Raw genomic sequence first — 41,224 nt, 5'->3', positions numbered from 1 at the left:
GCTCCTACAGTACCCGTGGGATTAGATAGCCAGCACGTCGGAGCGGGATGATGGCAGCGCTCGGTCAAACGGACTGACCCCGCGCAGATGGATCGACCTGCGTAGGAGCGCACCCGGGCGCGAGGGGCGTTCCCGGGAAAGCTTCATCGCGCCCGGGTGCGCTCCTACAGTACCCGTGGGATTAGATAGCCAGCACGTCGGAGCGGGATGATGGCAGCGCTCGGTCAAACGGACTGACCCCGCGCAGATGGATCGACTTGCGTAGGAGCGCACCCGGGCGCGAGGGGCTTTCCCAGGGAAGCTTCGTCGCGCCCGGGTGCGCTCCTACGGTTTGGCGGGATCAAGCCGCAAACACATCCGGGCGCGAGGGCGGGGTGGGCTGGGCGGTGGCGCCTTCGTGGGTAAACATCTGTTTCCACGCGGCGTAGACCGAGCCGGCGAACACCGGCATCAGCACCGCCATCAGCAGCAGCTGCGCCAGCCACATCGCCACCGTTTGCCCTGCCACCAGGCCGACGATCAGCGCCACGATCATCACCGCGAAATAGATCGCGAAGATGGCGATGAAGGCCAGCACGAAGAACACCAGCATGGCCGGCAGGTTGTGCAGGCTGGCGCGCAGGCTTTCGCGCAGTGCGTGGCTGCCGGTGCTGCGGTCGAACATCACCTGCGGCGGCATCACGAACAGCGCCAATGTCATTGCCGCAAACGTGGCGATGGTCAGCAGCAGCCACAACAGGATGCGGCCAGCCGGCAGGCTGGCCGCAAGCTGCTCGATCTGCACCGGGTCCGGCTGCGCGCCGGACTGGCTGATCTGGTTGATCTTGAGCATCACCTCGGACAACTGCTGCAGCCCGCTGGCGCCAATCATCGCCAGCAGCAGCACGCCCAGCAGCAGGCCGGCAATCAGTTGCGGCAGCAGCGACACCAGCAAATGCGGCGCACGGCCGTCCTGCAGGCCGTGCAGCAGGTGCGATGGCTTGGCGATGCGGCCCTGGTCGACTTCGCGGATTGCCCACAGCATGCCGCCCATGAACAACGGGCCGGCCAGCACCAGCAGGAACTGCAGCGCCGGGCCCAGCAGCGGCACCAGCACCGACAGCGACACCACCAGCGAGGCGGCCACGCTCCAGATCACCCCCAGCGAGCCAAGCGCCAGCGGCGCCCGCTTCAGCAGCGAGAAACCGGTCAACAGCCATTCTGCGCCAGCGGATGCCGGCACCTTGCGAATTTCGCTCATTCCCATTCCGGATCGATACGCGCGCCGGACCATCCGGCGTGACGCGATTATCGCTGCTTTTACGTGTGCGCGGCGGGATGAGCGTTCACTGTTTGCAGGCCGCGTGCGTGATGCACGAACCGGCGCAGCAGCTTGCGGGCGACCGGGGCGGCGGTGACCTCGCGGGCAACCGTGCGCGCGCAGTGACCGTGGCGGGCAATGCACTCGGCGCGCGCGCGGACATAGCCGCGCATATGGTGGGTGGCGAACTCCGGGTGGAACTGTACGCCCCAGGTGGCCCGGCCCCATCGGAAGGCGTGGCAACGGTCCTGACGCGAATGCGCCAGCACGATGGCGCCGTCCGGCGCGCGCACCACCGTCTGCAGGTGGGTGGCATGGGCCGGGAACTGCGCCGGAAGGCCTGCAAACAACGGGTCCTGCCCGGCCGGCGGGTGCAGCTCCAGCGCGATGGTGCCGGACTCGCGCCCCGCCGGGTTGTAGTCGACCTCGCCGCCCAGCGCGTGGGCCAGCAACTGATGGCCGTAGCAGATGCCCAGCAACGGCTTGCCGTCATGGGCGGCGTCGCGCAACCACTGCGCACTGCGCTCGCTCCAGTCGGCGCGGTCGGTGACGAATGCGGCCGAGCCGCTGATGATGATGCCGGCAAAGCGGCCGCGGTCTGGCAGGTCGTCGCCATTGGCGACATCGATCACCACGGTCTCGCGCTCGGCCAGCCCGGCCGCCACACGGATCCAGTGCGGAAAGCGGCCGTATCGCTTCATCTCCGGCACGGGGTGGCCGGTTTCGATGATCAGGAACGGCAAAACGGACATGCGCGAGAACCCGGACACGACAGATGCCCCCGATTGTAGGCGGCAGTGGCGCGTTTTTTTCAAGTCCGGACCCAATGCAAAGGCTGTGCGTGATTGCCGATTGCCATGTGCTGATGCCCTCGCGGCCGGGTAGATGGAATGGCGACGACGGTGGCCGGCGGCTGTCGCACATCACCGATATCGGCAGGCGGGCGCTTGACTGGACGGCAGTAGCGCCCTCAACCCTGCAGCTGGAGCATGCCTGGGGATGATTGAACGGGAGAGCGACGGGGTGCTGCAACGCGCAGTCCTGGGGTTTGCAGGGCTGCGTGGTCCGGCCGTACCGATGCCGGCAGGCGGCGCGCGACCGGTCTGCCGCAGCACGCTCGCGCTTGCAGTTGTCGGAGCATGCCTTGGGGCGCTCGAACGTGAGACGGACAGAGTGCTGCTATACGCGGCCCCAAGGGAACTGCGCGTTCTTCAACGGCTTGGTTGGGGCTGTACGGCTGGCGGCCGCCGGGCGCACGGGACCGCCGCCGGGTTCTCGCCGATACCGTCAGGGCATGCCCCAAGGCGCTTGAGCGGGAGGGCGACGGAGCGCTGTTACGTCTGGTCGCAGGGCATGGCACCTTCCAGGCCAGCGACATGCGCCGAGCCTGTGCCGGGTGCCGTGTGGTGGTTGCATCGGGTCGTTCTGGTCGGTTACGCGCAGCGGCCTGGACGCCGCCGTGCCAGACAGCGGTCGTGCAGGCGTGCCCGGACGCAGCGTGCGTCGCGGCATGCCGCGTCTGGCGCTCGCAAAGGCAATCCGCGCCGGGGGTGGTCTGCCCAGAATCGCGGCGATCGCCTGCGAACTGCACAAACCAGCTCGGTCGGGCGATGACCCGCCTATTCGCGCGGCGGAAGCACCGACAGCACTTCTTCGATGGTGGTCAGCCCGGCGGCGACCTTTTCCAGGCCGGTGCGGCGCAGCGTGCGTAGGCCGTCGCCGCGTGCGGCCTGGCTGAAGCTGGCCAGGTCGGTGTCGGCGCGGATCAGGCTGCGCAACCGCGGACTCACCGGCAGCAATTCGTACAGGCCCACGCGGCCGAGATAGCCGGTGCGGCGGCATTCAAGACAGCCGACCGGCGCGTGCACGTTGAGCACTTCCGGCAGCGCTTCGCCCGGCTCGCGGATCGCCGACCAGTCGTCGTCGCTGAGCGTGTGCGGGCGCTTGCAATGCACGCACAGGGTGCGCACCAGCCGCTGCGCGAGCACGCCGTTGAGCGTGGAGGCGACCAGGTAATGCGGCACGCCCAGGTCCAGCAAACGGGTGATCGCCGAGGCGGCGTCGTTGGTGTGCAGCGTCGACAGCACCAGATGCCCGGTCAGCGAGGCCTGCACCGCCATCTGCGCGGTTTCCAGGTCGCGGATTTCGCCGATCATGATGATGTCCGGGTCCTGGCGCAGCAGCGTACGCACGCCGCTGGCGAAATCCAGGTCGATGTTCTGCTGCACCTGCATCTGGTTGAATTCCGGCGCGATCATTTCGATCGGGTCTTCCACGCTGCACACGTTCACATCCGGCGTGGCCAGGCGCTTGAGCGTGGAGTACAGCGTGGTGGTCTTGCCCGAGCCGGTGGGGCCGGTGACCAGCACGATGCCGTGCGGGCGCTCGACCAGCGCGCTCCAGCCGGCGGCCTCTTCCGGGCTGAAGCCGAGTTGTTCGATGCTCTTGAATGCCGAATCCGGGTCGAAGATGCGCATCACGCACTTCTCGCCGAAGGCGGTGGGCATGGTGGACAGGCGCATTTCCACCTCGCGCCCGCCCGGCGAACGGGTCTTGATGCGGCCGTCCTGCGGGCGGCGGCGCTCGGCCAGGTCCATGCGGCCGAGCACCTTGATGCGGCTGACTACCGCAGTCATCACCGATGGCGGCACTTCCAGCACCTTGTGCAGCACCCCGTCGATACGGAAACGCATGCGCCCGGCCTCGCGACGCGGCTCCAGATGGATGTCGCTGGCCCGCTGTTCGTAGGCGTACTGCAGCAGCCAGTCGACGATATGCACGATGTGGTGGTCGTCGGCGTTGACATCGCCGGCGCGGCCCAGTTCCACCAGCTGTTCGAAACTAGGCAGGCCCGAGCTCGACTCCGCGCCGCGTGCATCGCCACGCGCGCCGCGCACCGACTGGGTCACGCCGAAGAACTCCATCGTGTAGCGATGCAGGTCCAGCGGGTTGATCAGCGCCAGTTCGACGCGGCGACGGCTCAGGTGCTGCACGTCGGCCAGCCAGTCCAGCGCCAGCGGCTCGCTGGTGGCGATCAGCACGCGTTCGGCATCCAGCGCCAGCGGCAGGATGCGGTGGCGGCGCGCGTAGGCATGCGAGACCACGCCGGTGACCGCGGCCACATCGATGCGGGTTGGGTCGATGCGCAGGTAGCGCAGGCCGGTGCGCGTGGCCAGCCATTCGGTCAGCCGTTCCAGGCCCAGCTCGCCGGCCGGCGCCTGCGCGGCATGCAGCTTGAGATTGGCCAGCAGCACCAGCGGATGCACCTCGCTGGCGTTGCGCACCCCGGCGGCGGAGAACTGCACGCGCTCGTGTTCGTGCGGCACCACCATCCCGTCGGCCAGCAAGGCGGCGGCCACCGGGTCGAACATCAGTCGTCCGCGCGGCAGGATCGCCACCGCACCCTCTGGATCGGCCGTACGCCGCTGTTCCATCGCTTGTTTCCCCTGCAGCGGTGTTCCGCGGCAAAGCGCTGCGGGTCGGCCGGTATACTAGCGCACCCCTTTCGCACGGCCCTTGCTGCATGTCCGATTCCCGCCGCGTTCCAATCACGTTCCAGGGCCTGATCCAGACCCTCAACCAGTACTGGGCCGATCAGGGCTGCGTGCTGATCCAGCCATTGGACCTGGAAGTGGGTGCGGGCACGTTCCATCCGGCCACCTTCCTGCGCGCGCTGGGACCGGAGCCGTGGAATGCGGCCTACGTGCAGCCCTCGCGCCGCCCCACCGACGGCCGCTACGGCGAAAACCCCAACCGCCTGCAGCGCTACTACCAGTACCAGGTGGCGATGAAGCCCAACCCGGACAATATCCAGGACCTGTACCTGGGCTCGCTCAAGGCCTTGGGCATCGACCCGCTGGTGCACGACCTGCGCTTTGTCGAGGACAACTGGGAATCGCCGACGCTCGGCGCCTGGGGCCTGGGCTGGGAAGTCTGGCTCAACGGCATGGAAGTGACCCAGTTCACCTACTTCCAGCAGGCCGGCGGCCTGGAGTGCAAGCCGGTACTGGGCGAGATCACCTACGGGCTGGAACGGCTGTGCATGTACCTGCAGAGCTGCGACAACGTCTACGACCTGGTGTGGACCTACGGCCCGGATGGCGCGCCGGTGAGCTACGGCGATGTCTATCACCAGAACGAGGTGGAGCAGAGCGCCTACAACTTCGAACATGCCAATGTGGCCGAGCTGTTCCACCGCTTCGACGCCTGCGAGGCCGAGGCCAGGCACCTGGTCGAGGTCGGCCTGCCGCTGCCGGCGTACGAGCAGGTCACCAAGGCCAGCCACGCGTTCAACCTGCTGGATGCGCGCCGCGCGATCAGCGTGACCGAACGCCAGCGCTACATCCTGCGCGTGCGCGCGCTGGCGCAGGGCGTGGCGCAGGCGTATTACGCACAACGCGAGAAGCTGGGCTTTCCCGGCGTCAAACGCTGATGCTGTGTCCTTCCCCCGCTGGCGGGGGAAGGTGCCCGCAGGGCGGATGGGGGCAGTACGTCTCCGCCGTCTTGGCACGACCCTCATCCGGCGCGGCGCGCCACCTTCTCCCGCCAGCGGGAGAAGGACATTCTCCAGTCACCTTCGTCCGTTGATGGCAGAAGGGACATAAGCCAAGGTTCACCTGATATGAGCGAACACCTTCCCCTGCTGATCGAACTGGGCACCGAAGAGCTGCCGGTCAAGGCGCTGCCGGGCCTGGCGCAGGCCTTCTTCGATGGCGTGCTGGCCGGTCTGGAAAAGCGCGGCGTCGCCGTCGCCCGTGGCGACGCCAAGCCGCTGTCCACGCCGCGCCGCCTGGCGGTGCTGCTGCCGGGCGTGGCCACCGAGCAGCCGGAGCAGCGCTCCGAAGTGCTGGGCCCGTATCTCAACATCGCCCTCGACGCCGAGGGCAAGCCGACCAAGGCGCTGGCCGGTTTCGCCGCCAAGGCCGGAATCGACTGGACCGCACTGGAGCGCACCAGCGATGCCAAGGGCGAGCGCTTCGTGCATCGCGCGGTGACGCCGGGTGCGCGCACTGCCGACCTGCTGCCCGACATTCTGCGCGAGGCGATCGCCGCAATGCCGATCCCCAAGCCGATGCGCTGGGGCGCACACGAATACGCCTTCGCGCGGCCGGTGCAGTGGCTGGTGCTGCTGTTCGGCAACGAGGTGATTCCGGCCGAATTGCTGGGCGTGCGTGGCGACCGCGTCAGCCGTGGCCACCGCTTCATGCATGAGGGCGAGGTATCGTTGGCAGTGCCGGGCGATTACATCGACGCATTGCGCAGCGCGCATGTGCTGGTGGATGCCGATGCACGCCGCACGCGCATCATCGAAGAGGTCGAAGCGGCCGCCAGGCAGGCCGGCGGCAGCGCGCGTATCAGCGACGACAACCTGGAGCAGGTAGTCAACCTGGTGGAATGGCCGTCGGCGGTGCTGTGCAGTTTCGAGCGCGAGTTCCTGGCGGTACCGCAGGAAGCGCTGATCGAAACCATGGAGATCAACCAGAAGTTCTTCCCGGTTCTGGATGACGGCGGCAAGTTGACCGAGCAGTTCATCGGCATCGCCAATATCGTCTCCAGGGACGTGGCCGAAGTGGCCAAGGGCTACGAGCGGGTGATCCGTCCGCGTTTTGCCGATGCCAAGTTCTTCTTCGACGAAGACCTCAAGCAGGGGCTGGAGGCGATGGGCGCGGGTCTGGCCAGCGTCACCTACCAGGCCAAGCTGGGCAGCGTGGCCGACAAGGTGGCGCGCGTGGCGGCACTGGCCGAGGCGATCGCACCGCAGGTCGGTGCCGATCCAGTGCAGGCGCGTCGCGCCGCGGAACTGGCCAAGAACGATCTGCAATCGCGCATGGTCAATGAATTCCCGGAATTGCAGGGCATTGCCGGCCGCCATTACGCCAAGGCCGCCGGTGAGCCCAGTGAGATTTCGCTGGCCATCGACGAGGCTTACCAGCCGCGTTTTGCCGGCGACGACATCGCGCTGTCGCCGTTGGGCAAGGTGCTGGCGATTGCCGAGCGTCTGGATACGTTGGCCGGTGGGTTCGCGGCTGGATTGAAACCGACCGGCAACAAGGATCCGTTTGCGTTGCGGCGTAATGCGTTGGGGTTGGCGCGGACCGTGATTGAGAGTGGGTTTGATCTGGATTTGAAGAACCTAATTCATGATGCGTACTCTCGCGTCAATGAAGGCATCGCCGACGTAGCGGCTACCCGAAAGACCGACGCTGCTATGACCGCCGCATCAAAAGGTGTGAAGGTCGAGGTTTCGCACTTGGGTGAATCTAGTTTTACGAATAAGGATCTCGCTGAGGTCTACGACTTCATCCTCGACCGCCTACGCGGCTACTACGCCGACAAGGGCGTCCCCGCCACCCACTTCAACGCCGTCGCAGAACTGAGGCCGGCATCGCTCTACGACTTCGACCGCCGCATCGATGCGATCGGCATCTTCGCCATGCTGCCCGAAGCCGAAGCCCTGGCCGCGGCCAACAAGCGCATCCGCAACATCCTGCGCAAGGTCGAGGGCGAGATCCCCGGCGACATCGACACCACGCTGCTGCGCGAACCGGCCGAGGAAGCCCTGGCCGAAGCGGTGGAAGCGGCCATCGGCGACACTGGCGATGCGTTGCACCGCCACGACTACGTTGCCGTGCTCGCGCGCCTGGCCCGCCTGCGCCCGCAGGTGGATGCGTTCTTCGATGGCGTGATGGTCAACGCCGAAGACCCCCAGCTGCGTGCCAACCGTCTGGCGCTGCTGAAGAAGCTCGGCGACCGCCTCGGCAGCGTTGCCGCCATCGAGCATCTGTCCAGCTGATGTCCACCGCTGCCGGCGCGACGCAGTGGCACAGTGCCCAGGCTGCGCTGGCACGCCGCGACATGCCCGCAGCGGCGGCGGCGTTGCAGGCGGTGTTGGCGCTGGAGCCGACGCATGTGTCGGCCCGTGTGCTGTTGGCCGGCACCGTGCTGGCGAGCGGCAGGATGCGCGAGGCGGTCACCCAGCTACGCCTGGCCGCGCGCGATCTGGGCAAGGATGTGACGCTGCGTTGCCGTGTGGCACAGGCGCTGCTGCGCGTCGGCGAACATCGACCGTTGCATGCGCTGCTGCGGCATCCATCGGTGCTGCAGTGTGGCGATGGCGCAACGCTGGCCTTGCTGGCGCACGTACACCAATCCCTGGGCGAACATCCCGAGGCACTGGCGATGATGCAGCGCGCGCAGGCCTGCGGATTCGATGGCGCGGATTTCCGCTTTTTCCTTGCCGTGCAATTGCAGTTCAACGGGCATCTGGACGCGGCCGCGCAGGCGCTGGAACAGACCCTGGCGCAGAAGCCCGGCTACGGCCGCGCGGCGCTGACGCGTGCACGCTTGCGTCGCCAGAGTACGAGCGATAACCATGTCGCGGCGCTGCGCCAGCAGTTGCAGCGCTCCGCTCCCGGGAGCGAAGACCGTGCCGGGCTGGCGTTCGCGCTGTACAAGGAGCTGGAGGACCTCGGCGATACCGATGCCGCCTGGGATGCGCTGCAACAGGGCAATGCGGTCATGCACGCACGCTTGCGCCACGATGCCCAGGCCGAGGCATCGCTGTACGCGCAATTGGGCGCCTTGGCCGATCAGAGGGTGTTCGCAGCCCAGCCGGCCGACGTTGCACACGGCCCGCAACCCATCTTCGTGCTTGGCCTGCCACGCTCGGGCACCACGGTGCTCGAGCGCATGCTGGGCAACCATTCGCAGATTGTCGCTGCGGGCGAGCTGAGCGACTTCGGCCATCAGTTGCGCTGGGGCGCGGACCAGGCCGGGCGAAGCCTGCTGGATGCAGGCCTGTTGCAGGCGCTGCCCACGCTGGACTACGCACAGGTCGGGCAGCGCTATCTGGAGCAGACGCAGTGGCGCGCCGGGTCGGCCCGCTGGTACATCGACAAGTTGCCTGCCAACGCGGTGGCGATCGGGCCGATTGCACGTGCCTTGCCGGGCGCGCTGATCGTGCATCTGGTGCGCGAGCCGATGGCGGTGTGTTTTTCCAACTATCGCGCGCTGTTCGGCGATTCCTATGCCTACAGCTACGACCTGCAAACCCTGGCGCGGCATTACCAGGCGTATCACGGCCTGATGGCGCACTGGCGTGCCGCGCTCCCGGGCCGGGTGATCGATGTGGACTATGCGCAGATGGTGCGCGATCCGTCTGCGGTGCTGGAGCAGTTGATGAGGCGCTGCGGGTTGGCGATAGAGCCGGGGCAGATCGACATCACCCGCAATGCCGCAGCGTCGGCCACGCTAAGCAGCGTGCAGGTGCGCGAAGGTGTGCATGGGCGCAATGTGGAAGCGTGGCGCCGCTACGCAACGCAACTGGAGCCGCTGAGGCAGGCCTTGCTGCGTGCAGGCATGATCGAAACAAACGCTACGCTCTAGGAGCGGCTGACCAACGAGCGCGTTCACCGTCGTGTGGATACGGCCTGCGGTTTGATCCCCGTCAGCACGTCACCACGTCGGCAGATGCGATGTTTTCGCGACTTGCCGGACCCTGTGGCGGAATGGATGCCGCGCAAGAACTTACGCGGATAGGCGCACGGCATGTCCTGCAAGCGGTGAGGGCATCGCGCCCTCGCCCACGTGCCTGGACATCTCTGCCAAGACCAACGCGACCAGCACCTGGAGTCCATCGACACGGCGTTCAGTCGATGTTGGTCGCTGCGCTTGGGTCCGGTCCAGACGCATCTACGTCGATGGTCCTGCAGCAAAGAAGACCGGCAGTCATGCTGACTGCCGGTCGTTGGTCACAACCAATGACTCACTGCGCGCCGAAGCGCCAGTTCAATTCCAGCATGTAGGAACGGCCGTAGCCGGTGTAGTTGAAGATGTTGTAGTAGGGGTAACTGGTGTAGGTGCGATCTCGCGGCGGACGGGTATCGGCCAGGTTGTTGACGGTGGCCGTCAGCGAGATGTCGTCGTTGATCGCATAGTCCAGCGTCGCATTGAACGTGGTCCAGGCGCCAACCTTGCGCGCCCCTTCCACTGCATAGCCATCGGTGCTCTGGCCCGCGGTGAAGTTGGGCGTACGGCCGTAACACTGGCCGAACAAGGTGGTGGTCCACGCATCCTTCTGCCAGGTGATCGAGGCATTGGTGATGCTGCGGAACTCGGAAGAGAAGAACGGCTCGCTCAGCAGGTCGCGCACCGGGTCTTGCGGGAACTGCTGACTTTCGTGCTTGAGCGTCAGGTTGTATTGCGCGTCGAACACAAACAGGCCCCACGACTCGGTGGCCAGGTTGTAGGTCGCCTTGGTCAGCACGCCGGAGATTTCCTCGTTGGAAATATTGACCGGGTTGATGCGGACATTGCTCAGGCGATTGGGTACCGGCGCATCGGCGGCGGTGCGATCGATGCGCGACAGCGCGTCGACGCAGGTTGGCGAGTTGATGTCCAGGGCGCCGAGCCGGCAGGCCGATTCGTTCTGCAGCAACGCATCGGTGCTCAGGTCGCTGACCTTGTCATCGATCTTGATGTTGTAGTAATCGGCATTGACGCTGAAGCGTGCGCTCGGCGACCACACCACGCCGGCGCCCCAGGATTTGGCGGTGATCGACTGCAGATCCGCATTGCCGGACCGACGGCCCTGGATGCTGGTGCCGGAATAGGTGCAGTCGGCGATCGGCACGCCGGGTTCTTCGACCGCGCAGCGGTAGTAGTCGTTGACGCCCTGGAAGAAGCCGCTGTCGCCAGCGAACGAGAACGCCATGTCCGGTGCCTTGAACGCGGTGGCGTAGTTGCCGCGGAACAGCAGCGAATCGATCGGACGGAATTCCAGCGCGGCCTTATAGGTGAACTTGGAATCGCCACCGCCGCCCTGGTTCTTGTAGTCGTCGTAACGGCCCGACAGATTGGCCGTGAGGGTGCTCAGGATCGGCACGCGCATTTCGAACGCCGCCGCCCAGTTCTCACGCTTGCCGCTGCCCTGGGTGCCGGTCAGCTGATAGAAGTCGCCGGCGATCACGCGCTGGTCGGTCGGGTTGGTCCAGTACTGATTACCTGCCTGCAACACGCCGGCGATGCCGACCGCACCGGCCGGCATGTTGAACAACTCGGTGTTGGTCAGTTGCAGGTTCACGTTCTGGGTCCAGGTCCTGGACTTGGTGCGGATTTCGTCGTTGAAGCTGCGGTACTGCGCCGGCGTCAATGCGCGGTAGAAGTTGGCATCGTTGGGCGAATAAATCGGGTAGCCGTAGTACTCGCCCTGCGGAGCGCCAAGGAACTGTTCGCGGAAAAAATCTTCGATACGGTCGGCGAGCGGCCACTGCTGGCGGCTTTCGATGCGATATTCCGAGCGTGCGTAATACGTATCGTAGGTCCAGTTGCTGGCACCCAGGCCGCCTTTCAGGCCGAGCGCGATGTTGTAGGAGTCGGCAGTCTGGCGGTCGTTGTTGAAGTTCTGATTGCCGGTTTCTTCCGGCGCAAAGATGCGTTGATAGCTTTCGAGCTGCTGGCTATCCCCGTTGTAGAAAAAACCACCGGTATCGGACGAGGTCTGCCAGAAGCGGGGTCCACTATTGACCTCGACCTTGGTGCGATTGAGCAGCAGGGTCGAGTACAGCTCGACGTTGTCGTTGAAGGCATAGCTCAGGTTGGCATAGCCGCTGGCGCTGCGCTCCTTGTTGAGGATGCTGGCGTAACCCGGCTCGGTGCGGCTGCTGCAGAAATTGCCGCGGTTGGCGCGGTTGTCGTACTGCACCGAGCCATTGAACAGCGGTCCCAATGCAGCACAATTTTCGGCGCCCGGGTCGATGTAGGTGGTTGGGAGGTTATGCAAGGCGATACGTGAGCCATAACGCAGGGTCGGGTCCGGATTGTCGCTGGTGGAATCGAAATCGCGGCGCTGATAGCCGTAGATCGGATCCTGGTTGTTGAGCTGCAGGCCCCACACGATGTTGGCGCCGCCGATCTCGTTGCCGCCGGTCAGCTGAAAGCGCTGGTTGTTGCCGCCACCGCCGTCATAGGTGCCCATGCGGTAATTCATCTGCACGCCGTCCATGCGCTTTTTCAGGATGATGTTGACCACACCGGCGATTGCGCTGGAGCCGTAGATCGAGGACTGGTTACCGGGCGCCACGTCGATGCGCTCGACCATGCCCACCGGCACGCTGGCCAGATCGACGAAGTTGCTCTGCCCGTTGTACAGCAGCGGGTAGTCGGCCATCGGCCGGCCGTCGATCAGCACCAGGGTGAAGCCGGGATCCAGGCCGAGCAGGCTCAGCGACTTGGCGCCGGCGGTGAATCCTCCGCTGAACTGGCCATCCTGCACCGAGCCGGTCGCCATCGGTTGCGAGCGCAGCACGTCGTAGACGTCCTTGAAGCCGCGGCGCTGGATGTCCTGGGCGGTGATCGAGAACACCGGGGTTGCGGTTTCGACCTGGGAACGGGGGATCAACGACCCTGTCACCGTCACCTTGTCCAGTTGAGTGACTTCACCTCGATCCTGTGCCATGGCAAGCGATGGCATGGTCAGTGCGGTGCAGACCGCCGTAACCAGTAAATGACGCTTCATGAAACGCACCTCTCTCTCCAAAGGTATGAACGGGCGCGCGGCAATCGGGGGTCCGCACGCAATGGGTGTCAACGAAACGTTAACAACGTACCGACTGTACCTAGTTCCGTCCGCTGCCGTATAGGCGTGTTTCTTCAGATTTTTTGTCCCTTCACGCCCAGGCTGGGTATCCTTTGCCGATGCTTAAAGCCGCGTTTGCTCTCTCCCTGCTGTGCACCCTGTTCGTTCCGCTGCAAGCGATTGCCCGGGCGACCATCGACAAGATCGAGATCAAGGGCCTGGACGACGGCGACGATGCCGAGATGATCGAGAACATCGAGGTCTCCCTGTCTCTGTACGAGGCCGTCGGTAAGGAGCAGGGCGAGTCGCGACTGGAGTACCTGCTGGCGCAGGCCGAGCGGCAGACGCGCGAGGCGCTGGAGCCGTTCGGCTACTATTCGCCCACCATCGAACTGGCCGCGCCGCGCAACGGCGACCGGGTGACGGTGGTGATCACTGTGAACCGTGGCGAGCCGGTGCGGGTGCGCACCTCGCATATCTCCATCACCGGCTGGGCCGAGCAGGACCGCTATCTGGGGCAGGACCTCAAGCAGTTCGAGCCGCGCGAAGGCCAGGTCTTCAGTCATCCGCAATACGAAGCCAGCAAGGTGCGCATCACCCGGCGGCTGGCCGAGCGCGGATACTTCGATGCCGATTTCACCCAGCGCCGGGTGGCGGTGACGCGCGCCGAACACGCGGCCGACATCGACCTGAACTGGGACAGCGGCCGCCGCTACGACATGGGCAAGGTGCGCTTCGACTACGACTACTTTCGCGATGGCCTGTTCGACCCGCTGGTGTACTGGGACGAGGGCAGCTACTACCACGAAGGCAAGCTGGATCGGCTGCGCGAGTCGCTGACCAAGCTGGATTACTTCAGCACCATCGACATCCAGCCCAAGCCCGAAGAAGCCGACGCCGATGGCCGCGTGCCGGTGGACGTCAAGCTCACCCGCGCCAAGCGCACCGTGTATACCTCGGGCCTGAGCTACGGCAGCGAGAGCGGGGCCGGTGTGCGCGGCGGGGTGGAGCGGCGCTATGTGAATTCGCGCGGCCACAAGATGGACACGCAGCTGGACTACGCGCAGAACCGCAAGAGCCTGACCACCAGCTACCGGGTACCGGCGTTCCGCTGGCTCGATGGCTGGTATACCGCCTCGGCGCGCCTGTACGACGAGCAGACCGACTACATCGACCTGCGCAACGTCAAACTCACCGGCAGCCGCAGCGGCCAGATCAACGAGCGCTGGAGCGCCATCGCTTCGATCAATGCCTTGCGCGAGCGCTGGCGGTTCAGCAGCGGCAACGACTTCGAAGGCGCGGTGTACGAAACCTCCACGCTGATCTATCCGCAGCTGCAGGCCAACTACGTCAATGTCGACGACCGGCTGTTTCCGCGCAGCGGTGTGTCGGGCCAGGCGCTGATCCGTGGTGGCGCCGAAGGTGCCGGCTCGGACACCAACTTCGGCCAGCTCTATGGCCAGCTGCGCTGGTTCCTCGGTGCCGGAGACAACGGGCGGGTGATCCTGCGCGGCGAAGGCGGCACCACCTGGACCAGCGATCTGGTGGCGATGCCGCCCAGCCTGCGCTTCTTTGCCGGCGGCGCCAACAGCATTCGCGGCTATGCCTTCCGCGAAGTCGGCCCACGCACGCCCAAGCCGGACGAATTTGCGCTGGGTGCCAAGAACGTGGTCACCGCCAGTGCCGAGTACGAGCATTACTTGAAGGGCGGCCCATGGGGCGGGGCAGTATTTGTCGATAGCGGCAGCGCCTTCGACGACCGGCCCGACTGGCATACCGGTATCGGCTTCGGTCTGCGTTGGCGCTCGCCGGTGGGACCGGTGCGCGTGGACATTGCACACGGCTTGAACGATCCCGACTCGCAGTTCCAGCTCTACATCGATATCGGGGCCAACCTGTGAGCACACCCACGCCGCCCTCCGCACCGCGCCGCGCGCGTTTCTATCGTCGTCGCCGGTTCTGGGTGGGCTCGGGGCTGACCGTGCTCGGGCTGGTGCTACTGGCCTTGATCGCGATCTATTGGTTGCTGCAGACCGTGGCCGGGCGCGACGTGTTGCTGGCGCAGGTGGTTGCGCGCCTGCCGGTGGGTGCCAGCTTCACTTACGGCAGCGTCGAAGGCCCGGTCGCCGGCCCGCTGACCTTGCGCAATGTCGATTTCAAATATCAGGACATCCACTTCACTGCCGAGCGCGTGTATCTGGAGCCGGACCTGCGCCCGCTACTGGGGCGCAAGCTGCAGCTGGATGCGGTGCAGGTCAGCAACGCCACCTTGAACCTGGGCAAGAGCGACGAACCGTTCAAGCTCCCCAGCTGGCCCGAATCGCTGCCGCAGATCGAGGTGCCGCTGGCGATCCAGGCCGACAAGATTGCAGTGGACAACCTGCGTATCACCCAGCTGCAGCAGCCGATGATCGTGCTGCACAAGATGCAGGGCGGGCTGGAAGTGGCGACCGGCGAACTGCGCACACGCGGGCTGGTGATCGATACCGACATGGGCGATTTTCGCCTGCATGGCGATTACATCCCCAACGACGATTACCACGCCGATCTCACCGCCACCGCAGTGCTGCCGGCCGCGCGTGGTCGCACGCCGGCCAGCCTGGGCCTGGTCGCGCGCGGTGACCTGGACAAGATGGAAGTGGCCATCGCCGGCCGTGCCCCAGCCCCGCTGCAGGCCAGCCTGGTGTTCACCGGCCGCGACGACCCGACCTGGGCGTTCAAGGCCGTCACCGAGGCACTGGATACCTCGCTGCTGATGCCGGCCAGCAACGGGCAGTACGCCGCTCCGGCCACACCGATCGCACTGAACCTGCAGGCCTCCGGCAAGGGCGGCAATGCCGACCTGCAGGGCAGCGTCAAACAGGGCGAGCTGAGCGCCACCTTGCAGCCGTCGCACATCAGCCTGCAGGAGCAGGTGTTGACGGTCGAACCGTTGGTGATCGACACCTTCGAAGGCCGCACCCAGCTGCGCGGCACCGCCGATTTCCGCGATGCCCAAAATCCGAGCTTCCGCTTTGCGGTCAATGCCAGGGGCCTGCGCTTCACGCCCACGCCCGACCCGGCCACCCCCGATGCGCCGGTGGTGCCGGTGGAATTGATCGACGCGCGCCTGGGCGTGGCCGGCACGCTGAAAGCCTGGGCCGCGATCGGCCGCGCCAGCGTGGAGCGCGACGGCCAGCAGGCCGCGCTGGTGTTCGACAGCCGCGGCAACGATCAGCGTGCGCAGCTCAAGCAGGTGCAGGCCACCACGCCGGGCGGCTCGCTGGATGTCACCGGCGAAGTGGGCTGGGCCCCGGAGCTGCAGTGGGATGTCACCGCGCAGCTGGCCAAGTTCGACCCGGGCTATTTCGCGCCGGGCTGGAACGGCAACCTCTCCGGCAAGATCGCCTCCAAGGGCCGTCAGCTGCCGGCACCGGCCGGTGGCGTATCGCCGGGTTTCGAAGCCACGGCGGATATCCCGACCCTGACCGGCCAGCTGCGTCAGCGCGCGCTGTCGGCCAACGGCAAGTTCGCCTTGCGTGGCGAACAGGGCGAAGGCCAATTGCAGCTGTCGCTGGGCAATAGCCGCATCACCGCCAAGGGCAAGGTCGGCGACCAGCTGGAGATCGCCGCGCAGTTGCAGCCGCTGCAACTGGACGACGTGTTGCCCGGCGCCACCGGCACCGTGCGCGGGCAGCTGCAGGTCAGCGGCCGCCGCGATGCCCCGGACATCACCGCCGACATCGCCGGCAACGGCCTGCGCTGGGACACCTACAGCGCGCAAAACATCAGCCTGCGTGGGCGCCTGCCATGGCGCGGCAGCGATGGGCAACTGGCGTTGCAGGGCACTGCGATCGAAGCCGGCGTGGTGCTGGACAGCGTGCGGGTGCAGGCACGCGGCGCGGTGGAAGCGCTGCGTCTGGATGCCGATATCGCCAACAGCATGGCCAGCGTCGCGCTGCAGGGCGATGTCCGCCGCGCTGGCGAGCGCTGGCAGGGGCAGGTCGCCACGTTGCGGATCGCGCCGGCCAAGGGCGATGCCTGGGCGCTGCGCCAGCCGGCGCAGTTCAGTACCGATGGCGCGGCCTTCACCTTGTCCGACACCTGCCTGGGCGCAGCCACCGGCGGCGCGCTGTGCGCCAGCGCCAACTGGCCACGCGAGGGCATGGTGGTGCATGGCGATGCCTTGCCGCTGTCGCTGGTGCAGCCGTGGTTGCCCAAGCAGGAAGGCCGCCAGATCTATCTGCGTGGCGAGCTGTCGCTGGACGGCAGCTTCAAACCGCGCGGCAATGCATGGGAAGGCAGCCTGCGCATCGCCTCGCCCGAAGGCGGCATCCGCCTGGGCGAAACCCGCTACGCCGCCGTGGCCGGCAACCCCAATCGCGGCGAGTTGTTGCGCTACGACCAGTTCAGCGTGCAGGCCGATTTCACCCAGCAGCAGATCCAGGCCAAGCTCGGTATCGGCTTCCAGGGCGCAGGCTTTGTCGATGCCAAGTTCAACACCGGCTGGGACGCGTACGCGCCGCTCAACGGCGAGCTGTATCTCAACATGTCGCGCCTGTACTGGCTGGAGCTGGTGGTGGCCGATGTGGTGCGGCCCAAGGGCCTGGTCGAAGGCCATGTGAGCCTGCGCGGCACCCGCGACAAGCCGCTGCTCGGCGGCGATGCCACCTTGAGCGATTTCACTGCCGAATACCCGTCGATGGGTTTGACCTTGAGCGAGGGCAAGGGCCGTTTCGACGCGCTGCCCGATGGTTCGGCCAAGATCACCGCCTCGGCCAAATCGGGCGAAGGCACGCTCACCGTCGATGGCGGGTTGTCGTGGTTCGGTACCAGCACGCCGCTGCTGCTGAATATCCGCGGCAATAACGTGCTGGCGTACAACACCAGCGAGTTGCGCATCATCGCCAACCCGGACATGCAGTTCGGCATCACCGACAACACCATGCAACTGCGCGGCAAGGTCACCGTGCCCGAAGCCGATATCGATCTGGAGCGCCTGGATCGCGGCACCTCGGTGTCCGAAGACGTGGTGGTGCTGGACCCGGTCGACCCGGAAGCCGCACCGTCCTCGCTGCTGGATATGGACCTGGCCATCGTGCTTGGCGACAAGGTCAACATGAGCGGCTTCGGCCTGAAGGGCGGCCTGAGCGGGCAGATGCAGATCCGCGCGCGCCCGGGCCGCGAAATGACCGCCAACGGCGGGCTGGATGTGCGTGGCCGCTACAAGGCCTATGGCCAGGATCTGACCATCAGCCGCGGCCAGCTGACCTGGAACAACAACATCGTCTCCGACCCGCGCGTGAGCCTGCGCGCCGAACGCAAGATCGGCGATGTCACCGCCGGTATCGACGTCAGCGGCCGCGCCGAATCGCCACGCGCCGATGTCTGGTCCGAGCCGGCGATGTCGCAGTCCGAAGCGCTGTCGTACCTGGTGCTCGGCCGCGGCCTGTCCACCGCCAGCAGCGACGAAACCCAGCAGGTCAGCGCCGCCTCGGCCGCGCTGTCGGCCGGCAGCAGCCTGATCGCCTCGCAGATCGGCGCCAAGCTTGGCCTAGACGAAGCCGGCGTCAGCCAATCCAGCACGCTGGGTTCGGTGGTGGGCTTCGGCAAATACCTCTCGCCCAAATTGTATGTCGGTTACGGCGTCTCAATGATCGGCGGCGGCTCGGTGCTGACGCTGAAATACCTGCTCAGCCGCGGCTTCGATGTGGAAGCCGAATCCAGCACGGTGGAGACCAAGGGGTCGGTGAACTGGCGGCGGGAGAAGTAGGCGCGTTGCTTCCGTTTCCAGATGCGGGAGCACCAGCTCCCGCATCGGTCACACCACGGAGCAAATCCGGCGACGTGCGGGGCGACCCCGCGCGGCGCCCCGTCGCCATCGCATCCCGTCAGGGCATGGGGTGGGTTCGCCGTCAGTGATCAGCGGGTTGCGATCTTGCGGAACTTCCACTGCGAGATCATGTCCGCGCCCCAGGCGATTGCGGTCGCCAGCAGCGCGACGGCTGGATACGCGATCAGTGCGCCAAGCGCGACGAAGGCGGCCTTGGCGAGGAAGATCGCGGCCCAGATCCATCCCCAGCTCCAGCGAAACGTGAAGGTCTTGCCCTCGCGGCTTGCCCAGCGCAGAAGCGCCATCACTAGCAACGGCAAGGCGATGATGGTTGCTGCGCTCTGCTGCCCGGCAACGATCAATGCGCCGGCCAGCATGCCGATGGCCGGAATGAACAGGCGTTGCAACCAAGGATGCTTCACGCGCGGATCGGCCTCGGGCCGACATTGCCAACGCCCTAGCGACGTCAGGCAATACCAGGCGGACCAGCCGACGATACTGATGGCCGCGCCGTATAGGCCAACCTTCAGGACCGGCGACATGCCCGGCGCGGGATTATGGTCGAGCATGGCCAGCAACAGGCACAGCAGGAAAAAGACGCTGCCCACGATCGCGCTGCGCGCCAGTCCCAGCACTGCGACCACCGGATTGAACAGGTGCCGCTCGCTGGCCATGTACCAGCGCAGTGCACTTTCCCGGTCCAGCGGCGCTGGCGGCTTGCTGCCGTCCGGGAGATAGCCGATCAGATCCAGCAGGCGGCGAATACGGTCGGCGCGACCTGGCCACAGCATTGCGGCAAGCGCGGCGCCCTCCGATTCTGCCGGCGCCAACCATCCCAGCAGCTTGCGCACCTGCGGCAGCGAGGCCGATGCATCACCACGGTGCTGCAGCTCCCGGGCCAACCGGCCGTGCCCGGCCGGTAGCAGCAGCCACCGGCGATGCATCCGTGTACGCGCCTGTTCGACCAGATAGGGGTCGGGCGCATCCAGCGCATGCTCCCAGTCAAAGAAGTCCGCCAGCACGTCATAGTTGTCTGCAATCAGAACGTGGTCATCGGCCAGCAGGGAGCGCTGCAAGGTACGACCGATCTGCGGCTTGAACTCCAGCGACCATAGTTCCGGTTGTGCGGTCAGCCATTGCCGCAGTTCCTGCGGGTCCACTGTGGCAGCCTGCCGCAGGATGCGTCGCTGCACCTTTTCCACATCGACGTCGGGCAACGGCGGTTGCGGCGGCACGACCCAGTCGACAGAAATCGCAGGGGCCGGGCGTGGTGCTGCATCCGGCTGCGCCGACTCGGGCCATTGTGCGGTAGCGTATTGGGCGTCCGGTATTGGAGACAGGGCGATCTGTCGCGGCGCGGCAGACCGGTCGTTGTGCACCACGGTCTCAGACGTGTCCTCTTCATGCTGGTCATTGGACTGGTCGACCATCGCCCTCCCTGCGCGGTAACGCGACCAGGCGAGCGCGGCTTGGTAGGTTTCATGCAGTTGCTGGAAACCGACAGGATCGTCGTCCGGGCGGGTGACTTTCAGGCGTGTTGCGTACGCGCGCTTGATCGCACGCGCATCTGCATCCACCTCCAGGCCAAGCGCTTCCAGCGCCCACTTCATGCACGCGCCTCCAGCTCGTCCAGCGCCTGCGCAAGTTCGTCGCGGTGGCGTTCGATGCGTGGCAGATCCTGGCTCTCGAGCACCTCACGGAACTGCGCCATCCACTGCTGCACCATGTGCCGTGCGTCGATGTATTCCTCGTAGACGCGCTCGGTACGCGCCATCAGGGCAATATTCTGCTGCTGGTCGCGCGGATGCACCTTGATGGCTGCCAACGCCTGCAGCCGCCGCGCGATCTCCTCACGATCGAGCAGCCCTGGATTCTGTTCCAGTACCAGCTCGTGACGCTTGCCGGTGGCATCCTCGATCACCTCGACTTGCAGCAGCCCATCGACATCGTAGGTGAAGCGGGTCAGCACCCCTTGCTCGTTGCGTGACCGCTTGAGATCCAGCGCAACGCGCAGTTCTCCCAGCTTGATGTTCTTTTCCACCATGGGATTTTCGCCCTGGTAGACATCGATGATGACGTGGCTCTGCTGCTCGTTCATTGGATAGAAGCGATCCTCGCGGCTCACCGGTACCACGCTGTTGCGCGGGATGATGGGATGGAAATAGCCGGAACGCACCTTGCCGTCGTTGCCTTGACGCGCCACCTGCGTACCCAGGGTGTACGGGCATACATCGGTGAGCACCACTTCGCGCAGGCTCTCGTCGCGGCTTTTCAGGCCGGCAGCGACGACCGCGCCCAGCGCGATGGCGTGATCCGGGTTGACATGACGCAGCGGTAGCCGGCCAAGCATGCGGGTGGCCAGGCGGCTGATCATCGGCATGCGCACTGCACCGCCAACCAGCACGATGTCGTCCAGCTCCGAAGGTTTGAGCTTTGCATCGCGCAAGGCGCGCTCGATCGGCGCACGCATACGCTGCAGCAACGGCTCGGCCAGCTGCGCAAAGCGTGCTTCGTCAACTTCCCAGGTATAGCTGTGTCCCGCCATGCTCACGTTGAGCGTGCCTTGTGCCTGCGTACTCAGCTCGCGCTTGAGCTGTTCCAGCCGGCGGCGCAGCTGCGCACTGTCGCCGGGTGCGAGCTTGGCCGCATCGAGACGATGCTCGGCACAAAAGCCTTCCACGAGCACCTCGAGAAAATCCTCGCCGCCGAGAAAGTTGTCGCCGGCACTGGCGTGCACTTCGACCACGCCATCGAACATTTCCAGCAGCGACACATCGAACGTGCCGCCGCCCAGGTCCAGTACCAGCACGCGACCTTCGCCGCCACGTTCCTGCAGCCCGTAGGCGAGCGCGGCGGCGGTGGGCTCGTTGATCAGTCGTTCCACGCGAATACCCGCCAGCTCCCCGGCCACGCGCGTGGCTTTGCGCTGCGCATCGGAAAAGTAAGCCGGTACGCTGATCACCGCTTCTTCGATCCTGCTGCCTAGCGCCGCTTCGGCATCGGCAATCAACGAGCGCAGGATCAGTGCAGATAACTCTTCGGGGCGGAAGCTGCGCTGGCCCAGCTTGGTCTCGCGCGGACTGCCCATCCAGCGTTTGAACGCAGCCACGCTCAGATGTGGATGTGTCACCAGGCGCTCGCGCGCCGGCTGGCCGACGAGCAGGCTGCCGTCGTCGCCGATGCTGATCACCGACGGTGTCAGCAGGCTGCCATGCGGATTGGAAAACAACCTCCCACCCTCGGCATCGTGCACGCCGATCAGCGAGTGCGTAGTGCCCAGGTCGATACCTACGATCATGACGGAATCCTTTAGCGTCTATGAAATTTCAATTGAGGATGGACAGGTCGTCGTGCTGCACGTCTTGCACAAGCGACACCAGCCAAAGCAGTAGAGCGACGGCCAACCCGGGCCACAGGCTCGCACCCATCGCCGCCGAAGCGAGCCCGATACCCCCCGAAATGACGAGCGATTGTGGCGCCTTGACTGCCGGTGGCGGAACCATGCGACCCATGACGCGGTACATCGCCATACAGACCAAGGCAGCGCCCATGGCCGCACCCACCACGCCATCACCCCATCCACCTGCTGTGCCGGCAATGCCTGCGGTCATGGCCGCAGGCAACAACCAGCGGTGCGCGATGCGCTTGTGCGCGTCGGACATGAGTCTACGCGCCTGCCACTGCGCACCCAGGTGGACGAGTACCAGCGCACTCCAGCCCACCAAACCCCATCCAATGCTACGGAACGCCCAGGTTGCATTCTCAGTCTCGGGATGAACGGTCGAAAGGATCGCCAATAAGCCGGAGCCGATGGCAAGCAGGGCGGCAACGCAAAGTCCTCGCGCCAGGCCCAAGCCCAACTGACGGCCGTGGGGGCGCTGCGGGTTACCGATCTGTATCCAGAAACGCAGATTCTGCGCATGCACCGATTCGGGCAACTGGTGTGGAAACCACCGCTGCACGATGCTGCAGAAGCGGTACATCCATGCAGGCCGTGCCGGTAGTAGCGCGGTCGTCAGGGAGCGCCATGGCGAGGGTGGCCGTGCCAGACGGGAGCGCAGTGCAGCTGCCCACTGTGGCGTCATCCCGTCCCATCCAGCCACTGTCAACTCGTAGGCCAGCACTTCGGCATCGCCATCGAGTGCCAGCGCCGACTCACGTCGCAAAGCCAGTTCCTGCTTGCGCGCTGTGCTGCGTGCCGCCTGCAGCCAGGCGAGGTCGTCATCGTCTACCAGCGCATGATGCCAGCCAAAGGCCTTCATCAGCGTATCGATGGTTGCCAGACCCAGGGTTGGACGTTGTATTCCGAGCGCCCGCGAGACGTGCTGGCTGATCATGAAGTTCTGATAGGGGGACCACGCATCAAGACGGTGCCGCATCCAGTGTTCGAAAGACTCCGGCGGCTGCCCCAGGGCCACGTCCATCACCCGCGCAGCCCATAGCAGATGAGAGCCATCGGCCTCGGCATCGTCGCCAAAGCTTGCGATCAGCAGATCAAAAGTCGCATCGGTGACCGGTAAGCGTTGGTCTTCCACAAGGCCAGCGAGGGCCTGACCAATTTGCGGACGCAGCTCCAGCGACCACCATTCCGGCAGGGCGTTCAACCATGCGGAAAAGCTCTCGTCGGGCATGTCTTGCGCTGCCGCCAGGATATGTGCAGCGCATTCCTGCACGTGCGCGCCATCTTGCCAGCGCTCGATTTCTGCCTCAAGCGCAGGGTCTTCAATATATGCAGCCAGCGAGCGCCGCGGTTGCGTCCTGGAACGCTGGTTTTCCGACAATGCTTCGGCTGTCGATGTGACGATCTGCGCCGGCGTGTTGTCAGCGTCGTCGTCGCTAGATTGTTCGGTACGTGCTGCGTAAGCCAATGCGGCCTGATAGGTTTCGTGCAGTTGCTGGAATGCCACCGGATCATCATCCGGGCGAGCGGTTTTAAGGCGTACGGCGTACGCGCGCTTGATCGCGCGCGCATCGGCATCAGCTGGGAGACCCAGCGCTTCCATTGCCCAGCTCATCGTTGCAACCCTGCAATCCCGATGGGGTGATCGCGTTCCATCCTGACCTGCTCCCGGCTCCAATCACGCGTTATCGACCGGTGGCGGAGGAACTTTACGCCGCTGTCCTACAGGGCGGATGGGGCTGTGAATGAATCGGTGCATGCAGCCATTACGTACTCTTTATGTCAGCACATCGGAACGTGCCTAGCCTCTTTACGCCGCGCAGATCTACCTTGGCACTCCCGCACAGTGGTGCGTTGAGCCAAACACGATGTGTATCCTGATTTTGCAAGGCCCGCAGGCCGATCCGGCGCACTGGGCGCCGATGCATGCCGAATACGCCGGCCGTGTGTTGCGCACGCTGGCCTGTGCCGACGTGGACAGCTTGATTGCCGGGCTGCAGGCAGCCGGTGGCGATGCCGATGTGGAACTGGTGCTGCTGGACTCGGGCGATCTGCCCTTGTCCGAGCGCAGCTGTGCCAGGGCCTTGCGTGCGGCGGTGGATGCATTGCCCACCCCATACATCGAGCTGCACACCGATGCTGGGCAGGAGTTGGAGCCGTGGCTGCATCCGCAGCATGCGCCGTTGGCGGTGGTGATTGCCCCGCACGATGCGTCGCGCGCGTATGCGATGTCGCTGGGCATTGCCGCGCGTTGTCTGCCGTCGTTGCACGCGCCGTTGCGCGTTGCTGCCTGAGGACGCCGGCATGTCGATCATGATCGTACGTGGGCCGGAAGCATCCTCGCCACTGGTGCGTGGGCCGCAGCCTTTGCCGCGGGCCGTGATCCGGCAGCTGGTGCAGTGCGCCGGGGATGCGGGCAAGACGGTTGCGTTGCGGGCCTGCGGGTCGGAGCAGGAACTGCTGGATGCCTTGCGCGTGGCCGGGCAGGCGCGGATGGAAATTGCGTTGATCGATCCGGGCAGCTGCGTGGACAGCGTACGCCTGCACCGGGTACTGGCGTCGTTACGCTATCCCTACGTGGAAACGCATGACGACAGCACCGACCGGCCGGAGCGCTGCCTGCCGGCAGGTCTTGGCGAATGCATTGCGACGGTGCGCGGCTACTGCGCGCAGAGCTATCTGCTGGGGCTGGAAATCGCGTTGGAACATCTGGGCTGCACGGAGATCCAGGGCGATGTCCACGTCGGTACCTGAGCGGCGCCAGCTGCATTACTTCGCCGACTACGAAGGCTATTGCGATGGTCGGCCGGTGCTGTGGGGACAACTTGCCCACAGCGTGGAGGTGCCTGCCGATGGCAAGCTGGATGCCGCCGGACTGGTGTGCGCCTTGCGCCGTCGCGCGGCCGAGGCGCATGGGCTGGAAGCGGGGCAGATCCGGTTGTGTCAGGTCACGCGCCTGTAGCGATCATGCCGCTGCCGCAACGTTCCGGCATGTGCGTCGGTGTCGCGGCCAGCACCGACACACGTTGCGACCGTATACAACGACGCCACCCGAAGGTGGCGCCGTCGTTTTGCCATCACTGTGCGTCACTCGACGCAGAGCAGGTGCTAGCCGCTTATTTGGCCGCGCTGCTGTCCGGTACGAACTTGATCAGCTGATTGCTGGTCGCGGCGGTACCGAAGTTGAAGCGGCCGTAGCCGGCGCCCCAGTACAACGCACCATTGACCACGGCCGGCGAGCTGATGACCGAGCCGGTGGCGTCGTAGTTCCACAGCGTGGCGCCGGTATCGGTATCGAGGGCAACCATGTTGCCTGCCATCGAACCGGCATACAGCAGGTTCGGCGACACAGTCAGCGAGCCCTGGCCGCCGGCCGGCACGGTCGGATTCACGCGGTTGATGCCGGGCACCTTGACCTGCCATTTGATCTTGCCGGTCGCGGCATCCAGCGCTGCCCACGAGCCGCTGTTGTGGCTGACGGTGTTGTCCGGCCCCAGGGTGTAGGTGGCGTTGGAGCTGTTGTTGATGGCCACATAGACCTGCGACTTGTACGGGTCGAACGCGGTGCCCCATTCGACGCCGCCGGTGGTGCCGCCGGGGCCGACCTGGGTCGACCACACCTTGGCACCGGTCCTGGCGTCGAAGGCCCAATAGATGCCGCTCTTTTGCCCTGCGCCGACCAACTGCTGGGGCTTGCCGTCACGCCACACGGTGAACAGCTGGACGCCGGCACCACCGAAGTCGTAATCGGGGCCGGTCAGGTTGGTTGCCTGCGTGTTGGGGCACAGGCCGTTGGTGGGTGCGACGATGCACGACAGGTTCCATGCGTCGTAACCCTGTGCGCGATTGGCCCAGGCCAGCTTGCCGGTATCCAGATTCAACGCCACCACCGAGTCGACGTAGTTATCCGGCGCCATGCAGTTCAGTTCGTCCTGCACGGTCAGCTCGCTACCGCGGTAGGAGCGCGCATTGGAGACGCAGTTGCCCACGCTCTGCGGAATGTTGTAGTTGTTGCCGGTGCCGAAATACAGGCGGCGGCTGATCGGATCGATCGCCACCTGGCCCCACACCGAGGCGCCGGTGTAGCCTTCGGGCACGTTGTAGAACTGCCACAGCTTCTTGCCGGTGTTCAGATCCAGCGCCACGACGCTGCCGCGGAAACTGAAGGTATGGGTCGAGTCGAGGTTGCCCCAGTCGCCGGAGGATACGGGCACGTAGATGCGGTTGCCGTAGATCACCGGCGAGGAGGTGATGCGCGCCTGCGGGTTGGCTTCGGCGGTGGTCTTCCACAACAGCTTGCCGGTCTTCTTGTCGATCGCCAGCACGGTGCCTGCAGCCTGGTCGCCGACGATGATGCTCTTGGCGCTGATGGCCGGGGTGTTGCGCGTCACCGAGGCGGCGTTGCCGGTGTAGTCGGACAACTTGGCCTGCCAGTTCGGCTTGCCGGTCTGGGTGTCGACGCTGTACAGGGTGCCGCCCCAGTCGGGCACATACAGGGTGCCGCCTTCCACGCTAGGCGTGGCCGAGATGTCGCCGGTGGTGGTCAGGGTCCAGGCCGGCTTGAGGCCTTTGACGGTGGTGCGATTGATCTTCCACTCGCCCGGTGCGAAGCGCGCGTTGAAGTAACCGCCACCGGCGGAGGGCCAGTTGGTGGGGCTGGCGAACGGGAGGTTGCTGCCGAAGGCGCTCCACACCTGGCCGGAGCGCGCGAACGCCTGGGCATCCAGGGACGACACCGACTGCTGCGCGGTGGCGGGGCCGGGCTGGGCGAAAGCCACTGCGCTGGCAAGCAGGCAGGGAATGAGCGTCAAACTGCGTAACCGCAAGCGGCGATTGAAGTTGGTCATCACGGCATGTCCATTGATGGAAGGAAGCGCTGGATCCCCCCGGATCTGCGTGGTGAAGATCGCCGATTGCCGTGTCCGCGCAATACGCGCACGCCGCTGTATTCATGCGACGGTCGGGTCCGTTTGTATCTGGTAATACCAGCTCGAAAAATTTGCGTTCAGCAGGTGCGTTAATCGCACAAATAGTGATGATCCATCACTATTTCGCTTAGGTACGATAGAAAAAATGATTCGACGCGATCGCGTGGATTCGTCTGCAATTCATGGGTTTGCAAAAAGTAACCAGGAAATTTTGCGCCACCTTGTGCAGTGGGTCGCAGTCGATGCTGCATCACCAGCGCCACCCTGCGCGGCGCATCACGAACTGGCGATGGGCGAGCCAACCAATCGGCTAGGACAGCAAGCTCCTCTCCCGATGGGAGAAGATGTGTGCGGGCGCGAACTCACTCACGCACTTCCCGGCGCGAGATAAGCCCTCTCCCGGCGGGAGAAGGGTTGGGGAGGGTACCGGGACGAAGCCCTGACGTATCCCAGCTGCACGCTGCTTCGCACGTACCCTCATCCGGCGCTTTTTTTGCGCCACCTTCTCCCGATGGGAGAAGGAGTGATCAGCGATGAGCTCGGCATGTCACGCGCGTTGCGGCGAATGCGTGGCTGCCTGCACTGGAGCCGGAGCGGTCAGCGCCAACTGCGCGATAGCATCCTGCACCACCTCGGGGACCGTGGCATCCACATCGACCGACACCACGTCCGCCTCGTCCAGCGGAAGCTCCAGCGTCTGCAGCTGGCTGTCGAGCAGGCTGGGTGGCATGAAGTGGCCGGCGCGTGCGCTCAGGCGTGCGGCAATCACATGCGGCGCCGCATGCAGGAACACAAAGCGCATCGGCACGTTGCTGCCGCGCAGCAATTGGCGGTGCGTGTTGCGCAGCCCTGAGAACGCCAGCACCACCGATTCACCGGCCTGCACGCGCTCGCGCAAGGTGGCGGCCAGCAGTTCCACCCACGGCAGACGCATGGCGTCGGTCAGTGGCTGGCCGGCCGCCATCTGCGCGCGTGCGGCCACGCTGTGGTAGTCGTCGGCATCCAGAAAACGGAAGTGGTAATGCGCGGCGAGCGCCTGCGCGATGGTGGTCTTGCCGCTGCCCGAGACGCCCATCACAACGATGGCCATGGGCGAAGCGGACGCGAGCTTGGCGGGTACGGCGGTGTCCATCACGTCAGGTTATATCTCCGGATCGATTCGGCATTCGAGCCGATTTCACGTTGGCGGCAGCCGATGCCTGGTGTAGCGTCGGCGCTCCTTGCCAGGTGAGCGGGCACCCAGCGTAACGGCGTGCCCGGCCGGGTACAACGCATCCGAAGGTCCGTCGATGACGTCAACACCCGCACCGTCTCCTGCATCGTCGCGCCTGCGCTGGCGCGAAAAGTTGGGCTATGGCGCCGGCGATCTGGGCCTGAATCTGTATTGGGCCAACATCTCGGCGTTTCTGCTGATCTTCTACACCGACACCATGCATCTGCCGGCCGCAGCGGTGGGCACGATGATCCTGTTGACCAAGATCGCCGATGCGATCGCCGACCCGGCGATGGGGGCGATCGCCGATCGCACGCGTAGCCGCTGGGGCAAGTTCCGCCCGTATCTGCTGTGGGGTGCGGTGCCGATGGCGGTGACCGGGGTGGTGGCGTATACCACCCCGGACCTGGATCAGAACGGGCGCATGTGGTGGGCCACGATCAGCTTCCTGGTGATGATGCTGGCCTACACCGTGGTGAGCATTCCGTATTCGGCGCTCTCGGGCGTGATCACCGCCGACAGCAAGCAGCGCACCGGTCTGATCAGCCTGCGTTTCATCGGCGCGTTTGCAGGCACCACGCTGGTCAATTACTTCACGATGGATCTGGTGCGCTGGTTCGGCGGCGGCAACGATGCGCTGGGATGGCAGCGCACGATGATGCTGTACGGCGCCATTGCGGTGGCGCTGTTTGTCGGCGTGGCATTGACCACGCGCGAGCGCGTGCAGCCACCGCCGCAACAGCGCACGCCGGTCGGCCGGGACATCGCCGATCTGCTGCAGAACAAGCCGTGGTGCGTGCTGTTCGTGCTGTCGCTGATCATCATGATCACCATCACCATGCGCGGCGGTGCGGGGGTGTACTACCTCAAGTACTACGTGCAACGTCCGGATCTGGTCGGCTTGTTCTTGGGCTGCTATTCGGTGGCGTTGGGCGTTGGCGCGGCAATCACGCCGCTGCTGACCCGGCACTGGGACAAGCGTCAGCTGATGTGCTGGCTGATGGTGCTCGTCGGCCTGTTGAGCTGTGCGATGTTCTTCGTGCCTGCCGATGCGGTCTGGGCGATCTTTGCGTTGAACATGCTGATCGGGCTGGCGCTGGGGCCGAAGTCGCCGCTGGCGTTTTCGATGTATGCCGACAGCGCCGACTACACCGAATGGCGCACCGGCCGGCGTGCGACCGCGATGACCTTTGCGGCGGCGACGTTTTCGCAAAAGCTGGGCGGCGCGCTCGCCTCGGCCGGCATCGCCTGGGTGCTGGCCGGCATGGGCTATGTGGCCAACAGTGCGCAGTCCAGCGGGTCGTTGACCGGCATCGTGCTGCTGCTGACGGTGATCCCGGGCGCGGTGGCGCTGCTGGCTGCCTGGACCATGCGTTTCTATCCGCTGGATGACGGCTTGCTGAGCCGTATCCAACACGAACTGGCCGCGCGCAAGCGCGACGAACCGGAGCACCCCTGACCGTGTCTGCAACACCTCTTGCTGCTTCCGACAATCTGTCCACCTTGCTGGCGCCCAGCGCCGACGGCGCGCGCTACGCGCTCTACAGCCCGACCGCCATGCCCAATGCCGGCGGCTTTCTGTGGAACCGTCGCATGATGTTGCAGCTGACCTGTCGCGGCTATGCCACCGGCCAGTTCATGCAGCCGGAGCCATCCAAGTACGCACATGCGCCGGTGCTGGAAGCACGCAACTTCATGATGCCCGAGCAGCCGTATTACGCGCATCACCCCGGGCGTTTTTTCTATCTCAAGGACGAAGACAGCGGGGCGTTGTATTCGGTGCCGCACGAACCGGTGCGCGCGCCGCCGCAGGCATTCGAATTCTCCGCCGGCAAGCACGATGTGCGTTGGCGCGTGCAGCATGACGACATCGTGGTGGAGCTGTGCGTGGCCTTGCCCACCGACGATGCGGTGGAGTTGTGGGAATGCCGCGTGCATAACGCCTCCGGGCGCGCGCGGCGGTTGAGCCTGTATGTGTATTTCCCGGTCGGCTACATGTCGTGGATGCATCAGTCCGGCGGCTACGAGCCGGCGTTGGGCGGTATCGTCTGCCGCAGCGTGGCGCCGTACCAGAAGATCGACGACTACTTTCGCCAGCGCGATTTCAAGGACTGCACCTTCCTGTTGCACGAGCAACCGCCTGTGGCCTGGGATGCGCAGCAGATGGCCTTCGAAGGCGAGGGCGGCCTGCATGCGCCTTCTGCCATCCAGGCCGAGCAGCTGGGCAACAGCGAGGCACATTACGAAACGCCCGCCGCCGCGCTGCAGTATCGGCTGACGCTGGACGCCGATGCGGCCAGCGTGTACCGCTTCGCGTTCGGGCCGGCCAAGGACGATGCGGAGATTGCTGCAATCCGCGCGCGCTATCTGTCCGCGGCCGGCTTTGCCGCCGCCGCGCGCGACTACGCGCACTATCTGCAGGGCGGGCGTGGTTGCGTGCAGATCGCAACGCCGGATGCGGCGCTGGACAACCTGGTCAACCATTGGTTGCCGCGGCAGGTGTTCTATCACGGCGATGTCAATCGCCTGACTACCGATCCGCAGACCCGCAATTATCTGCAGGACCACATGGGCATGGCCTATCTGCAGCCGGCCACCGCGCGAGCGGCGCTGCTGCATGCCTTGTCGCAGCAGGAGCCCAGCGGCGCGATGCCGGATGGCATCCTGCTGGTGGAAGGCGCCGAGCTGAAATACATCAACCAGGTGCCGCATACCGACCACTGCGTGTGGTTGCCGATTTTCCTGAGTGCGTACATGGCCGAAACCGGTGATGCCAGCGTGCTGGAGGCGATGGTGCGCACCCAGGACGGGCAGGTGCTCAGCGTGGCCGAGCGGCTGGATGCGGCGATGCAGTGGTTGCTGGATGCGCGCGATGCGCGCGGCCTGAGCTTCATTGCGCAAGGCGACTGGAACGACCCGATGAACATGGTCGGCTGGCGCGGCAAGGGCGTCTCCGGCTGGCTCACCGTGGCCACCGCCTATGCGTTGCGGCTGTGGTCCGACATCTGCGCCGCGCATGGACGCGCCGCGCAGGCGGAGACATTCGGCCAGGCGGTGGGCACGGTCAATGCCGATGCCAACCGCGAACTGTGGGACGGCAACTGGTATGCGCGCGGCATCACCGACGACGGTGTGCGCTTCGGGATCGCCGACGATGTGGAGGGCCGCATCTATCTCAATCCGCAGAGTTTTGCGTTGCTGGCCGGCACCGCCGATGCCGCACAGCGCGACGCATTGCTGGACGCGGTGCGCGAGCAGCTGCATACGCCGTACGGGCCGGTGATGCTGGCCCCGGCGTATACGCACATGCGCGATGACGTGGGCCGCTTGACGCAGAAATGGCCGGGCGCCGCTGAAAACGGTGCGGTCTACAACCATGCGGTGGCGTTCTACCTGTACAGCCTGTACCAGATCGGTGAAGCCGACCGTGCCTGGGAGATCCTGCGCGCGATGCTGCCGGGCCCGACCCGCGAGGACGTGTTGCAGCGCGGTCACCTGCCGGTGTCGTTGCCCAACTACTACCGCGGCGCCTGGCACCAGTATCCGCGCACGGCCGGGCGGTCCAGCCAGCTGTTCAACACCGGCACGGTGGCCTGGGTGTATCGCTGCGTGCTGGAAGGTCTGTTCGGCCTGGTCGGCGAGGGCGATGCGTTGGCGATCCGTCCGCAGCTGCCTTCGCATTGGGCCGATGCGCAGGTGACGCGGCAATTTCGCGGTGCGCAGTTCGAGGTTGCGTTGACGCGTGAGTCGGGGCGCACGCAGGTCGAGGTCGAGGTGGATGGCGCTCCCTGCCCGGACCAGCGCGTGCACGGCATCGTCGCCGGGCGCACGTATCAGGTGCGCGTGCGTCTGCCGGGCTGAGTTGGCGTCTGCGGCTGTTGTCGCCAGCGGTCCTCACCCGCGGCCCTCACCCGCCCTTCGGGCACCCTCTCCCCCAAGGGGGAGAGGGGAGGTTGCCGGCAGTTTTGAGATTGTCGTTGCGAGAGCCAAAGGCAAAGCCACAGCCACAGCCACAGCCACAGCCACAGCCACAGCCAAAGCCACAGCCACAGCCACAGCCACAGCCAAAGCCAAAGCCAAAGCCACAGCCAAAGCCAAAGCCAAAGCCAAAGCCAAAGCCAAAGCCAAAGCCACCGCCACAGACAGCGGTGCAGACAGGGCTACAGCTACAGCTCAAAGCTAACGCTCCAGGCCAGATCCGGGATCGAGAAGCCTGAAGCCAACAGCCGGCAAAACGGGCGGCCGGCCTTCCGCTTTCATCTGCGACGCTTCCTTCCCCCGCCTGCGGGGGAAGGTGCCCGAAGGGCGGATGGGGGCAGCCAGCCCTCCAGCCGTCCACACGCTGCGCCCCGCTGCCCAATCCACCGCCAGAAGCGTCCCGTCGCCCACGCGCTGTTCCCCACTGCGTAAACTCCCAGGCTCGCATCGCGCCGCCTAGGAACGCCCGTTGGTCTCAAGCTGGATCCTGCTGCTGGTCTCCGTCGGCTACGCCGCGCTGCTGTTCGGGGTGGCGTGGTGGGGCGACCGTCGGCCGATGTATCCGGAGCGGCCGTGGCTGCGCCCGGCGGTCTACAGCCTGGCGCTGGCGGTGTACTGCTCGTCGTGGACGTTCTATGGGGCGGTGGGCTCGGCGGTGCGCAACGGCATCGGTTATCTGCCGATCTATCTCGGCCCGTTGCTGTTGCTGCTGTTCGGCTGGCGCATCATCGAGCGGCTGGCGCTGATCGCACGTGCCGAAAACACCGTCTCCATCGCCGATTTCATTTCCTCGCGTTACGGCCGCTCGCGGCGGCTGGCCGCGTTGGTGGCGGTGATCGCGCTGGTCGGCATCGTCCCGTATCTGGCGCTGCAGTACAAAGCCGTGGCGATGAGCCTGGAGGTGCTGACCGGGCATAGCAGCGCCGGGCGCGGGATCTTTGCCGATCCGGCATTGTATGTGGCGCTGCTGATGGCGTTGTTCGCCACCTTGTTCGGCACCCGCCAGGTGGATGCCACCGAGCACCACCACGGCATGATGCTGGCCATCGCGCTGGAGTCGGTGATCAAGCTGATCGCCATCGTGGCGGTGGGGCTGTTTGCGTGGCTGTGGCTGAGCGATCACCAGCTGCACATCGCCGATTCGGCGCGCACCTTGTTCGAGCACACACCGTCGGTGGGATTCATTTCGCAGACGCTGCTGAGTTTTCTGGCGGTGATCTGCCTGCCGCGGCAATTCCATGTGGCCGTGGTCGAATGCAGCGATGTGGGCGACATCCGTCGCGCGCGCTGGTTGTTCGGCGCGTACCTGGTGATCATTTCGGCGATGGTGGTGCCGATCGCCTCGGCCGGCATCGCCTTGTTCGGCAAGGGCAGCGCGGTGGTGGACGATGCGGTGGTGCTGGCCCTGCCGCTGAGCCAGGGCAACACGGTGCTGGCGTTGGTGGCCTACGTGGGCGGGTTTTCCGCCGCCACCGGCATGGTGATCGTCGCCAGCATCGCGCTGGCCACGATGGTCAGCAACGATCTGGTCATGCCGGTCTTGCTGCGTCGGCGCGGCAGTGCCGATGCGCGCGCGTCGGTGGCTTCGCGGGTGCTGTGGATCCGCCGCGTCGCCATCCTGCTGCTGGCCCTGATCGCCTATGGCTACCACCGCAGCGTGGCCAACGACACCACGCTGGCGGCGTATGGCTTGATGGCGTTTGCGGCGGTGGCGCAGTTCGCACCCGGCCTGATCGGCGGGTTGTACTGGCGCGGCGCCAGCCGCAAGGGCGTGGAAACCGGCATGGTGCTGGGCTTTGCGACCTGGATCTATACGCTGCTGCTGCCGGCGGCCACGCGTGCGGGCTGGTTGCAGCCGGAGTGGCTGGCGGACGGGCCGTTCGGCATCGCCTGGTTGCAGCCGCAGCAACTGTTCGGCATGCGCGGGTGGGACCCGCTGGCGCATGGCACGTTCTGGTCGCTGCTGATCAACGTCGGCGCGATGATGCTGGTGTCGGCGCGCTGGCGTCCCGGCGTCAACGAGCGCCTGCGCGCCGCGCCATTTCTGGATCCGTACGCGCAGCGTCCGGCAGTGGCCGGCGACTGGCCCGGTCATGTGCGGGTGGCCGACCTGCAGGCGCTGGCCGAGCGCGTGGTGGGCGAGCGGCATGCGCATCGCGCCTTTGTCGACCAGGCGGTGCTGCTGGAGCGCGAGCTGCAACCGACCGTGGTCGCCGACCGCGCCTGGGTGCAGTTCACCGAGCGCCTGCTGGCCGCCTCGATCGGCGCGGCCTCCGCACGCCTGGTGCTGACCAGCCTGCTGCGCGGCTCGGGCATGGACCTGGGCGAGGTGGTGGCGGTGCTGGACGAAGCCGGCCAGGAGCTGCGCTTCAATCGCGAGATCCTGTCCACCACGCTGGAAAACATCAGCGCCGCAGTCAGCGTGGTCGACCCGGAGATGCGCCTGACCGCGTGGAATCGGCGCTATCAGCAGCTGTTCGGCTATCCGGACGGCATGTTGTACGTCGGCCGCCCGGTCGCCGACCTGATCCGCTACAACGCCGAGCGCGGCGAGTTGGGCGAGGGCGATATCGAAGACCAGATCGATCGCCGCATCCGCTACATGCGCGCCGGCTCGCCGCATGTGTTCGAGCGCACCCGCAGCGACGGCAAGGTGATCGAAATGCGCGGGCAGGCGCTGCCCGGCGGCGGCTACGTCACCAGCTACAACGACATCACCGACTACAAGCGGGCCGAGCGCGCGCTGCTGGATGCAAACGAGAACCTGGAGCAGCGCGTGGCCGATCGCTCGCGCGAGGCCGAGCTGGCGCAGCAATCCAAGACGCGCTTTCTGGCCGCCATCAGCCACGACGTGCTGCAGCCGCTCAACGCCGCGCGCCTGTTCGCCTCGGCCCTGCGCGAGAGCCATCAAAACAACGAAGAACAGCGGCATCTGGCCGAGCGCGTGGATGCCTCGCTGCGTGCGGCCGAGGAATTGCTCGACGGTCTGCTCGACGTCTCGCGGCTGGATGCCGGCGGGCTGCGGCCGACGGTGGAGGACTTCGACGCCAGCGCGCTGATGCACGAGCTTGCCGCGCAGTACGCGCCGGTGGCGGCCAGCCGCGGCCTGCAGCTGCAGGTGCACAGCCGCCCGATCTGGGTGCGCAGCGACCGCCGCCTGCTGCGCCGGGTGATGCAGAACTTTCTCGCCAATGCGCTGCGTTACACACGCCAGGGACGGATCGTGCTGGGCATGCGCGGGCGCGGCACCCAGGTGGAATTGCAGGTGTGGGACACCGGCCCGGGCATTCCCGAGCACCACATGCGGCAGATCTTCGAAGAGTTCCGCCGTTATCAGCAGCCGTTCGACTGGGGCGAGCAGGGCCTGGGGCTGGGCCTGTCGATCTGCCAGCGCATCTCGCGTCTGCTCGACCACGACCTGAGCGCACGCAGCCAGGTGGGCCGCGGCAGCATGTTCTCGATCCTGCTGCCGCGCGTGGCCGCCGTGCCAGTGGCGCCGCTATTGCCGGCGCCTGCGGCGCGCGCGTTGCCCAGCGGCGATTCGCTGGCTGGCCTGCGCGTGCTGTGCGTGGACAACGACCGCGAGATTCTCGACGGCATGTGCGCACTGCTCGGCCGCTGGCAAGTGGAGGTGATCACCGCCAGCACCGTGGATCAGGCGCTGGAGCGCGCGCGCGAACAACCGGACCTGATGCTGGTGGACTATCACCTGCACGACCGGCTCGACGGCCTGGACACGCTGGATGCGCTGCAGGCCGCCGCATCGACACCGATTGCCGGTGCCTTGCTCACCGCCGATGGTCGCGACGAGCTCAAGCAACTCGCGCGCGAACGCGGCTACCGCCTGCTGACCAAGCCGGTAAAACCGGCTTCGCTACGCGCGTTTCTCAGCGCGTATCACGACGCGAAAAAACGCTGAAGGCTAGTTACCCGAATGCAGCGCAGGAGCGTGCCTGCGCGGCGAGCCATGGTCGATCACGCTCGTCGCGCTCAAGTGCGCTCCTACGAAAAGCCGGTGACATGATGCGATCAGAACGCATCGCACCACGCCGGGTTGATCCAGCAATTGAGCGTGCGCACACGATGGTCGCAATGAGTTCGAGCAACCTGCGCACGAACGCGGTGATCGCTTGCTGACCAAACCGGTGGAGCCTGCCGCGCTATGGGCGTTCCCGAGTGCGCATTACAATGCGAAAAGCGTTGAGCCAGCGCATTGCGTGCAGTACCGCGATATGCAGAGATGCACGCATTGGTTAAAGTGCGGTACTGCCTCGCGCGCGAACAGCAAGGCATGCGAGGTAGGAGCGCGCTGGCGCGCGATGAGGCTTTATCGATAAAGCCGCATCGCGCGCCAGCGCGCTCCTACGATGCATGGCTGCTTACGCAGCGCCGCTCAAGTGTTCGTAGAGAATGACGCTGCCAACGATCACCAGGATCACGCCGCCGAGAATCTCGGCGCGTTTGCCGATCAGGTTGCCGAGCACGCGGCCCAGCATGATGCCGGCGGTGACCATGCTGAAGGTGCACAGGCCGACCACCACGGCCACCACGCCGATGTGCACATCCAGAAACGCCAGGCTCACGCCCACCGCCATCGCATCGATGCTGGTGGCAAAGCCGGTGGCGGCCAGGGCCAGCAGGCCATTTTTCTTCGGAGCATCGGCCGACGCATCGGCGTCGTCGGGATCTGCACGCAGGCCGGCCACAATCATGTGCAGGCCCAGGCCGCCGAGCAGCACGAAGGCAATCCAGTGATCGAACGCACGCAGGTGGCTGGACGCGGCGCGCCCCAACAGCCAGCCGATCACCGGGGTGATCGCCTCAATACTGCCGAAGATCAGACCGGCCCGCAGCGCATCGCGCCATTGCGGTTTGCGCATCGCCGCGCCCTTGCCGATCGCTGCGGCAAACGCATCGGTGGACATCGCAAAACCGATCAACACAATGGAAAAAGGAGACATCGACACTCTCGGGTTGGGCACGATCACAACGGCATGCGCCCGCGCCAACCGTCGTCGTACGCGCATGCCGCTGGTCTCGCCAAACCACGATTGGTTGCCTGCACCACGGCGCAAGGGCCGAGTATGTTGATGCAGGCGCTTTCGATAAACGAAAGCAGGCTACTCCCCAAGGGGCGCGCAGTGTAACAACGCAAAGCCCGCTTTCGGGCGTTTTGCCCGCACGCGAAGGTCGGTCTGATCTTTATAGCCGTGGCTATGCAGCGGCCGTTTGCGGGGTGCAACCGCAGTAGGACGGTTGGTAAAAACATGAGTGAGCCCATGGCTCGATGGTTGTGCTGTCATCGTGTCGGCTGCACCTGCTGGCGACCCAGCAGGGCGCGAACAGTCTTCAGTTCCACATCCCGGCCGTCCTGCAGATCCTGCACGGTGATCTGTACCGGCACGTCCGGCACCACGCCGCGATCGGGTTGCGCGCTGGTTGGAACCTGCCCGACCAGCGGCAGATCCACTTCGATCTTCGAGTTGGGCATGTGTAAAAAGAAGAACGCCCTGCCGTTGATGCCGCGCAGGTTGCCACCGGTGGGCTGGCCGACCAACGTGGCCAAGCCGTTGCGCTGCAGTTGCCGTGCAAACTCGAAGGTGGCCGAACTGTTATCGGCGCTGGTCAATACGAACACCCGGCCGCTGTCCATCGCCAGCGTCCAGGCCGGTGCTGCTGTCGCGTACACGCTGGGGCGCCATCGCGTTGCGCTGTGTCGTATCGATGCCGGTTACCCGTAGCGCGCGTTGCACGGTTGTACCGGGCGTGCGCACCTGCGGCACCGGGTTGGCGGAAATCTGCGGAAACAGCCGCGGCAGATACACATCGAAGGCATCGATGCGCGCAAGCCACAGCACCTCCATCCGTGCAATGCGCTTGGCGTCGTTGCTGCCGTGTTCGAGTTCGGCGCGCAGGTCGGCGAAGCGTTGTGCGATCTGCTGTTCGGTCGCTTAGCGGTACAGGCCCGGATGCAGCGCGCCATAGGCCTGTTGCAGCACATCGATATCGGCCAGCAGCGCCGGGCTGCGTGCTGCTAGTGCAGCCCGCTGGAAATCTCGGCGGTTGCCGCACGCAGTGCCTGCAAGGCCGCGTGTGGGCCCACCAGTTCCGGGCGGCGCGCGATGAACGGCACGGTGAGCGTGTAGGTCGCACTGCCGCCTTGCAGGATCGGCGCGGTCAGGTCGACCACGCCCACCACCGCTTCGCTGGGTTGCATGGCGTAGCCATCGGTGCGCGCCTGCGCGGCGGCGGCCAGGAATTGCGCGCGCTCGAACGGCACCTCGCTGGCGTCGAGCATCTCCAGCCAGCGCGCCTGCACGTCCGGCTGCTGGAAGGCGAACAACACCAGCCCGGAACTGGAATGGGTCAGCGGGCGGCGATGCCCCGGGCGCACCACCAGGCCAAGGTCGCTGGGCACATCCATCTGCGCGATCACCACGATCTGGTCGCCGGACGGCGCCACCAGGTGGCAGGGTTGATAGATCGCATCGGCCAGCCGCCGCATCACCGGCAACGCGGCCTCGCTGATGCTCTGCACGGGCGGCTGCTGCATGCCGAGCATGAACAGCCGGTTGGTCAGCACGTAGTCGCCTTCGCCGTCGCGGGTGAGATAGCCGCGCTCCTCCAGCACCTGCAGCATGCGGAAGATCTCCCCGCGCGAGCGGCCGATGCCCTGCGAGATCGCGCCCATGCTCATCGGCTGCGCCTGGCGGGCGAGCAGTTCGAGGATATCCAGCCCCTTGTCCAGGGCCGGCGCGCGGTACTTGGCGGGTTCGGGGCTCATCCGTTTGCGGTTCCAGGCAAGGTGCGGCGCGCCAGGGTACAGGCATCGCCGGCGCGGGTCAGGTTGGGTGCTTGCGTGCAAATATAAACAAAGATTTTATATTTGCATGGCGTTGGCGCGCGCAGTACGCTCGCGGGATTGCAACGCAAGCGCCACAGCCTTGGGAGGGGATCGGTCGCATGCATCACAGTGACATTGCCGCGTCACCGCGCGGCAACCTGGCGCGTACCGCCATGGTTCCCTTGTTGTTGATCGTCAGCCTGTTCTTCTTGTGGGGCATGGCCAACAACCTCAACGACATCCTGATCAAGCAGTTCAAGAAGGCGTTCGAGCTGAGCGACCTGCAGGCCGGGCTGGTGCAGAGCGCCTTCTACATGGGCTATTTCGTGTTCGCGATGCCGGCGGCGATGTTCATGCGCCGCTACAGCTACAAGGCCGCGGTGGTGCTTGGGTTGCTGCTATATGCGTGCGGGGCGTTCCTGTTCTACCCGGCTGCGCAGGTGCATACGTACTGGTTGTTCCTGCTGGCCCTGTTCGTGATCGCCAGCGGCCTGGCGTTTCTGGAAACCACCGCCAATCCACTGGTCACGGTACTCGGCCCGGCCGACGGCGCGGCGCGCCGGCTGAATCTTGCGCAGGCGTTCAATCCCCTGGGTTCGATCACCGGCGTGCTGGTCGGCCAGCATTTCATCTTCTCCGGGGTGGAGCACACGCCGGCCGAACTGGCGGCGATGGCGCCGGCCGCGCGCGAGGCATTCTTTGCCGCCGAATCCTCCGCCGTGCAGATGCCGTATCTGATCATCGGCGCGGTGGTGGTGCTGTGGGCGATCCTGATCGCGCTGGTGCGCTTTCCCACCGGCGCGCCGGAGAGCGACAGCGGCGTGGCGCCCAAACGCGCACGCTTCGGCGAACTGCTGCGCAATCGGCGCTTCATGTTTTCGGTGGTGGCGCAGTTTTTCTACGTGGGCGCGCAGGTCGGCATCTGGAGCTATCTGATCCGCTACCTGCAGGATGCGGTACCGGGCACGCCGGAAAAAACCGCTGCCACCTATCTGACCATCTCGCTGGTGCTGTTCATGGCTGGCCGCTTTATCGGCACTGCGTTGCTGCGCTATCTGGCGCCGGCCAAGCTGCTGGCGAGTTTTGCCGCGATCAACCTGGTGCTGTGCGCGGTTGCCATCGCGTTGCCGGGCTGGGCCGGGCTGTACGCGCTGGTGGCTGCCAGCGTGTTCATGTCGGTGATGTTCCCGACCATCTTTGCGCTGGGCCTGGATGGCATGCACGACGATGCGCGCAAACTGGGCTCCTCCCTGCTGGTGATGTCCATCATCGGCGGTGCGCTGCTCACCGCAGTCATGGGCGCGGTGTCGGACATGGCTGGCATCCACTGGGCGATGGTGGTGCCGGGCGGGTGCTTTGCGGTGATCCTGCTGTTCGCGTTGCGCGCACGTCGCGTCATGCCTGCACTTGCCGGAGCCTGAGCATGCCGCGTCTTTGCTATGTACTGGATCTGCACGACGATGCGACGTTGATCGCCGAGTACGAGCGCTGGCATCAACCCACCGAGGTCTGGCCGGAAGTGGTGGCCTCGCTACAGCAGGCCGGCATCCAGGAACTGGAGATCTTTCGCAGCGGCGATCGGCTGGTGATGCTGATGGAGGTGGGCGATGACTACGATCCGGCGGCCAAGGCCACGCGCGATGCGGCCGATCCTCGGATCCAGGCCTGGGAAGACTTGATGTGGCGGTTCCAGAAACCGCTGCCGGGCAGCGCGGCTGGGGAGAAGTGGCGCGAGGCCGGGCGGATCTTTGCGTTGAGTGCGGCGATCGACGCGCAGCGCTAGCGCTGCCCTCATCCGCCCTTCGGGCACCTTCTCCCGCTTGCGGGAGAAGGGAGCATTCGTTCGGCGGGGCTGCGGTCCGGCCGGCCTGGCGATATCGGGTGGGAGCGTCTGGGTCTGCGTCTTCGGCCTGGCAAACGGCAGCACGCTGCAGACGCCCGACGGTGGGTACATGGTGCGCAAGCGCATAACCCCCCTGAGCCAACGCCAATCACACCCTTCTCCCGCGCGCGGGAGAAGGCGCCGGCATGGCGGATGAGAGGCTGAGTGCTCAGTCCTTGCCGTTGCCGGCCAGGCCGTCGACCCAGCAACGTTCACCTGGATGGCTGAGCCGTTCCGTCCGGATCGTAGTCCCGGCCAGACAACCGCTTCCTTCTCCCGCAGGCGGGAGAAG

The 41,224-nt window shown here is 65.7% G+C and carries 24 protein-coding genes, 1 pseudogene and 1 riboswitch; of the genes and pseudogenes, 13 read left to right on the top strand and 12 right to left on the bottom strand.

Annotation, left to right across the window (positions count from 1 at the left end):
* Positions 1 to 340: 340 nt before the first annotated feature.
* From FHY18_RS18225 to FHY18_RS18215, 3 genes are all read right to left on the bottom strand, one after another.
* On the bottom strand, positions 341 to 1,240 hold the full coding sequence (locus FHY18_RS18225) for a BPSS1780 family membrane protein (protein WP_259157951.1): 900 nt from the start codon (positions 1,238 to 1,240) through the stop codon (positions 341 to 343).
* A gap of 59 nt (positions 1,241 to 1,299) precedes the next feature.
* The gene (locus FHY18_RS18220; RefSeq protein WP_259157944.1) at positions 1,300 to 2,052 is read right to left on the bottom strand and encodes a glutamine amidotransferase; all 753 of its coding nucleotides are present in this window, start codon (positions 2,050 to 2,052) and stop codon (positions 1,300 to 1,302) included.
* 867 nt (positions 2,053 to 2,919) lie between these two features.
* Positions 2,920 to 4,734, bottom strand: a complete 1,815-nt coding sequence (locus tag FHY18_RS18215) for a GspE/PulE family protein (protein ID WP_259157933.1) — start codon at positions 4,732 to 4,734, stop codon at positions 2,920 to 2,922.
* 89 nt (positions 4,735 to 4,823) lie between these two features.
* Here FHY18_RS18215 and glyQ point away from each other — a divergent pair, with 89 nt between their 5' ends.
* The 3 genes from glyQ to FHY18_RS18200 all read left to right on the top strand — a co-directional run bounded on the left by glyQ (position 4,824) and on the right by FHY18_RS18200 (position 9,685).
* Positions 4,824 to 5,732 carry a glycine--tRNA ligase subunit alpha gene (glyQ, locus tag FHY18_RS18210; RefSeq protein WP_259157921.1) on the top strand — a complete coding sequence of 303 codons (909 nt, stop codon included), beginning with the start codon at positions 4,824 to 4,826 and terminating at the stop codon, positions 5,730 to 5,732.
* A gap of 189 nt (positions 5,733 to 5,921) precedes the next feature.
* Positions 5,922 to 8,093 (top strand): glycine--tRNA ligase subunit beta, encoded by a 2,172-nt coding sequence (glyS, locus tag FHY18_RS18205; protein ID WP_259157909.1) that lies wholly within the window; start codon positions 5,922 to 5,924, stop codon positions 8,091 to 8,093.
* Positions 8,093 to 9,685, top strand: coding sequence for a tetratricopeptide repeat-containing sulfotransferase family protein (locus FHY18_RS18200; RefSeq protein WP_259157895.1), 1,593 nt, complete (start codon positions 8,093 to 8,095; stop codon positions 9,683 to 9,685). Before glyS ends, FHY18_RS18200 begins: the two co-directional genes overlap by 1 nt.
* A 379-nt stretch (positions 9,686 to 10,064) precedes the next feature.
* Here the strand turns inward: FHY18_RS18200 and FHY18_RS18195 are convergent, their stop codons facing one another.
* Positions 10,065 to 12,755 (bottom strand): TonB-dependent receptor, encoded by a 2,691-nt coding sequence (locus FHY18_RS18195; RefSeq protein WP_259158456.1) that lies wholly within the window; start codon positions 12,753 to 12,755, stop codon positions 10,065 to 10,067.
* 239 nt (positions 12,756 to 12,994) lie between these two features.
* Between FHY18_RS18195 and FHY18_RS18190 the strand changes: the two genes are divergently transcribed.
* Positions 12,995 to 14,776 (top strand): autotransporter assembly complex family protein, encoded by a 1,782-nt coding sequence (locus FHY18_RS18190; RefSeq protein WP_259158448.1) that lies wholly within the window; start codon positions 12,995 to 12,997, stop codon positions 14,774 to 14,776.
* Positions 14,773 to 18,627: a translocation/assembly module TamB domain-containing protein gene (locus tag FHY18_RS18185; RefSeq protein WP_259157890.1), complete on the top strand. Its 3,855-nt coding sequence runs from the start codon at positions 14,773 to 14,775 to the stop codon at positions 18,625 to 18,627. The genes FHY18_RS18190 and FHY18_RS18185 overlap by 4 nt, the downstream gene beginning before the upstream one ends.
* Positions 18,628 to 18,776: 149 nt before the next feature.
* Here the strand turns inward: FHY18_RS18185 and FHY18_RS18180 are convergent, their stop codons facing one another.
* The 3 genes from FHY18_RS18180 to FHY18_RS18170 are packed head-to-tail and all read right to left on the bottom strand — an operon-like array spanning position 18,777 to position 23,690.
* The gene (locus FHY18_RS18180; RefSeq protein WP_259157888.1) at positions 18,777 to 20,297 is read right to left on the bottom strand and encodes a hypothetical protein; all 1,521 of its coding nucleotides are present in this window, start codon (positions 20,295 to 20,297) and stop codon (positions 18,777 to 18,779) included.
* Positions 20,294 to 21,985, bottom strand: coding sequence for a molecular chaperone HscC (locus FHY18_RS18175; RefSeq protein WP_259157886.1), 1,692 nt, complete (start codon positions 21,983 to 21,985; stop codon positions 20,294 to 20,296). Before FHY18_RS18175 ends, FHY18_RS18180 begins: the two co-directional genes overlap by 4 nt.
* Positions 21,986 to 22,013: 28 nt before the next feature.
* Positions 22,014 to 23,690, bottom strand: coding sequence for a J domain-containing protein (locus FHY18_RS18170; RefSeq protein ID WP_259157884.1), 1,677 nt, complete (start codon positions 23,688 to 23,690; stop codon positions 22,014 to 22,016).
* A 265-nt stretch (positions 23,691 to 23,955) separates the two neighbouring features.
* On the opposite strand from FHY18_RS18170, the gene FHY18_RS18165 reads away from it, so the two are divergent.
* From FHY18_RS18165 to FHY18_RS18155, 3 genes are read left to right on the top strand one after another with little or no spacing between them, the layout of a single operon-like run.
* The gene (locus FHY18_RS18165) at positions 23,956 to 24,381 is read left to right on the top strand and encodes a hypothetical protein (protein WP_259157881.1); all 426 of its coding nucleotides are present in this window, start codon (positions 23,956 to 23,958) and stop codon (positions 24,379 to 24,381) included.
* Positions 24,382 to 24,391: 10 nt separating this feature from the next.
* Complete coding sequence (locus FHY18_RS18160; protein WP_259157880.1) at positions 24,392 to 24,841, top strand: 3-dehydroquinate dehydratase; 450 nt, start codon at positions 24,392 to 24,394, stop codon at positions 24,839 to 24,841.
* Positions 24,822 to 25,049, top strand: coding sequence for a hypothetical protein (locus tag FHY18_RS18155; protein ID WP_259157877.1), 228 nt, complete (start codon positions 24,822 to 24,824; stop codon positions 25,047 to 25,049). The genes FHY18_RS18160 and FHY18_RS18155 overlap by 20 nt, the downstream gene beginning before the upstream one ends.
* 154 nt (positions 25,050 to 25,203) lie before the next feature.
* Here FHY18_RS18155 and FHY18_RS18150 read toward each other — a convergent pair whose 3' ends face one another.
* Together FHY18_RS18150 and FHY18_RS18145 are read right to left on the bottom strand one after the other, a co-directional pair.
* Positions 25,204 to 26,934: a PQQ-binding-like beta-propeller repeat protein gene (locus FHY18_RS18150; RefSeq protein WP_259157875.1), complete on the bottom strand. Its 1,731-nt coding sequence runs from the start codon at positions 26,932 to 26,934 to the stop codon at positions 25,204 to 25,206.
* Between the two features lie 628 nt (positions 26,935 to 27,562).
* Complete coding sequence (locus FHY18_RS18145) at positions 27,563 to 28,147, bottom strand: gluconokinase (protein WP_259157874.1); 585 nt, start codon at positions 28,145 to 28,147, stop codon at positions 27,563 to 27,565.
* A gap of 157 nt (positions 28,148 to 28,304) precedes the next feature.
* On the opposite strand from FHY18_RS18145, the gene FHY18_RS18140 reads away from it, so the two are divergent.
* The 3 genes from FHY18_RS18140 to FHY18_RS18130 all read left to right on the top strand — a co-directional run bounded on the left by FHY18_RS18140 (position 28,305) and on the right by FHY18_RS18130 (position 36,125).
* Positions 28,305 to 29,687: an MFS transporter gene (locus FHY18_RS18140; RefSeq protein WP_259157873.1), complete on the top strand. Its 1,383-nt coding sequence runs from the start codon at positions 28,305 to 28,307 to the stop codon at positions 29,685 to 29,687.
* A gap of 2 nt (positions 29,688 to 29,689) precedes the next feature.
* Positions 29,690 to 32,089, top strand: a complete 2,400-nt coding sequence (locus FHY18_RS18135; RefSeq protein ID WP_259157871.1) for an NdvB protein — start codon at positions 29,690 to 29,692, stop codon at positions 32,087 to 32,089.
* A 586-nt stretch (positions 32,090 to 32,675) separates the two neighbouring features.
* Positions 32,676 to 36,125: a PAS domain-containing hybrid sensor histidine kinase/response regulator gene (locus FHY18_RS18130; RefSeq protein ID WP_259157869.1), complete on the top strand. Its 3,450-nt coding sequence runs from the start codon at positions 32,676 to 32,678 to the stop codon at positions 36,123 to 36,125.
* A 460-nt stretch (positions 36,126 to 36,585) separates the two neighbouring features.
* On the opposite strand, the gene FHY18_RS18125 is transcribed toward FHY18_RS18130, so the two are convergent.
* The 3 genes and pseudogenes from FHY18_RS18125 to FHY18_RS18115 form a co-directional block, all read right to left on the bottom strand.
* The gene (locus tag FHY18_RS18125; protein ID WP_259157858.1) at positions 36,586 to 37,167 is read right to left on the bottom strand and encodes a manganese efflux pump MntP family protein; all 582 of its coding nucleotides are present in this window, start codon (positions 37,165 to 37,167) and stop codon (positions 36,586 to 36,588) included.
* Between the two features lie 46 nt (positions 37,168 to 37,213).
* A riboswitch (yybP-ykoY riboswitch) is annotated at positions 37,214 to 37,341 on the bottom strand.
* Positions 37,327 to 38,223, bottom strand: a pseudogene (locus tag FHY18_RS18120) (S41 family peptidase). Its footprint overlaps the riboswitch before it by 15 nt.
* Positions 38,224 to 38,240: 17 nt before the next feature.
* Complete coding sequence (locus tag FHY18_RS18115; RefSeq protein WP_259157857.1) at positions 38,241 to 38,990, bottom strand: IclR family transcriptional regulator; 750 nt, start codon at positions 38,988 to 38,990, stop codon at positions 38,241 to 38,243.
* 179 nt (positions 38,991 to 39,169) lie between these two features.
* On the opposite strand from FHY18_RS18115, the gene fucP reads away from it, so the two are divergent.
* Both fucP and FHY18_RS18105 read left to right on the top strand, forming a co-directional pair.
* Positions 39,170 to 40,471: an L-fucose:H+ symporter permease gene (gene fucP, locus FHY18_RS18110; protein WP_259157856.1), complete on the top strand. Its 1,302-nt coding sequence runs from the start codon at positions 39,170 to 39,172 to the stop codon at positions 40,469 to 40,471.
* Between the two features lie 2 nt (positions 40,472 to 40,473).
* On the top strand, positions 40,474 to 40,833 hold the full coding sequence (locus tag FHY18_RS18105; protein WP_259157844.1) for an L-fucose mutarotase: 360 nt from the start codon (positions 40,474 to 40,476) through the stop codon (positions 40,831 to 40,833).
* Positions 40,834 to 41,224: the final 391 nt, after the last annotated feature.

The sequence above is a fragment of the Xanthomonas sp. 3793 genome (assembly GCF_024806835.1).
Classification (GTDB): Bacteria; Pseudomonadota; Gammaproteobacteria; order Xanthomonadales; family Xanthomonadaceae; genus Xanthomonas; species Xanthomonas arboricola_F.
The sequence above is the reverse complement of the archived record's forward strand: the minus strand, read 5'-3'. Positions and strand labels throughout refer to the sequence as shown.

Excerpts from the sequence above, each read along its gene's own strand:
- FHY18_RS18225 (WP_259157951.1), bottom strand. The coding sequence starts at position 1,240 with ATGAGCGAAATTCGCAAGGTGCCGGCATCCGCTGGCGCAGAATGGCTG.
- FHY18_RS18220 (WP_259157944.1), bottom strand. The coding sequence starts at position 2,052 with ATGTCCGTTTTGCCGTTCCTGATCATCGAAACCGGCCACCCCGTGCCG.
- FHY18_RS18215 (WP_259157933.1), bottom strand. The coding sequence starts at position 4,734 with ATGGAACAGCGGCGTACGGCCGATCCAGAGGGTGCGGTGGCGATCCTG.
- glyQ (WP_259157921.1), top strand. The coding sequence starts at position 4,824 with ATGTCCGATTCCCGCCGCGTTCCAATCACGTTCCAGGGCCTGATCCAG.
- glyS (WP_259157909.1), top strand. The coding sequence starts at position 5,922 with ATGAGCGAACACCTTCCCCTGCTGATCGAACTGGGCACCGAAGAGCTG.
- FHY18_RS18200 (WP_259157895.1), top strand. The coding sequence starts at position 8,093 with ATGTCCACCGCTGCCGGCGCGACGCAGTGGCACAGTGCCCAGGCTGCG.
- FHY18_RS18195 (WP_259158456.1), bottom strand. The coding sequence starts at position 12,755 with ATGGCACAGGATCGAGGTGAAGTCACTCAACTGGACAAGGTGACGGTG.
- FHY18_RS18190 (WP_259158448.1), top strand. The coding sequence starts at position 12,995 with ATGCTTAAAGCCGCGTTTGCTCTCTCCCTGCTGTGCACCCTGTTCGTT.
- FHY18_RS18180 (WP_259157888.1), bottom strand. The coding sequence starts at position 20,297 with ATGAAGTGGGCGCTGGAAGCGCTTGGCCTGGAGGTGGATGCAGATGCG.
- FHY18_RS18175 (WP_259157886.1), bottom strand. The coding sequence starts at position 21,985 with ATGATCGTAGGTATCGACCTGGGCACTACGCACTCGCTGATCGGCGTG.
- FHY18_RS18170 (WP_259157884.1), bottom strand. The coding sequence starts at position 23,690 with ATGGAAGCGCTGGGTCTCCCAGCTGATGCCGATGCGCGCGCGATCAAG.
- FHY18_RS18165 (WP_259157881.1), top strand. The coding sequence starts at position 23,956 with ATGTGTATCCTGATTTTGCAAGGCCCGCAGGCCGATCCGGCGCACTGG.
- FHY18_RS18160 (WP_259157880.1), top strand. The coding sequence starts at position 24,392 with ATGTCGATCATGATCGTACGTGGGCCGGAAGCATCCTCGCCACTGGTG.
- FHY18_RS18155 (WP_259157877.1), top strand. The coding sequence starts at position 24,822 with ATGTCCACGTCGGTACCTGAGCGGCGCCAGCTGCATTACTTCGCCGAC.
- FHY18_RS18150 (WP_259157875.1), bottom strand. The coding sequence starts at position 26,934 with ATGACCAACTTCAATCGCCGCTTGCGGTTACGCAGTTTGACGCTCATT.
- FHY18_RS18145 (WP_259157874.1), bottom strand. The coding sequence starts at position 28,147 with ATGGACACCGCCGTACCCGCCAAGCTCGCGTCCGCTTCGCCCATGGCC.
- FHY18_RS18140 (WP_259157873.1), top strand. The coding sequence starts at position 28,305 with ATGACGTCAACACCCGCACCGTCTCCTGCATCGTCGCGCCTGCGCTGG.
- FHY18_RS18125 (WP_259157858.1), bottom strand. The coding sequence starts at position 37,167 with ATGTCTCCTTTTTCCATTGTGTTGATCGGTTTTGCGATGTCCACCGAT.
- FHY18_RS18115 (WP_259157857.1), bottom strand. The coding sequence starts at position 38,990 with ATGAGCCCCGAACCCGCCAAGTACCGCGCGCCGGCCCTGGACAAGGGG.
- fucP (WP_259157856.1), top strand. The coding sequence starts at position 39,170 with ATGCATCACAGTGACATTGCCGCGTCACCGCGCGGCAACCTGGCGCGT.
- FHY18_RS18105 (WP_259157844.1), top strand. The coding sequence starts at position 40,474 with ATGCCGCGTCTTTGCTATGTACTGGATCTGCACGACGATGCGACGTTG.